Annotated in this window: 48 protein-coding genes (2 of these 48 cut by a window edge); 16 read left to right on the top strand and 32 right to left on the bottom strand. The window is 50.0% G+C overall.

From position 1 onward, the window contains the following. From infC to rplT, 3 genes are all read left to right on the top strand, one after another. Nucleotides 1–68: the end of a translation initiation factor IF-3 gene (infC, locus tag HRH59_RS05645; RefSeq protein WP_173500367.1), read on the top strand. 475 nt of this gene lie to the left of the window's left edge; the window shows 68 of its 543 coding nt (coding positions 476–543); its start codon lies beyond the left edge, outside the window; it ends in the stop codon at nt 66–68. Nucleotides 69–156: 88 nt separating this feature from the next. After that, on the top strand, nt 157–354 hold the full coding sequence (gene rpmI, locus HRH59_RS05640; RefSeq protein WP_027672243.1) for a 50S ribosomal protein L35: 198 nt from the start codon (nt 157–159) through the stop codon (nt 352–354). 17 nt (nt 355–371) lie between these two features. Then, complete coding sequence (gene rplT, locus HRH59_RS05635) at nt 372–731, top strand: 50S ribosomal protein L20 (protein ID WP_068235207.1); 360 nt, start codon at nt 372–374, stop codon at nt 729–731. Nucleotides 732–817: 86 nt separating this feature from the next. Here the strand turns inward: rplT and HRH59_RS05630 are convergent, their stop codons facing one another. From HRH59_RS05630 to upp, 3 genes are all read right to left on the bottom strand, one after another. Continuing rightward, a complete protein-coding gene (locus HRH59_RS05630; protein WP_173500294.1) occupies nt 818–1924 on the bottom strand; it encodes an META domain-containing protein in 1107 nt (368 codons plus the stop codon). A 60-nt stretch (nt 1925–1984) separates the two neighbouring features. Beyond that, nucleotides 1985–2875 (bottom strand): alpha/beta fold hydrolase, encoded by an 891-nt coding sequence (locus HRH59_RS05625; RefSeq protein ID WP_173500293.1) that lies wholly within the window; start codon nt 2873–2875, stop codon nt 1985–1987. A 69-nt stretch (nt 2876–2944) separates the two neighbouring features. Continuing rightward, nucleotides 2945–3571 carry a uracil phosphoribosyltransferase gene (gene upp / locus HRH59_RS05620; RefSeq protein ID WP_173500292.1) on the bottom strand — a complete coding sequence of 209 codons (627 nt, stop codon included), beginning with the start codon at nt 3569–3571 and terminating at the stop codon, nt 2945–2947. Nucleotides 3572–3688: 117 nt separating this feature from the next. On the opposite strand from upp, the gene HRH59_RS05615 reads away from it, so the two are divergent. Then, nucleotides 3689–5908 carry a S9 family peptidase gene (locus tag HRH59_RS05615; protein ID WP_173500291.1) on the top strand — a complete coding sequence of 740 codons (2220 nt, stop codon included), beginning with the start codon at nt 3689–3691 and terminating at the stop codon, nt 5906–5908. 141 nt (nt 5909–6049) lie between these two features. Here HRH59_RS05615 and HRH59_RS05610 read toward each other — a convergent pair whose 3' ends face one another. Both HRH59_RS05610 and HRH59_RS05605 read right to left on the bottom strand, forming a co-directional pair. Then, a complete protein-coding gene (locus tag HRH59_RS05610) occupies nt 6050–7306 on the bottom strand; it encodes an HD-GYP domain-containing protein (protein WP_173500290.1) in 1257 nt (418 codons plus the stop codon). Between the two features lie 121 nt (nt 7307–7427). Next, on the bottom strand, nt 7428–10031 hold the full coding sequence (locus HRH59_RS05605) for a TonB-dependent receptor (RefSeq protein WP_173500289.1): 2604 nt from the start codon (nt 10029–10031) through the stop codon (nt 7428–7430). 463 nt (nt 10032–10494) lie between these two features. Here HRH59_RS05605 and HRH59_RS05600 point away from each other — a divergent pair, with 463 nt between their 5' ends. The 7 genes from HRH59_RS05600 to HRH59_RS19170 all read left to right on the top strand — a co-directional run bounded on the left by HRH59_RS05600 (nt 10495) and on the right by HRH59_RS19170 (nt 18118). Further along, the gene (locus HRH59_RS05600; protein ID WP_173500288.1) at nt 10495–11181 is read left to right on the top strand and encodes a TetR/AcrR family transcriptional regulator; all 687 of its coding nucleotides are present in this window, start codon (nt 10495–10497) and stop codon (nt 11179–11181) included. Between the two features lies 1 nt (nt 11182). Further along, nucleotides 11183–13498 (top strand): acyl-CoA dehydrogenase, encoded by a 2316-nt coding sequence (locus tag HRH59_RS05595; RefSeq protein ID WP_173500287.1) that lies wholly within the window; start codon nt 11183–11185, stop codon nt 13496–13498. A 72-nt stretch (nt 13499–13570) separates the two neighbouring features. Continuing rightward, nucleotides 13571–14065: a GNAT family N-acetyltransferase gene (locus HRH59_RS05590; RefSeq protein ID WP_173500286.1), complete on the top strand. Its 495-nt coding sequence runs from the start codon at nt 13571–13573 to the stop codon at nt 14063–14065. A 124-nt stretch (nt 14066–14189) separates the two neighbouring features. Beyond that, complete coding sequence (locus HRH59_RS05585; protein ID WP_173500285.1) at nt 14190–15053, top strand: PEP-CTERM/exosortase system-associated acyltransferase; 864 nt, start codon at nt 14190–14192, stop codon at nt 15051–15053. Between the two features lie 25 nt (nt 15054–15078). Then, on the top strand, nt 15079–15939 hold the full coding sequence (locus HRH59_RS05580; protein ID WP_331460152.1) for a ThiF family adenylyltransferase: 861 nt from the start codon (nt 15079–15081) through the stop codon (nt 15937–15939). A 141-nt stretch (nt 15940–16080) separates the two neighbouring features. Continuing rightward, nucleotides 16081–16962 (top strand): PEP-CTERM sorting domain-containing protein, encoded by an 882-nt coding sequence (locus HRH59_RS05575; protein ID WP_173500283.1) that lies wholly within the window; start codon nt 16081–16083, stop codon nt 16960–16962. Between the two features lie 289 nt (nt 16963–17251). Further along, entirely contained in the window at nt 17252–18118 is an 867-nt protein-coding gene (locus HRH59_RS19170) for a PEP-CTERM sorting domain-containing protein (protein WP_218573462.1), read from the top strand. Nucleotides 18119–18237: 119 nt separating this feature from the next. On the opposite strand, the gene prsT is transcribed toward HRH59_RS19170, so the two are convergent. The 3 genes from prsT to HRH59_RS05555 are packed head-to-tail and all read right to left on the bottom strand — an operon-like array spanning nt 18238 to nt 22568. Next, nucleotides 18238–20997, bottom strand: a complete 2760-nt coding sequence (gene prsT, locus HRH59_RS05565) for an XrtA/PEP-CTERM system TPR-repeat protein PrsT (protein WP_173500282.1) — start codon at nt 20995–20997, stop codon at nt 18238–18240. A 30-nt stretch (nt 20998–21027) separates the two neighbouring features. After that, the gene (gene wecC / locus HRH59_RS05560) at nt 21028–22272 is read right to left on the bottom strand and encodes a UDP-N-acetyl-D-mannosamine dehydrogenase (RefSeq protein ID WP_173500281.1); all 1245 of its coding nucleotides are present in this window, start codon (nt 22270–22272) and stop codon (nt 21028–21030) included. Nucleotides 22273–22325: 53 nt separating this feature from the next. After that, on the bottom strand, nt 22326–22568 hold the full coding sequence (locus tag HRH59_RS05555; RefSeq protein ID WP_173500280.1) for an acyl carrier protein: 243 nt from the start codon (nt 22566–22568) through the stop codon (nt 22326–22328). Between the two features lie 157 nt (nt 22569–22725). On the opposite strand from HRH59_RS05555, the gene HRH59_RS05550 reads away from it, so the two are divergent. Both HRH59_RS05550 and HRH59_RS05545 read left to right on the top strand, forming a co-directional pair. Further along, entirely contained in the window at nt 22726–24321 is a 1596-nt protein-coding gene (locus HRH59_RS05550; RefSeq protein WP_173500279.1) for an acyl-CoA ligase (AMP-forming), exosortase A system-associated, read from the top strand. Continuing rightward, nucleotides 24318–25574, top strand: coding sequence for a pyridoxal-dependent decarboxylase, exosortase A system-associated (locus tag HRH59_RS05545; RefSeq protein ID WP_173500278.1), 1257 nt, complete (start codon nt 24318–24320; stop codon nt 25572–25574). Before HRH59_RS05550 ends, HRH59_RS05545 begins: the two co-directional genes overlap by 4 nt. Here HRH59_RS05545 and HRH59_RS05540 read toward each other — a convergent pair. The 8 genes from HRH59_RS05540 to HRH59_RS05505 form a co-directional block, all read right to left on the bottom strand. After that, a complete protein-coding gene (locus HRH59_RS05540) occupies nt 25563–26669 on the bottom strand; it encodes a hypothetical protein (RefSeq protein WP_173500277.1) in 1107 nt (368 codons plus the stop codon). The two genes, HRH59_RS05545 and HRH59_RS05540, sit on opposite strands and share 12 nt — an antisense overlap. A 12-nt stretch (nt 26670–26681) precedes the next feature. After that, nucleotides 26682–28220 (bottom strand): MBOAT family O-acyltransferase, encoded by a 1539-nt coding sequence (locus HRH59_RS05535; protein WP_173500276.1) that lies wholly within the window; start codon nt 28218–28220, stop codon nt 26682–26684. Further along, nucleotides 28221–29102: a hydrolase 1, exosortase A system-associated gene (locus HRH59_RS05530; protein WP_173500275.1), complete on the bottom strand. Its 882-nt coding sequence runs from the start codon at nt 29100–29102 to the stop codon at nt 28221–28223. Continuing rightward, nucleotides 29092–29898: an alpha/beta hydrolase family protein gene (locus HRH59_RS05525; protein ID WP_231702404.1), complete on the bottom strand. Its 807-nt coding sequence runs from the start codon at nt 29896–29898 to the stop codon at nt 29092–29094. The genes HRH59_RS05530 and HRH59_RS05525 overlap by 11 nt, the downstream gene beginning before the upstream one ends. Beyond that, nucleotides 29891–30994, bottom strand: a complete 1104-nt coding sequence (locus HRH59_RS05520) for a GNAT family N-acetyltransferase (RefSeq protein WP_173500273.1) — start codon at nt 30992–30994, stop codon at nt 29891–29893. Before HRH59_RS05520 ends, HRH59_RS05525 begins: the two co-directional genes overlap by 8 nt. After that, nucleotides 30991–32139, bottom strand: a complete 1149-nt coding sequence (locus HRH59_RS05515) for a hypothetical protein (RefSeq protein ID WP_173500272.1) — start codon at nt 32137–32139, stop codon at nt 30991–30993. Before HRH59_RS05515 ends, HRH59_RS05520 begins: the two co-directional genes overlap by 4 nt. Beyond that, a complete protein-coding gene (locus HRH59_RS05510; protein WP_173500271.1) occupies nt 32139–33074 on the bottom strand; it encodes a polysaccharide deacetylase family protein in 936 nt (311 codons plus the stop codon). The genes HRH59_RS05515 and HRH59_RS05510 overlap by 1 nt, the downstream gene beginning before the upstream one ends. A 67-nt stretch (nt 33075–33141) precedes the next feature. Beyond that, nucleotides 33142–33804 carry a hypothetical protein gene (locus tag HRH59_RS05505; RefSeq protein WP_173500270.1) on the bottom strand — a complete coding sequence of 221 codons (663 nt, stop codon included), beginning with the start codon at nt 33802–33804 and terminating at the stop codon, nt 33142–33144. 152 nt (nt 33805–33956) lie between these two features. Between HRH59_RS05505 and HRH59_RS05500 the strand changes: the two genes are divergently transcribed. Further along, nucleotides 33957–35747 (top strand): asparagine synthetase B family protein, encoded by a 1791-nt coding sequence (locus HRH59_RS05500; RefSeq protein WP_173500269.1) that lies wholly within the window; start codon nt 33957–33959, stop codon nt 35745–35747. 1 nt (nt 35748) lies between these two features. Here HRH59_RS05500 and HRH59_RS05495 read toward each other — a convergent pair whose 3' ends face one another. The 5 genes from HRH59_RS05495 to HRH59_RS05475 are packed head-to-tail and all read right to left on the bottom strand — an operon-like array spanning nt 35749 to nt 42097. Beyond that, nucleotides 35749–37107, bottom strand: coding sequence for a tRNA lysidine(34) synthetase (locus tag HRH59_RS05495; protein WP_173500268.1), 1359 nt, complete (start codon nt 37105–37107; stop codon nt 35749–35751). Nucleotides 37108–37110: 3 nt separating this feature from the next. Beyond that, entirely contained in the window at nt 37111–38193 is a 1083-nt protein-coding gene (locus HRH59_RS05490) for a sugar-transfer associated ATP-grasp domain-containing protein (protein ID WP_173500267.1), read from the bottom strand. Between the two features lie 4 nt (nt 38194–38197). Continuing rightward, complete coding sequence (locus HRH59_RS05485; RefSeq protein WP_269435436.1) at nt 38198–39697, bottom strand: lipopolysaccharide biosynthesis protein; 1500 nt, start codon at nt 39695–39697, stop codon at nt 38198–38200. Nucleotides 39698–39702: 5 nt separating this feature from the next. After that, nucleotides 39703–41148, bottom strand: coding sequence for a DUF2264 domain-containing protein (locus HRH59_RS05480; RefSeq protein WP_173500265.1), 1446 nt, complete (start codon nt 41146–41148; stop codon nt 39703–39705). Continuing rightward, on the bottom strand, nt 41132–42097 hold the full coding sequence (locus tag HRH59_RS05475) for a glycosyltransferase family 2 protein (protein WP_173500264.1): 966 nt from the start codon (nt 42095–42097) through the stop codon (nt 41132–41134). The genes HRH59_RS05480 and HRH59_RS05475 overlap by 17 nt, the downstream gene beginning before the upstream one ends. Before the next feature lie 169 nt (nt 42098–42266). Between HRH59_RS05475 and HRH59_RS05470 the strand changes: the two genes are divergently transcribed. Both HRH59_RS05470 and HRH59_RS05465 read left to right on the top strand, forming a co-directional pair. After that, the gene (locus tag HRH59_RS05470; protein ID WP_173500263.1) at nt 42267–43283 is read left to right on the top strand and encodes a polysaccharide deacetylase family protein; all 1017 of its coding nucleotides are present in this window, start codon (nt 42267–42269) and stop codon (nt 43281–43283) included. A 15-nt stretch (nt 43284–43298) separates the two neighbouring features. Continuing rightward, nucleotides 43299–44540: a carboxylate--amine ligase gene (locus HRH59_RS05465; RefSeq protein ID WP_173500262.1), complete on the top strand. Its 1242-nt coding sequence runs from the start codon at nt 43299–43301 to the stop codon at nt 44538–44540. On the opposite strand, the gene HRH59_RS05460 is transcribed toward HRH59_RS05465, so the two are convergent. The 11 genes in view from HRH59_RS05460 to HRH59_RS05410 are tightly spaced (at most 16 nt apart) and all read right to left on the bottom strand, a layout consistent with a single transcriptional unit that may run on beyond the window. Continuing rightward, entirely contained in the window at nt 44499–45065 is a 567-nt protein-coding gene (locus HRH59_RS05460) for an arsenate reductase/protein-tyrosine-phosphatase family protein (protein ID WP_173500261.1), read from the bottom strand. The genes HRH59_RS05465 and HRH59_RS05460 overlap by 42 nt on opposite strands. Before the next feature lie 13 nt (nt 45066–45078). Further along, nucleotides 45079–46491, bottom strand: coding sequence for a polysaccharide lyase (locus tag HRH59_RS05455; protein WP_173500260.1), 1413 nt, complete (start codon nt 46489–46491; stop codon nt 45079–45081). Next, the gene (locus HRH59_RS05450; protein ID WP_173500259.1) at nt 46451–47803 is read right to left on the bottom strand and encodes a phenylacetate--CoA ligase family protein; all 1353 of its coding nucleotides are present in this window, start codon (nt 47801–47803) and stop codon (nt 46451–46453) included. Before HRH59_RS05450 ends, HRH59_RS05455 begins: the two co-directional genes overlap by 41 nt. After that, a complete protein-coding gene (locus HRH59_RS05445; protein ID WP_173500258.1) occupies nt 47800–49116 on the bottom strand; it encodes a putative O-glycosylation ligase, exosortase A system-associated in 1317 nt (438 codons plus the stop codon). Before HRH59_RS05445 ends, HRH59_RS05450 begins: the two co-directional genes overlap by 4 nt. Next, nucleotides 49109–50188 (bottom strand): glycosyltransferase family 4 protein, encoded by a 1080-nt coding sequence (locus tag HRH59_RS05440; protein ID WP_173500257.1) that lies wholly within the window; start codon nt 50186–50188, stop codon nt 49109–49111. The genes HRH59_RS05445 and HRH59_RS05440 overlap by 8 nt, the downstream gene beginning before the upstream one ends. Continuing rightward, nucleotides 50185–51396 carry a TIGR04063 family PEP-CTERM/XrtA system glycosyltransferase gene (locus HRH59_RS05435; RefSeq protein WP_173500365.1) on the bottom strand — a complete coding sequence of 404 codons (1212 nt, stop codon included), beginning with the start codon at nt 51394–51396 and terminating at the stop codon, nt 50185–50187. The genes HRH59_RS05440 and HRH59_RS05435 overlap by 4 nt, the downstream gene beginning before the upstream one ends. A 16-nt stretch (nt 51397–51412) precedes the next feature. Continuing rightward, nucleotides 51413–52390, bottom strand: coding sequence for a transglutaminase domain-containing protein (locus tag HRH59_RS05430; RefSeq protein ID WP_173500256.1), 978 nt, complete (start codon nt 52388–52390; stop codon nt 51413–51415). Further along, nucleotides 52390–53706 carry a nucleotide sugar dehydrogenase gene (locus tag HRH59_RS05425; RefSeq protein WP_173500255.1) on the bottom strand — a complete coding sequence of 439 codons (1317 nt, stop codon included), beginning with the start codon at nt 53704–53706 and terminating at the stop codon, nt 52390–52392. Before HRH59_RS05425 ends, HRH59_RS05430 begins: the two co-directional genes overlap by 1 nt. After that, nucleotides 53703–54935 (bottom strand): TIGR03087 family PEP-CTERM/XrtA system glycosyltransferase, encoded by a 1233-nt coding sequence (locus tag HRH59_RS05420; protein WP_173500254.1) that lies wholly within the window; start codon nt 54933–54935, stop codon nt 53703–53705. Before HRH59_RS05420 ends, HRH59_RS05425 begins: the two co-directional genes overlap by 4 nt. After that, nucleotides 54932–56851: an asparagine synthase (glutamine-hydrolyzing) gene (gene asnB, locus HRH59_RS05415; protein ID WP_173500253.1), complete on the bottom strand. Its 1920-nt coding sequence runs from the start codon at nt 56849–56851 to the stop codon at nt 54932–54934. The genes HRH59_RS05420 and asnB overlap by 4 nt, the downstream gene beginning before the upstream one ends. Nucleotides 56852–56854: 3 nt before the next feature. Further along, nucleotides 56855–57671: the 3' portion of an XrtA/PEP-CTERM system amidotransferase gene (locus tag HRH59_RS05410; protein WP_173500252.1), read on the bottom strand. Its footprint extends 1079 nt past the window's final position; 817 of the gene's 1896 nt are visible here — the last part of the coding sequence; the start codon falls outside the window, past its right edge — the gene reads right to left on this strand; it ends in the stop codon at nt 56855–56857.

Genomic DNA, 57671 nt, shown 5'->3' with positions numbered 1-57671 from the left:
GCGAATCTTTCCCTTCACGGGTGGAAGGTCGTCAGATGATCATGATGCTGGCCCCAAATAAGAAGTAATAAGTGCTTTCAAGTGTAACCCCGCACTGCAAAGGGTGGGGTTGACGCCTTATTATTCGTTGTAACTTAACAATGCGAGTTTTTAACTATGCCAAAGATGAAAACCAATAAAGGTGCTGCGAAGCGTTTCAAAAAAACCGCTTCTGGTAGCTTTAAACGTAAGCAATCACACCTTCGCCACATTTTGACGAAGAAGACCTCTAAGCGTAAGCGTCAGTTAGGTCCAAAAACCTTAGTCGCTAAAGTAGACATCGCCGGCTTAGTCCGTTGCATGCCGTACGCATAATTAATTAGGAGTCTGACATGCCAAGAGTAAAACGTGGTGTAACGGCGCGCGCGCGTCATAAGAAGGTGTTAAACCAGGCTAAAGGTTACTACGGTGCCCGCAGTCGTGTTTATCGTGTTGCTTTCCAAGCCGTTATTAAAGCCGGCCAATATGCTTACCGTGACCGTCGTCAACGTAAGCGTCAGTTCCGTCAACTGTGGATCGCGCGTATCAACGCTGCGTCACGTATGAATGGTTTATCTTACAGCCGTTTCATTGATGGCCTGAAAAAAGCCTCAGTAGAAATCGACCGTAAGATTTTAGCTGACATCGCAGTATTCGATAAAGCAGCCTTTACTGCTTTAGTGAGCAAAGCGAAACAAGCCTTAGCAGCGTAATTTACGCAGCAATAAAAAAGCCACCTCGCGGTGGCTTTTTTTATGTCTGATATTCAGTGAATAAGCAGTGTGATTAATTGCCGCGATTAGTTAACCGCGGGCTTAAATTGCAGAATCAGCTGATTGTTTTTAAACAGCTGCAGTTTGTCGCCGTTTACTTCTGCTCTGTCAGCAGACTGCAGTGATTTAGTAAATTGCTGCTCCAAATCACTGCTGTCGGCGCAAAACTTACGCGTACTGACCAGTGGTTGCACCGTCAACTGATTCGAGCGTTGTTTGTAATTACCATTGAAGTTATTGCAACCGGCAAAGCCATATAGCCGCTCGTTTTGGTCAAAAATCACCCGTACATTCAGTTGTTGCGGCACATAACGGTCGGTAAGTTTCTCGGCACGCCAGACGATACCCTGCATTTTGCCGGGCTGAACATGATCCGGGCAAATAGCGCCCGGCCAAAACTGTTCAAACTTATCGATGAACAGCGTCCCGGCTTGTTCATCCTGGCCTCTGCGGCCAACCAAGGTTGCAATAACAGCATTGCCGCTAAAGCGCTCGTCTTGCTGATATTGGCGCATAACCGGTAAATGATGCTGCGTATTAGCCACACTTAAGGTGTCACCACTGCGGCAACTGGTAAAGGTTGCCTGGTTATTGCTTAGCATATATAAACCCAGCATGGCCTGGCGGGTATCGAGTTTTTTAAATTCGGCTTCGCGTTGCAGCTGATATTGCGGGTTGGCGCTGATAGGCTTGCCACCTAAATCCAGCATGGCCAACTGATTGTTCGACACAAAATGGAATGCCGGCAGAGTTTGCTGCTGATTTACCAAATGCAGGCTGCGTTTTTCCAACAGCCAGATACCTTTGACAATACTAACCTGATTGCGCTCGAGGTATTCCTGCCGTGCTTCAAAGCGGCCATCGCGGAACAGGTTGATATGATAGGCAATGCCCGGGCAATCAGCACAGGGCAGGGTGCCGCTGAAGGTCATATCGGCATCGACGAAGATATGCTCAAAGTCAGTCGCCACGGCTTCGGCCGTAGTTGAATTGGCCACAACATCTTCTTCCGCTTGCTGCGGTACAATTTGTGTTGGTGCAATAATGGCTTCTGCGGGGGCAGCATTGCGCTCTGAAGGCAACTGGCTACAGGCAGATAACAGCAGTGCGGTAACAAGTAAGCGCTTTTTCATTTGAGGGATCCGCAGTTAAATTTGCGTCATTATAACGGAAATTGTGCCCGGCATTAACAGCTATTTTAGCGGCAAATTCAGGGCGCTAATCGCATGCTGCATACGTTGTTTGGCCATCTGTGGTTGTTCTTGCATAAAACAATGACCACCCTGCACCTGTTCAATGCTGACGGCGCTATTGCGCTTTTGCCATTTCTGCAACGCTTTGCCGATAAAGTCGTAGCTTTTGTCGCCGTAAATAACATGTACCGGCGGGCATGGTTGTGCCAGCTGTTGCCATAGTTTTTCCGGGTAGGATGAAAAGATGTCGGCTTCGCGCTGCGGCTGACATTTTAAACTCAAGCCTTGCTCTGACGGCTTCAGGGCATGATCGATATAGGCGGCTAATGCATCGGGATGCCAGTTGGCGAACATACCACGGTTATTCAGGTAATTCAGCGCTGTATCTCTGTCCGGCCAGTGCTGACGCCGGCGCAGTGCGGCTTTGGCCATCGGGTTTTTATGATACAGGCGCACTCCTTGTAGCGTGCTCATTACTGTTAGCATGCCAGGCGTAAACAGTACAGGGTCAAGTAAGATGGCCGCGGTAAAGGGGCTGGAGCCAGAGGTGTGGATCAGTGCTGTTAAAATGCCGCCGAAGCTGTGGCCAACGCCATATACCGGCACTGCGGGATATAAATCTTTGTGTGCCAGCCACGCCTCTGCCGCCAGTTCGGCACTTTTATTCCAACCGACAAAAGCACCGCCGTGATCACTGTCACCGTGGCCCTGAGCGTCCGATAGAAATAAGTCATAATCCGGCGCTAACAGTTGCAGCATAGGCTGATACATCCGGCTGCAAAAGCCATTACCATGCAACATATGCAGTACCGGCTTGCCGCGGGCCTCACTGCGATAGCCACGCAGGGTAAAGCCTTGCCGGGTGTGATAAGACCATGGAACTAACTGCAATGCACTCTCCTTCAAAGGCAAAACGGCGTTAAAGTGCCACGCTTTGCCGGTTCAGACAAGCGCCATCTGCTATTTGGTGCCAAACAGTTTATCACCGGCATCACCTAAGCCCGGCAGTATATAGCCGTGCTCGTTCAGGCAGTGGTCAACCGCTGCAGTGTAAAGCTCGATATCCGGATGAGCTTTTCGCAGTGCGGCGATACCCTCTGGTGCGGCAACCAATACCAGCGCTTTGATGTGCCTGGCACCATGTTGTTTCAGCAAATCGATAGTGGCAATCAGCGAGCCGCCGGTGGCGAGCATGGGGTCGACTACTATCGCCAGGCGTTGCCCGAGATCCGACGCCAGTTTTTGAAAATACGGCACCGGTTGCAGGGTTTGCTCATCGCGGTAAATACCCACCACGCTGATACGGGCACTGGGTAACAGCTCCAGCACACCATCAAGCATACCCAGGCCAGCCCGTAATATTGGCACTATGGTAACTTTTTTACCCTGAATTTGCTCAATCTCAACCGGACCACTCCAGCTATCGATACTAACCGTTTCGGTGGCCAAATCTTTGGTAGCTTCATAGGTCAGCAGGCTACCCAGTTCAGCTGCCAGTTGGCGAAACTGTTTGGTACTGATATCTGCTGCGCGCAGCAAGCCAATTTTATGTTTTACCAGCGGGTGGCTAACTTCGGTTAGTTTCATCTGTGAAATCCTCTGTTTATCGCAGCTAAGCATAACGCAAGCGGCTTTTTCTTGCAGTTTAGCCTGAAGCATTATACAAACGGCAAGCAAAATTAAATCAAAGTCGCAGGGACAATAATGCACGTTAAATTACCACGTTTTGTACTGACACTGTGTTTACTATTCGGAGGCAGCAATATGGCAGATGCGAAGCAGCTGGAGTTAGAACGCTTATTTGCTGATCCGGCATTAAGCGGCGCCACACCGCGCTCGTTGAGTATGGCGCCGGATGGTAGTCGGGTTACGTACCTTAAAGGCAAAGCAGAAGATGCTAACCGACTGGATTTATGGCAATACCATATTAAAGACGGCAAACACAGCCTGTTGGTCGATGCCGACAGTTTAATCAGTGGCGCTGAAACCTTATCTGATGAAGAAAAGGCCAGGCGCGAACGCATGCGCTTATTTGCCTCCGGCATTATCAGTTACAGTTGGTCGAAAAACAGTGATGCACTGCTATTTCCGCTAAATGGTGATTTGTACTACTACCAACTAAGCAGCAAAACCGCAAAAAAGCTGACCGATACCAGCGAGTTTGAAACCGATGCAACTATATCGCCCACCGGGCGCTATGTTGCCTTTATCCGTAACCAAAACCTGTTTGTGCTGGATATTGCCAGCGGCAAAGAAACCCAGCTGACCACTGATGGCGGCGGTGATATAAAAAACGGCATGGCGGAATTTGTTGCTCAGGAAGAAATGGGCCGCATGACCGGCTATTGGTGGGCACCGGATGACAGCAAAATTGCCTTTACCCGCACCGACGAAAGCGGTGTGGCAGAGGTAGTACGCAACGAGATTTATGCCGACGAAATAAAGCTGTTTAATCAACGTTATCCTTATACCGGCACCGCCAATGCCAAAATTCAGCTGGGCGTAGTAACGCTCAAAGACAGTAGCGTAAACTGGATTTCACATGGTGATGACGAAGATATCTATTTACCGCGGGTTGAATGGACAAAAAGTGCCCGTTACTTAAGTTACCAGTGGCAAAGCCGTAACCAGCAGCAGCTGGAATTGCGTCTGGTCGATTTAAACAACAACCAGCAAAAAGTACTGCTTAGCGAAAGCAGTAAAACCTGGTTGAACCTGCATGATGATTTGCATTTTCTTGACAATGAACAAGGCTTTATCTGGGCTTCTGAACGCGACGGCTACAAACACCTGTATTACTTTGACTTTAACGGCAAACTGCAACGTCAGCTTACCAGTGGCGATTGGGTGGTGGATGAGCTGGATGCGGTAAACGAAAAACACGGCATGGTGTATTTTACCGGCCGCAAAGACAGCGCGCTGGAGCGCCATCTGTATAGTGTGAGTTTAAAAGACGGCGCCATTACGCGATTAACTGAGCCGGGCTTTGATCATGCGCTGGTCGTTGCTAAAGACGGTAGCAGCTTTATCGACAGCTTTTCCAATGTCAGTACGCCAAATAAAGTGGTACTGCGTGCCATTGACGGCAAAGTGCTGACCTGGCTGGAGCAAAACACGCTTGATAACAGCCACCCGCTGACTGCTTATCATGGCGAGCTTAATGCCCCCCGCTTTGGTACCCTTAAGGCTGAAGATGGCCAGCTTATGCATTACCGTATGTTTGAACCGAAAACGCTGACGGCCGGCAAGCAATATCCGGTTATTGTCAGTGTATACGGTGGGCCGCATGCGCAGCGCGTAACCAATAGCTGGAGCCCACGCGACCTTTATCTGCATTATCTGGTGCAGCAGGGCTACCTGGTATTTCAGCTGGACAACCGCGGCTCGTATAATCGTGGTAAAGCGTTTGAAGATCCGATATACAAAAAGTTGGGTGAAGTTGAGCTGGACGACCAAATCCGCGGCGTTGAATACCTGCGCAACTTACCCTATGTGGCGGCTGATAAAATTGCAATTTATGGCCATAGCTACGGCGGTTATATGGCAATAATGGCGATGTTTAAAGCCGGCGATTACTTCGCCGCCGGTGTGTCCGGTGCGCCGGTAACCGATTGGGCCTTGTACGACACCCATTACACCGAGCGTTATTTGGGCCACCCGGCAGAAAACGCACAAGGTTATACAGACAGTGCTGTGTTCCCCTATGCCGATGGCTTAAAAGGTAACCTGCTGATTTACCATGGTATGGCCGATGACAACGTGCTGTTTACTCACAGCACGAAGTTATACAAGCAATTGCAGGATAAGGGGCTACTGTTCGATATGATGAATTACCCGGGCAGCAAACACTCGATGTTTGGCCAGCCGGTGCAAACCCATCTGCATAAAAGTATTACGCAGTTTTTTGACCGGCATCTTAAATAGCCGGGAATTGTGTTTTCCAAACTGTGCAGGAGTCGGCTTGCTCTAAGTCAACCGTTGAAGGCATGGATGCCTGAGTCGAGCCCCCATGGAAGGGTTTACGGCGTGTTGGCGTGAGCAAATCGGCTACTGTTCAGAGTCAAATTAGGGCTTGCCCTGAATATGGTAGCTTACCTGGGCTCTGGGGTTCAGATACTCTGCTACCTGTTGTGGTAAAGACTGTATTTTAATCACTTTGCTGATGCTGAGTTTGTCCGGCTCCAACGTGATAATCGGCGCTTCCAGTCTGGGTATATCAGCGTCATAGATCAAAACATTCGGGCACAGCAGGCTATCGCTGTTTACCGACATAACAATACCCAGCCTCTGGTCTGACAATAATACAATGGTACCCGGCGGATATACGCCCATCATTTTAATCATTACTTTCATTTCCCGCTCGGGCAGTTTGCCTTTCATTGTGCGGTACATATACGACAGCGCGTGGTGCGGTGAGCGGGAATTGTTGATATCTAACGGATGGCACAAATTGTCGAAGGCATTTACCACGGCTACAATTTTTGCCAAGGCGTCTATTTGCGGCTCTTTTAAGCCTTTGGGGTAGCCGCTGCCGTCTATATATTCGTGGTGTTGCTCAACAATTGGCCACGCTTCCAGCGGAAAGTTATCGGTCAAGCCCACTAGCTCAACACCATATTTGGTATGCAATTTCAGCAGATTTTGCTCAGGCGCGGTTAGGGCAGTAGTTTTGCGTAAAATTTGGCTGGGAATTTTAATTTTGCCAATATCATGAAATAAAGCGCCTATGCCGACGGTTTTAATTTGTGCAGCTGTCAGGTTAAGGTTTTTTGCCAGCATCATTGATAGGGTAGCGACGTTTAAAGAGTGGTAATACAAGCCTTCCTGCTCTTTAGCGGCGCCGGAAATTAAATGCAACACCAATGAATCAGCACCCAGCAGTATATCGGCCATGGCACTTATTAAGCTGCCGGCTTCGTCTATGGCATTTAATGGCCGGCTGTTAATTTTACTCATCAGGCTTTTTACCTGAAGCAGAGATTGAGAAAAGGCTTTTTCGGTGCGCTGTAACTCTCGCCGGTGCGCTTTGGCTTGTTCAATACGCTGCATTTTGTCCTGTTGCATTTTTACCTGAGCTTCGCTGGCGGCCATATTAAAACTGGCAGCATCATCGTCATTCAGCTCATCCGGCATGTCGATTTTTTTGCTTTTATCCGGATAGAAAAATACATACTCCAGCTCCAGCGAGCGAATGATCTGCAATTGCTGCATATTTTCAATAATCATGTCGCCGGACAGAAACGGGTGTTTCAGCCAACCGCCCGGCAGTTTAATGGCATAACCCAGTTTTAATGCAGCAGGTTTTATTTTCAGGACAGACAAGTACAACTCCGGCGTAGCGTAAAAGCAGTAACCATTAGTTTATGCAGCAACGGCTACAATACCAATGACACAGAACAAAAAAAGGCCGGATAATTCCGGCCCTGGTGTTAACAGCAGTTTATCAGAAGCGAATAGTATAGCGAACTGTCCACAACCGTCCAATCCAGTCATGCACTGAACTGGCATAACCATTGGTGGGCGATGATGCATAGGGTGGTGCTTTATCTGTCAGGTTACGTACCGACAATAACAGCGATTGGCTATCTGTAATGTCGTAGCCAACACTGCCACTGAATACCAGCCAGGCATCTACTGTTTCGTTGCCGCCAAATTTAAAGTCACCATCGCCCAACTCGCTGATGTAATGCGCTGATAAGCTGGCTGACCAGTTGTTCCGGCTCCAATCAGTACCAAAGTCTGCAACAAAATCCGGCCGCGCAATTTCATTTGCGCCGCTGAGTTTACCCAGCAGATCTTCTTTTGCGCTGTCCGGCGTTACCTGACGCTCGTAATTAAAGGTTTTGGTACCGGCGGCATACAACTTAAAAGTACCGAAGTTGTCGGTATCAATGCGGTAGTCAATTTTAACGTCGATACCGTCGGTTTCCTGACTACCGACGTTGAAGAAGCCGGTTCTCAAGAACACCAGGTCATCCCCGGCATCCAGTACACAACCAAACTCACTGTTTAAGTCGGCAATGCTGCTGGTCACCGGCGCAGTGCCGGCAATACAGGCTTTTAGCGTGGTATTAGCATCAACATCTACAATGTCGGTGTGCTCATAACGCCAGTAATCTGCGGTAATTTGTAGCTTTTCGGTCAGGTTCCACGATAACCCCAGGTTAACGGCTTCGGAGTTTTCGGCATCCAGATCGCGGTTACCCAAGGTTTCCTGGTCCAGCTCTAACTCACCGAAAGAGGCACCAAAATCACCACACAGCGCATCGAACGGTTGGCCTTCACCACAGTTAATGTACGCAGTACCCAGAGACTCACCGGCGCCCAGTTGCGACAGCGACGGCGCTCTGAAACCGGTGCTCCAGGAGGCGCGCAAAATTAAATCATCGGTGGCACGGTAGCGCAGCGATAATTTCGGGTTAACGTCACCACCAAAATCGCTGTAGTGGTCATAGCGCAGTGCGGCTATCACATCCAGGCTATCTGTAATAGGTACGTTAAATTCGGCATAGGCAGCGTACTGGCTGCGATCTGCCTCAGCATCACTGGCACCCAGTGCAAATACACCGCCATCTTTGGCTATTTGTGATGGCCGGTCAAAGATATCTTCGCTTCTGAACTCGCCACCAAATACTGCGCTAATGTTGCCTGCAGCAAGCTCAATGGGCAGATCGCCGGCGATATTAAAGTCAACAGAAAACACTTCTGACTCGCCCACTCTCGGTGCCAACTCCCGCACTGCGGCACGCGCGGCTGCATTGTTATCCCGGCCCAGGTTAAACGGGGCAAAAGTGCCTGCGGCAATACCATCAAGCACCTTATCCACACCCATGTAGCCTTGTACGTGGGTAATTTCATTCTCGGTTTTGCCGTAAGTAGCTGCGGTTTCCCAAGACCAGTTAGCTAACTCGCCACGCAAACCGGCTAATAAACGGTAACTGGTAGTGTCATAGTCCTGAATACGGGTTTCAGGAAAGCGTGAGCGCACACGAATTGGGTTTACTTCGCCATCCAGCGCATCAATGTCGCGGACCCACGCCGGTACCACTGACAGATCGCCGTCCATACCGATATCAAAAGCGGCAGCGGAGTCATAGGCTGAGCCACTGTTTTGTTGATACATGGCTTCTGCAAAAAATTCCTTGCCTGCGGCAAGGCGATAATTATGGTGCAGCGTGGCACCGATAGCTGTGGTATCAGGTTGAATAGCCCGTTGGATCACGTAATCGTAGGAGCAGCGGGTGCCGCCACTGCTGGTATTGTCTCCACACCAGGGCTCGGCATAATCTACGCCGTCTATGGTAGTACGGGTGCTTGATGTCAAGGTTACTTCGATTGGCCGGTCACTGTTAAACAGTGCTTCACGGTCAAAGTAGTCGACGACCAGGGTGGTATTGCTGTTGGTGGTGTTAAAGCCGCCGACATAGGTCAGGTTAGTGCGGCCAAAATCGCTGCTGGCAGTGTCATCGCCGTAAGATGCTGAAATCTCATGACCTTCTACGTCTTTACGTAAAATAAAGTTGATTACACCGGCAATAGCGTCTGAACCATACACTGATGAAGCACCGTCGGTGAGTATTTCAACCCGCTCCAACGCAGACATCGGAATGGAGTTGACGTTGACGAAGGAGTCGAAGCCATTGGTAAAGGAATCAACCGCTACGCGGCGGCCGTTGACTAAGACCAGCGTAGAGCTGCTGCCAAGTCCACGTAAACTGACACCGGATGAACCGGCAGGGGCACCGTCAGCACCGCCGACACCACCATTTTCGGTAAAGGTGCCTGCACTGGATGCTTGCGGCAAGTCGCGCAAAAAACTGCTGACCGTATCATAACCACGGTTGGCAAGATCATCGCGGCTGAAAATCTGCACCGGATTTGCACCTTCCATATCCACGCCTTTTAAGCGTGAACCGGTAACCTGAATTTTCTCAATTTTTTCCTGTTCGGCGGTGGCTTCTTCGGCCGCCTGCACACTATAACCGGTTGTAGCTAACAACATGGCCATACTCAGGGTGGATAGCTTCATTTTTGCTTTAACGAACATACACATTCCTCTGGATAGTAAACGCCGCCTTAAAAGGCGATCTGATTAAAAAGCAGTAAAAATGCGTCTAAGCAGCAGGAATCGAAATATATATCCAATCGCAACGTGCGACGGTTAGACCAGATCAGAGATATAAGTTTAGCGAAACCCTCTGCCAGACGCAGAGGGAGAACTAATTATTGAACCACTCGGACAAGTAGTGAGGAGAGACGTAATAGCCGCGATGATTAACTGCACATTTTTGCATCGTTACGCCTCCTTATGCTGAAGATTTGATAAATTACTTAACGCTTAAACTCGCGGATCCGTATATTTCTGTCAAGCGGTTTTTAACAATTGGCTGAAATGTCCCCAAATCGCCTATTTTTTCAACATTCAGGTATGACCAGTTGGTGATTTGTCACTTGACAGTTTTGTGATTCAAACGTACATTTCAAACACCTGTTTAAATATTGGTTTGGTAATGACAAATAAACTCAGTACCCAACATAAAATTCTTGATGCGGCGCAAAGCTTGTTTGCAGAAACCGGCTTTAACGACACCTCATTACGGCAGATCACCAGTCAGGCTGAGGTGAATCTGGCGTCGGTTAATTATCATTTTGGCTCGAAGAAAGAGCTGATCCAGGCGGTATTACAGCGCTACTTAGTGGTATTAATGCCAAGGCTGGACCAGGAATTTACACGGTTATTGGCTGCACAGCAGGCGAATAATCTGAGCCAGGTGTTGTCTGTATTTGTTAAGCCGTTGCTGGAACTAAACAAAGTGCATCAAAACGGTACGCGGATTTTTTTGCAACTGCTTGGCCGTGGTTATACCGACGTGCAGGGACATTTGCGCTGGTTTTTTAATCATAATTATGGCCGCGTGTTGGATAAACTGGTGTTACTGGTTCAGCAAGCTTGTCCTGATTTACCGGCCGGAGAGTTGTTCTGGCGGTTACATTTTTCGCTTGGCACCGTGGTGTTTACTATGGCATCCAACGAAGCCCTGGCTGAGATTGCCGAAGCCGATTTTAATGAAAAAGTTGATATTGAAGGCGTAATTTTACGCCTACTGCCTTATTTGTCGGCGGCGATAGCTGCGCCGGTGTCCACCGTTACTCCAATTAGTCATAACGCGCCGCTGTTGGCGGGTGAAGGAAGGTAATATGTTAGTGCTGTTAATATTGGTTGTTGCTTTAACAATTGTGCTGGGTGTTGGTGATATCCGCCGTAGTTTAATTACTAAGCCGGTTTTTACCATGTTTAAAAAGATATTGCCGCCGCTGTCGGACACCGAGCGTGAAGCGATGGAAGCCGGTGATGTATGGTGGGACGGTGAGTTATTTAAAGGTAAACCGGACTGGCATAAGCTGCACAGCTTCCCCAAGGCAGAACTAAATGCCGATGAGCAGGCATTTATGGATAACCAGGTAGAAACCCTGTTGCAAATGCTGGACGATTATAAAATCGTGCAGGAGCAACGCGATTTACCCAAAGAAGTGTGGGACTTCTTAAAGCGTGAAGGTTTCTTCGCGATGATTATTCCTAAATCTTACGGTGGCCGTGAATTTTCCGCTATTGCCAATTCCACTATCGTATCGCGTATCGCTACCCGTAGTTTAACTGCGGCGGTAACCGTTATGGTGCCTAATTCATTGGGCCCGGGCGAGCTGTTAATGCACTACGGTACGCAACAACAGAAAGATTTTTGGTTGCCAACCTTAGCTAACGGCACCGATGTACCTTGCTTTGCGCTGACCGGGCCTGAAGCCGGCTCTGATGCCGGTGGTATTCCGGATACCGGCGTAGTGTGTAAAGGTGAGTTTGAAGGTAAAAAAGTCATCGGCATTCGTTTAAACTGGGATAAGCGCTACATTACGCTGGCACCGGTAGCGACAGTATTGGGTCTGGCATTTAAATTGTCTGATCCTGAGCAATTATTGGGCGATAAAGAAGAGTTGGGTATTACCTGTGCGCTTATTCCTACCAGCCATAAAGGCGTAGAAATTGGCGACCGCCACTTCCCGATGAATATGGCTTTTATGAACGGTACCACTTACGGTAAAGATGTCTTTATTCCGTTGGAGTGGATTATCGGCGGGCCGGATTATGCCGGTCGCGGTTGGCGCATGCTGGTTGAGTGTTTATCTGCCGGTCGTGGCATCAGCTTACCGGCGCTGGCAACGGCTACCGGCCACTTAGCGGCGCGGATGACCGGTGCTTATGGTTATGTACGCCAGCAGTTTGGTATGTCGATTGGCAAGTTTGAAGGCGTGCAGGAATCATTGGCACGTATTGGTGGTTTAAATTACAGCCTGGAAGCCATGCGAGTGATGACGGCCGGTGCTATCGACATGAAGCTAAGCCCAAGCGTGGTAACCGCTATCGCCAAATACCATATGACAGAAATGTCGCGTACCTTAATGAATGATGCGTTTGATATTCATGCCGGCCGCGCTATTCAGGTTGGGCCGAAGAATTATCTGGCGCACGGTTATATGGGTATTCCTATTTCTATCACGGTGGAAGGTGCGAACATCCTCACCCGTAACCTGATGATTTTTGGCCAGGGCGCGACACGTTGCCACCCTTATGTGCTGGCTGAGTTGGAAGCCGCTGCCAATCCTGATGCAGAGCAGGGTTTAAAACAGTTCGATAACTTACTACTTAAACATGTTGGCTTTGCTATTGGTAATACCTTTGGTGCCTTGTGGCAAGGTTTAACGGCTGGTGCGTTTAATTCAACCCCGGTATCGGGCGAAACCAGCCGTTACTATAAACAACTAAGCCGGATGAGCCGTGGTTTAGCGTTAAGTGCCGATTTTTCGATGCTGATTTTAGGCGGTGAGTTAAAACGCCGCGAAATGCTGTCGGCCCGTTTAGGCGATGTATTAAGCCAGCTGTATATCGCTTCTGCAGTACTGAAGTTCTATGAAGACAATGGCCGTCAGCAATGTGACTTACCGTTTGTGCATTACAGCTTACAGCGGGCATTGTTTGAAATTGGTCGTGCTTTTGATGGCTTCTTTGCCAACTTCCCGAGCAGAGTCGTCGCACGTTTGTTGAAAACACTGATTTTCCCGTTTGGTATCGGCTACAAAATGCCCAATGACGACACTGCGATTCAAATTTGTGAAGCGCTGTCAAAACCCGGTGTAGTGCGTGATCGGTTAACTCACCTGTGTTATATCGGCAAGGATGAGAACGACGCTACCGGTTTAATGGAAAGTGCTTTTGTGGCGATGCATGCGGCGCAGCCACTGATGAAGAAAATTTATCAGGCCCAGCGCGAAGGTAAGCTGGCGCGTAAACAGCCATTAGTGCAAACCATAGCGCAAGCATTGGATGCTGAGGTGATTACCGCAGCAGAAGCAGAGCAACTGACGAAGATGAATACACTGCGCTTTAGCGCTATCAGTGTTGACAGTTTTAAAGCAGGTGCATTGGATGCGATGGCAATAGCCTCTGCTGACGCCGCTTAAACAACTTGCTACACTCAAACGCCGGCCGGGCTATGCTCTGCCGGCGTTTTTTTATGTTATTAAGGAGTGACAATGTCTGCAGATATCACGTTACGTTTAGCCACAGAGCAGGATATTCCCGCCATTCTGGCGTTTATTCAGGGCCTGGCTGAGTATGAAGAACTGGCCGATCAGGTGGTGGCAACTGAAGAAAAATTACGCGCTACGTTATTTGGCGCCAAGCCTTATGCTGAAGTGGTGATAGCTGAATATCAGCAACAGGCCGCCGGCTTTGCGCTGTTTTTCCACAATTACTCTACCTTTCTGGCCAAACCCGGCATCTATCTGGAAGACTTATTTGTGCTGCCGGCTCACCGCGGCCTTGGCTTGGGTAAACTGCTGCTCAGCTATCTGGCTAAGCTGGCAGTGCAGCGCGACTGCGGCCGGTTGGAATGGTCGGTGCTGGATTGGAACCAACCTGCGATCGACTTTTATCAGGCGCAGGGCGCGACTATGCTGCACGACTGGCGGATTAACCGCGTTACCGGAGAACAATTATTACAATTGGCGCAGCAATATCGCGACTAAATAGCCGCTTGTGCGCCAGCCGTTAAAAAAGCGTTATTCGTTGTGGCAACTCACCTAACTCAGACTAAGCTATGTAGAGTTAATTCTCTCTTACTGTATAGCCTGCAGGTTTACGGGGTGTGCTATGAAACGTTTAAAAGCGCTGGCAGACAAGCCTATTATTGGTGGTGTAGTGAAAAAAGCCATGGCGTCGCTGGCAAGTAACGACGCCAAAGCGATTTCAGAGCACTTTTCGCAGTACCTGAAACCTCAAATTGCCGACACCGATGCGTTACGGCACGAAGTGTATAAGCTGCGTCACAATGTATATTGCGAAGAACTGCATTTTGAAGACGTAAAAGAAACCTATGAAGAGCATGATGAATTTGATCTGAGGGCGATTCACTGTTTTGTCCGCCATATCAGCTCCAATAACCTCGCCGGCACAGTGCGCTTAATTACCTCAGCGCAGGATAACGAGCTGTTGCCGATAGAGCAGTTTTGCTCTCATGCCTTAACTGATGCCGATATTTCACCGATGAAATATGCCCGACATGAAGTGTGTGAGATCTCCAGGCTGGCGGTGCCGGCAGCATTCAGAAAGCGTGAAATAGACAAGCACGCCGGCGCAGCAACCGGCGCAATTAACGAGCAGGTATTCTCGCAAACTGAGCTGCGCTGTTTTCCTTACATTGCTGTTTGTTTGTATTTATCTGCTGCGGCTATGTCGTATAAAACCAAGCGTTATCATGTGTTTGTTATGATGGAGCCACGTTTGGCGCGCAGTTTGAGTTTTGTTGGCATTATGTTTCGTCAACTGGGCCAACCGATAGAGTTTCATGGTAAAAGGGCGGCATACTATATCGACTCCAGAGAACTGAAAAAAACCCTCAGTAGCGGTTATCTGAAGTTGCTGCAAGCAATAGAGCGAGACTTGTTTGAATTAAAAAAACCTGGTACACCCTCGTCCGGAGCAATATTCTCACCTAAACTTATTGCCGCTCATTAGCGCTAACGCTGAAACATACATAGGGATTATGGCCATGTTTGACTACAACGCTGCGTTTTCGCGCAATATAGGCTGGGTAACGCTGGCCGAACAGCAAAAGTTGCGTAATTTTACGGTAGCAATAGCGGGGGCCGGCGGCGTAGGCGGTGCGCATGCGTTAACCCTTGCCAGGCTTGGTATCGGTAAATTTCGTTTATCTGACTTTGATCAGTTTGAAGTGCATAATTTTAACCGTCAGGTAGGCGCTTTTATGTCTACTGTGCAACAGGACAAAGTGACGGTAATGCAGCGCATGGTAAGGGATATTAATCCTGAAGCTGAAATCAGCTGTTTTGAGCAAGGTATTAATGCAGACAATGTCGATGCTTTTTTACAGGATGTGGATATCTATGTCGACAGCCTCGACTTTTTTGCCTTAGAAGCCCGCCAGTTGGTGTTTCAGAAATGCCACGAAAAACGTATTCCGGTGGTTACTGCTGCGCCCTTAGGTATGGGCTGCGCTTTTTTATGCTTTATGCCGGGCGCTATGAGCTATGAGCAGTACTTTCGTTTTGCCGGCCATAGTAAAGAAGATCAATTGATCCAGTTTCTTATCGGGCTGTCTCCGGCGATGTTGCAGCGCAGTTACCTGGTCGATCAAAGCCGCGTAAGCTTTAAGCAGCAACGTGGCCCCTCTACACCGATGGCGGTGCAATTGTGCGCCGGTATTGCCGGTACTTATGTGCTGAAAATATTGCTGGGCAGAGGCGATGTGTTGTGCGCGCCATACGGCCTGCATTTTGATGCCTATCGCAACAAGTTGGTAAAAACCTGGCGCCCCTTTGGCAATGCCGGCTTGATACCCAGGTTGATGTTTAGAATCGCAAAGAAAATTGTTAGTAATTAGTGTCAGTTTTCTAATCATTTATTTACTCTATGGTTTGCCGGTTGTTGTTATGTTTTTGAAATTAAATGGTAATTTATTTTGGCATGGTGATTGCTTTGTGGGCGCTGTGGCATCGGGCCACAGAGTTTACAGGGAGTTACTATGAAAAGACTTTTTTTAGCTGTCGCTTTATTCGGCGTTGGTGGAACCGCTCAGGCAGGAGATATCAGTATTACCAATAATTATGGCACTACAGGGTTATTTGAAGCGCTGGGTGCCAGCAATATCCCGGTAACATCAACTTACAGCCATGGCTTGGGAAATGGTGTGGTAAGTAGTGCAGATGATGTGATTGGCGTACCATTAGCTTTCAATGATGTGGGCAGTGGCTGGTTCGGTGAGTTGGTGCCTATTTTTGGCGGCAATTCGTTGAATTACAATAACGATTGGCAGTTGGGATTCAACTATAACTTTGGTGGCACTGCCACCTATGACGACGGTGTATTCCCGTTTGCACCTGATGGGACTTTGGATGCTAATAACGACGGTTTAATTGATTTCGGTGACGCTTTAGTTCCTAACTATACTACGGGGGTGCTGGAGTTCTTTTATAACGACTTAGCGACGCCGGGCAACCCAAACCAAGGTGTTAAAGTATTAGAATTGCAATTAGTTGGAACTGAGCTGCAGCCATTCTCGCCCAATGTGATTTTTTTTCTGGAAGTCAATTACGACTGGTATGCTGGTGGTAATGCGTTTGTTGACAACTTCTTCACTGACGGTGACTCAGGACTGTCATTTTATCAATTAAGCCAGCTCAGCCCCCCACCGGTTATCAGTTTCCGCCTTGACTTTAATGTAGACTTTAATCGTGTACCAACTTGTGGTGATGCTGTCTGTGAAACAATCAGTCGTACCACAGATATCAATGCGACCGGCATTTTTGCTGTACCGGAGCCGGCTTCTCTGGCTATGTTGGGTTTTGGGTTGTTGGGGCTGGGGTTTAGTTCTCGCCGGAGGAATGGCCGAAACGAAATTAGTTAGCGTTTTAATCCGGATAACCAGAACTGCAAAAAACAACAAACTGACAGCTGGCATGGTTTATTAAAACTGTGCCGGCTGGCAGGTTGGTTATCTCAGGCTCTTGATATGTCAATTAGCCATTTTTTTTACTGTTTTTTATAGACATTTCTGTCAGCTTTTTTATCAGTTTCGGCTTTTGTTGCGAGTATTTTTTTTTAAAATGTTGAAATGTAAAGTTAAATTATTATGGCATGTTGATTGCTTTGTTAAAGCTGGTGTATATGACTACAGAGTTTAACAAGGAGTTACTATGAAAAAGATTCTTTTAGCTGCCGCCTTACTCGGCGCTGCCGGCGCAGCTCAGGCAGGGGATATCAGCATTACTAACGATTACGGTACTACAGGTTTATTCGAAGCGCTGGGTGCCAGCAATATTCCGGTAACCTCAACTTACAGCCATGGTTTAGGGCCCGGAGCAGTGGGTGGTGCAGATGACCTTATTGGCGCGCCGCTTAGCTTTAATGATGTCGGAGGTGGTTGGTTTGGTGAATTAGTGCCTATTTTTGGCGGTAACTCATTGGGTTACAATAATAACTGGCAATTGGGTTTTAACTATAACTTTGGTGGCACTGCGACGCTGGTTGATGGTGTGTTCCCATTTGCGCCAGACGGCACCTTAGATGCTAATAATGACGGTTTAGTTGATTTCGGCGATGCGATAGTACCTAACTTTACTACCGGCATTTTAGAAATTTTCTATAACGATATAAACGACGCCAGTCCTAACGATGGTCAAAAAGTGTTAGAACTGCGGCTGGTCGGTACTGAGTTACAACCTTTTTCACCAAACGTAATCTTCTTTATGGAAGTAAATTATGATTGGTATGCCGGTGGTAACGCCTTTGTTGATAACTTTTTTACTGATGGCGATTCAGGTATGTCGTTTTACCAGTTAAGTCAGTTAGCGCCACCACCGGTGATTAATTTCCGCATGGACTTTAACGTTGACTTTAACTTTGTGCCAACCTGTGATGATGCAGATTGTGAGACCTTAAGCCGTGAGACCGATATCAACGCAACCGGTATCTTCGCAGTACCAGAGCCGGCGTCTATTGCTATCTTAGGTTTGGGTTTATTAGGCTTAGGTGCTACTGCCCGCAGACGTAAAGCCGCTTAACAAGCATAAATTATCTACTTACTAAAAAGCCGGTTTTAATAACCGGCTTTTTTATGTCTGTTTGTTTTCGACTGTAAAAAATCACGACAGCGGGGTGCTGCCGTGATTACTGTTTAAGCTTACTGAGCGACTTTGGCTTGTAATTCAGTAAGGCGTTGGCTAATTTTTCGGTCGTCTGATTTTACCTGCTGTAAGACATTGCTTGCTTCTGCCGTTTTGCCGGCCATTAGCAGAGCCTCTGCATAGTTAAGCTGAACTTCGCTGCTACCTGGCCTTAGTTTTAACGACTTTTCAAATTGCGTTATAGCGGCATCAGCCTTGTTAAGACGCATTAGGGTTGAGCCATAGGTGTCAATAACATCGGGGTTTTCCGGGGCCAGTGCTAATGCCTTTTTCGCGAACTGCTCTGCTTCTGCCGGCTTATTGTCGTTTAGTAACAACCAGGCATAGTTATTCAGGAAGATAAAATTTTCTGCCTGCGATTCTGCCAAAGAGGCGTAGATTTGCTGTGCTTTTTGCGGATCAGACTGCATTAACAGATTCGCGTAGTAAGACTGCATCATCTGTGATGGTTCATGGTTTTGCATATGCTTTTCAATAAATTCAATGCTGCGGCGAAATGAATATTCTTTGGCATATAAATCAGCAATTACAGTAGCGGTAGAGTTAGCCGGTTGCATATCGTAGCTTTGCAGCAAGGCTTCCAGTGCCGGTGTTGGTTTATTTTGCAACAACAGCAGGCGTCCTTTCAGCGCCAGATTATAGGCGTTATCACGTATTTTTTCCGGTAGTTTGGCTATGGCATCGATAGCTGCGCCGTACTGTTGCAAAGCCTCCAGGGCAGATACCTGCGCCATTCTGAGCTGAACATTGTCCGGATAGCGGCTTTGCTGCAACTGTATTACCCTTAGCGCTTCTTGCGGGTTATCTTGTCTTAGCAATAAATTGGCATATATGGTGGCCGCCTGAAATGCGGTGGGGTCTTGCTCGTGCCAGCTTTTACTCAGACGCAGTGCATCAGCAACTTTATTCAGATTAACATTAGCTTCAATTAACATGGTCCAATGTGCCGGCAGGCGCTGGCTGCTATCTGCCGGCACCTTATCCAGTAAAGCGATTACATCGTTTGCCTTGCCATCTAATTGAAACAACCGCGCAACGGTTAAACGCAGTAAGTAATTATCCGGCTCATTTTTTTGTGTATCACGGGCGGTAGCCAATATTGCAGTAGTATTATTGTTTTGTCGTGCTAAGGCATAGGCTTGGCGTAAAGCCGGTAAATAGCTTGGTTTGGCCTGCAACAATTTACTGTTTAACTGCGCAGCTAAGGTGTAGTCTTTTTCAAACTGTGCCACTGTAGCCTGCAGCAGTAAGGTCAACGGATTATCCGCTGCGGTTTCGGCAGCGCTGGCTAACAGTGTCTTGGCGGTTTCAACGTCTTTTTGTAATAAAGCGCTGTAAGCTTTGAGGTTATAACCCAAATTAGCGGTATCCGGGTCGTCTAACCATTCTTGGGCTAACTCATCAACCTTGCTAAATTGCTTGTTTTTCAGATAGTTTGCCGCTAACACCAGTCGGGTGCTGTGCATGCCGGGATCCAGTGACAGGGCACGCTCTAAATCTTCGATAGCGGCCAGTTCTTCGCCCGGGATAGACATTTTTAGCTGACCCAGCGAGCTGAGGCTTTGTGCTTCACCTGACATACTACTTTCGTATTTTGATACCAACTCGCGTGCTGCTGCAGTGTTACCTTGTTTAACCAGGTTTAATGCTGTGCCGGCTACAAGTTGAATATCACTGTCAGTCATATTCATATCAAGCAGTTGTTTTTGCGCGTCAGCGGTTTTGCTTTCTTTTAACTGCAGGGCGATATAAAGCCGCTCCAGTTGCGGATAAGCGCCCAGATGCTGCTCTGCTGCTGCCAGATGATGTAACGCCTGGCTTTCCAGCCCGAGCCGTATTGAGGCAACTGCGGCAAGGATCCGCGCCTGCGGAGTGCGGTAGCCCTTAGCGATGGCTTTGTCAGCAAACTCTTTTGCTGCAGTATAGTTTTCTGCTTCTAACGCTGTTACGGCTGCCAGATAATTAGCAAAAGGCTGCTCCGGCGCAGTTTTCAAAATGACATCTAACTGTGCTTGCGCAGCCGGGTATTGCTCAAGCTTAACCAAGATCTGCGCAGCTTGCAGCCTGGCTTTTAATTGCCGCGGTTGTAGTTTTAAGTACTCCAGCAAAGCGGCGGATGCTTCGGTATTTTTTTCCAGTGCCAGCAGCAGGTTTGCTTTCAGATACAATGTTTCTTCAAAATGCGGCTGGTCTGTGGATATGGCCGCCAACAAGTCATAAGCATCCTGATATTTAGCCTCAGGGATCAATAAATTAGCTTGGGAAAAAGCGGCAACACCGGCTTTATCACTGTCTGCAAGGTCGGAAAATATACGCAGAGAGTTCTCAGCAGAGCCTAACTCGAGCTCTGATAACGCTTTATAAAGCTGCACGTAATCTTGCAACGATGCCGGTAAGGTTTCATCGTCAGGGTGGCGTGATAATATTGCTGAATAATTGCCGGCTAAATAGCTGGCCCGCAGTAACGGCAGCGTAACGGCGTCAGTATCAATGCCACCGGCTTTGGCCAGCAGCAACTCTTTTTCAGCCGATATTGCATCGCCGGTTTGCAGATAAAGTTTGCCCAGGGCAAAACGGTAGTCGGCATTGTCCGGCATTTGTTGAATAGCAGATTTTAATTCAATTACTGCAGCATTGTATTGCTTAGCATCGATATAATTCAGTGCGTCGCTATAGTGCTCTGTTGCATCCTTACTGCCACAACCGCTGAGTAAAGCCAGTGCTACAGCACTGGCTAATATGGTTGTCTTTTTCATCGTACACTCCCTGTAGCTGCAATGTGTCCGTTAGCCGAAGATACCTCTGGTATCAATGACCACCTTGGTTGCTACATCCACCGGATGCAGCGCTTTAAACTGTTTATGATCGACCAACACCACTAAAATGTTGGCGCGCTCCAACGCCTGAGGCAACGGGGTAAGCCGGTCAGCGTAGCCGGCATATTTTGCCGGCAACTGCTTAATGTTCGGCTCGACCAATAATACTTCACCAATATTGTCTGTTAACAATGACATGGCAATATCCAGCGCCGGGCTTTCACGTAAATCGTCGATGTCGGCTTTAAAGGCTAAGCCTAAGCAGGCGATAACCGGTTTTTTAAACTGGTCGGCTGCCTGTCTTATTTTGTCTGCCACATAGTGTGGTTTACTATCGTTGATTTCGCGAGCTTTGCGGATAATTTGCGCTTGTTCCGGTGCGGAGTCGACGATAAACCAGGGGTCAACGGCAATACAGTGGCCACCTACGCCCGGGCCTGGCGAGAGGATATTTACCCGCGGATGGCGGTTAGCCAGCTTTATCAGCTCCCAGACATTAATTTTCAGATGGTCACAAATCATCGACAGTTCATTGGCAAAGGCAATATTGACGTCGCGAAACGAGTTCTCTGTCAGCTTGGCCATTTCTGCGGTGCGGGCATTGGTTAGCAAACACTCACCACGAACAAATAAGTTGTACAGCGACACGGCTTTTTGTGCACAACGGTCGGTTATGCCGCCGATAATGCGGTCATTACTGACCAGCTCTTGCAATACGCGGCCTGGCAGCACCCGCTCCGGGCAGTGGGCAATAAATACGTCGGCTTTGTCCGGATCCTGATGCGGCATAATTAAATCGGGCCGCAGTTCGGCCAGCCACTCTGAAATTTTATCTGTGGTGCCAACAGGGGAGGTGGATTCCAGCACGATCAGATTGCCTTTGGCGATAACCGGAGCAATGTTTTCCAGCGCGGCTTTAATGTAGCTAAGGTCGGGGCTTTTATTATCTTTAAACGGTGTGGGTACGGCTATCATAAATGCTTCAGCCGGTTCCGGAGTCAGTGATGCTTTTAATTTGCCGGTAGTCACAGCGGCTTGTACCAGCATGTCTAAATCAGGCTCAACAATGTGAATTTTACCCTGATTAATCGTGTTTACTGCGTGCTCTGATACATCAACACCCAATACCTCTACACCACGTGAAGCGATAACTGCGGCTGTGGGCAAGCCGATATAACCTAAACCGATAACTGAGACACGTGAAAAACCATGCATACTGTTTCCTTATTATGTAATTGCCGGCCTGACATTTAGCGGTTTAGCAGGTGTCAGGCAGCTTGTTTTTCTGCGACAAACTGACTTAATTGGCCGAAGGTAGCAAACACCTCGGCAGAGATTTCATCATCGTCGATTTGAATGCCTAATTGCTGCTCTAATTCAGTGATTACCGCGATGACGGCCATAGAATCAAACTCGGCAATAGCACCGAGCAACGGGGTGTCATGGTCAAACTGTTTGTCAATTTGTAATACGGTGCGCAGAATTTCTGCCAGTAACTGCTGATGAGACATGTTGCTTTTCCTTAAGTAACTGATACGGTTCCCTGATTTGCATATCCATGCTGCGATAACTAAATTTACTTAGTGGCTAAATTACAGTCGGATTTTGTGCAAAACTGTTTTATTATTGCACACAAAGGGATTAAAAGTGAAAGGTCTGAAGGACGCTATGACCAAAAATATCCACGATATTATTATCCAATCCGCTGCGCGTTTTCCTGCGCGACCTGCGTTGTACTTTAAACAGGCCGTATTAACATATGCTGAACTGCAAACTCAGGTGTTAAGTGCGGCTGTATGCTTGCAACAAGCTGATATAAAACGCTTTGACCGCGTAGCGGTGTACTTACCAAAACAATTTGAAACTGTCAGCAGCTTGTTTGGTTGCAGTATGGCCGGCGCGGTTTTTGTGCCGGTAAATGCCGGGCTGAAAGCCGCCCAGGTTGGCCATATTCTGCAAGATTGTAATGTTCGCCTCTTGATCACCAGTAAAGACCGGCTGGCCGCACTGGCGGATGAGCTGCATTTATGCAGTGATTTACATACGGTACTGCTTACCGATGGCAGCACTGCTGATTTTCAACCCCTGGCACATATTCAGGTTAAAGCTTTTGCTGCACCGCACGACGGGGCAGAGCTGCAATGTTATGCCCACAGCACCGATGCTGATATGGCTGCCATTTTGTACACCTCAGGCAGTACCGGTAAGCCCAAAGGGGTGGTGCTGTCGCACCGCAATATGTTGGTTGGGGCACAGAGTGTCGCCGGCTACTTAAACAATACGCCGGATGATGTATTGCTGGCGCTGCTACCTCTGAGCTTTGATTACGGTTTAAGCCAGTTAACTACGGCGTTTCTCTGCGGTGCAGCGGTAGTGCTGCTGGATTTTTTCTTTGTGCAGGACGTGGTGCGCGCCGTGCAACAGCATGGCATAACCGGTATAGCGGCAGTGCCGCCATTATGGGCGCAGCTGGCAAAGGCAAACTGGCCGGAGGGCAGCGCAGACAGCGTGCGTTATCTTACCAACAGCGGTGGTGCTATGCCGCAACCGCTGTTGGCGCAACTACAGCAGACTTTTAACAGGGCAGAGCCGTATTTAATGTATGGTCTGACAGAAGCTTTCCGCTCTACCTATTTGCCTCCGGCTGAACTGAGTAAGCGGCCGGGCTCTATGGGCAAGGCTATTCCGAATGCTGAGATTGTGGTGGTGCGGGAAGACGGCAGTCTGTGCGGACCAAATGAACCCGGCGAATTAGTGCATCGCGGGCCGCTGGTTAGCTTAGGCTATTGGAATGCGCCGGAAAAAACCGCTGAGCGGTTTAAGTTTGACCCGGTTGCGCCCAAAGGCATACAACTGCAGCAGCCGGCAGTCTGGTCCGGCGATACGGTGCGGTTTGACGAAGAGGGCTTTTTATATTTTATCGGCCGGCGCGATGAGATGATAAAAACCTCCGGCTACCGGGTCAGCCCGACTGAGGTAGAAGAGGCCGTTTACCGCTTAAGCCCGGCGCTGGTTGATGTTGCCGCTATAGGTGTAAATCATGCTGAACTGGGCCAGGCTATTTTGGTGTTGTATGCCCTTAAGGCGGGGCAGCAAGCGGATACCACAGATTGGCTGTTGCAACTTAAACGCGCTTTGCCCGGCTACATGTTACCTGCAGCATTAATACCATTATCCATGTTGCCCAAAAACGCTAACGGTAAGATTGACCGCAAAATGCTGTCAGAGCAGTACCGCGACTACTTTAACGGGGAAACATTATGAGCGCCTCTGTATCTGGTGCAACGCTGCAGCTGCCGCAGCATGAAGTTATGTCACAGTTTGCGCAACATAATGGCCAACTGTTAGTCGGTGGTTTCAGCCTGAGTGCTATCAGCCGGATGTTAGGTAAAGCAGTATTTTACGCTTATGACCGTAATATCATTACGCAGCAGGTGCAACGCTTTCGCCATGCAGTACCGGCGCGTATTAAGCTGCACTATGCGGTAAAGGCCAACCCTTACTGGCCGGTGGTGCAGCATTTAAAACTGCTGGTCGATGGCTTTGATGTGGCCTCGCAAAAGGAAATGCTGCTGGCGGTGCAAAGCGGTATGCCGGTGCAGCACATCAGCTTTGCCGGGCCAGGTAAAACCGATACTGAACTTAGTGCAGCTATTGCGCTTGGCGTAACGCTGAATGTGGAATCATTGTCGGAACTGGCGCGTATTTGCCGGTTAGGGCAGGAGTGTGATGTTACGCCTCAGGTTGCCCTGCGGGTAAACCCGGCGTTTGAACTTAAAGCCTCCGGCATGAAAATGGCCGGCGGTGCCAAACCCTTTGGCATCGATGAAGAGCAGGTGTTCACCGTGTTAGCCGATATAGCTGCTATGCCGCTGCGACTGCGTGGTTTTCATATTTTCTGTGGCTCACAAAATTTAAAAGCTGATGCTCTGACAGAAGCGCATCAGCATACTTTTGCTTTGGCGGCAAAATTGGTGGCGGCTTGCCCGTACCGGCCGGATCTGATTAATTTGGGTGGCGGCTTTGGTATTCCTTACTTTGCCGGTGAAAAACGACTGGATCCGGCCCCGGTAGGGCAGTCATTAGCTGCGCTGTTGCAGCAGTATCACGACGATTTCAACGGCATTGAACTGGTGATCGAGTTAGGCCGATTTTTGGTCGCCGAAGCCGGCATCTATGCATGTCAGGTGGTCGACAAAAAGGTGTCGCGTGGTACGACTTATTTGGTGTGTAACGGCGGCTTGCATCATCATTTGGCTAATTCCGGCAATTTTGGTCAGGTGATCCGTAAAAACTATCCGGTGGCTATCGGCAACCGCTTAAACAGCGGGCAGCAGGAGCAGGTCACGATAGTCGGCCCGCTGTGTACTCCGCTGGATATATTAGCGGACAAAGTGATGCTGCCAAAAGCGGATGTGGGCGACTGGGTGGTGGTATATCAATCCGGTGCTTATGGTCCCACCGCCAGCCCGCAGGATTTCCTTGGTCATGCGCCGGTAAGCGAATTATTGCTCTGAGTATTTGTCGCACAGCAGGTACAGCTGTTGGCACTGTCCGCTGTGCAGCACATCGAGCATTAAGCTGCCCAGGGCCGGCCGGTAATGCGACGGCTCCCAAAAATAGACGCTGTCAGCGGCATTTTTGCTGCTTAAATTAACCACGTTGATAACGGGCGGCGAGGCAATAGCAAAATCATACAGCGTCAGTTGATGTTGCTTTGCCAGTTGCACCAGCTGTTGTTTCCAGTGCTGCAGTTCAGCTGTTAACTGATGTTGCTCAAGGTTGGCCAAATAAGGTTGCTGGTACGGATTAATCAGCAAAAAAATGTCAATTTGTTCTGCTTTGAGTAACGAGATAAAGCTGTGCAACGTGTTGAAGTGATGGCTTTTCCCTGTGACAAATAATGTTTCGGCCGCTAGCCGTTGCGTCAGCTCTGCGGCCTTTTGCTGATAAAGTGCGCTAAAGCCCTCGCTGGCAACTTGTTGATAATAAACTCCGCCATCGTTAAACCCTTGCGCGTTAAGGGCATTGGTTTTTTGTGTTTGCGCAAATACTGTGTAGATGGCATCAGTGAGCGCTGTGGTTGACAGCAACAGGCTAAGGCGCTCTTGCAGTATAAAGCCGTAATGGTGTTGCGCGGTGTCAGGATTAGCCAGATGATACTGTAATCGTTGTTGCCAGCGGCTGCGGTCGGCTTCGGTGCTGATATTGTTTTCGCTTGAGGTAAAATCAAGAAAATCCAGCGCAATAACCACCTGACGCACAGAGCCGCGGGAGCGGATCACATGCCAGGCGTAGTCGTACTGCATGGCGATGCCGGCGCCCGGTAAACCAAGGTTATAAACGTCAGCCTGCTGATAAAAGGCATGTTGTACCGGCATGCCAACCTCGACTCTGGAGTTACCAATTAACAACGTTGCCGGGCTTGCTTGCATCGCCTGGTAAGGCTTAATGGTGCGGCCTTTATCGGGCGCGGCAACTTTGCGGACAAACCACGACGTTTTTGTGCTGTGGCGATAAATGCCATAGGGGTCTGTCAGGTAGCTGAATGCTGCCGCAACGGTGCTGACGGCCAGAGTAAACAGCAGCAACAACAGGAGATACTTTTTCATATCTGACGCCGGTTAAAAGTTAAAGTAAAGAAATTCACTGACCTGGCCCAAAGTGGATAACGATAGCACCAGCATAATGCTGATCAGCAATGCCCAGCAGACGCCGGGTTGCCATTGCATGCGGCTGTGCACTTTACATGGCGTGTCGGCTGTGGTTTCGGGCGCCAGCCGGGCATAAAACAGCTGATACACATTAGGGGCTTTTAACGCAATTAACAGCAAAGCGCCAATCCACAGCCAGGTTTTGACAAACACCAGGCCGCCACCTGGCGCGGCGCTTACGGCAAACAGGTCGAACACCGGCTGCAAACCGGGTAGCTTCGCCATAATGCCGGCGGGCAGCGTTATGCCGTTGAGCCCGGCCATGGCCTGCAACATAGCCAGGGCGCCGGTTAAACTTTGGGCGCGGAAAAACACCCAACCGGCGACCACTGCCACAAAAGTGATAAGCCAGGCCAGCGGGCTAAACCAAATATCGCGGATAAAGCGCAAACTGGTTTGGCGCAAATGACTGAAACCATGGTTAATGACTAAGTAGCCACCGTGCAACGCGCCCCAAATCAGGAAGTTCCAGCCGGCACCATGCCATAAGCCACCCAGGATCATGGTGATTAACAGATTACTGTAGCGCCTTAAAAAACCGGCGCGGTTACCACCGAGGCTGATATACAAATAATCGCGCAAAAATCGCGATAGGGTAATGTGCCAGCGGCGCCAAAAATCGACAATATTCAGTGCTTTGTAAGGCGAATTAAAGTTAAGCGGTAACGCAATACCAAAAATCAGTGCCAGGCCAATGGCCATATCAGAGTAGCCGGAAAAGTCGAAATACAGCTGGAAAGTGTAAGCCAGAGCACCACCCCAGGCAGTAAAAAAGTCCGGCACACTGCCACTGTCGGCGGCGTTGAAAACCGGATTAGCATAAACCGCTACGCCATCAGCCAGCACCGTTTTTTTAAACAAACCGATAGTAAAAATGCTGAAGCCGACAGCAAAGTTGGCGGCGCTCAGCTGCAACCGGCCCGGTTGGCGAAACTGTGGCATCATATTGCTGTGGTGTACTATCGGGCCGGCAATTAACTGCGGAAAAAAGCATACAAACAGCACATAATTGCTGAAGCTGTTTTCTATAACATAATGCCGTTTAACATCAATAAGATAAGCTATTTGTTGAAACGTAAAAAACGAGATAGCCAACGGCAGCAGTATTTGCTCCGCCTGCCATTCAAATCCGCTGGCTAAGGCGAGGTTATTAATAAAAAACACACTGTATTTGAAGTAACCGATAATGGCTAAATTGACCGCTACGCCGGCCACGGTCAGCCAGGGTTTAGCATAACGATAAATAGCGCGGGCCATGTGAAAATTAAACAACACTGAGGCGCCAAGCAGCAATAGATAAACCGGCTGCCACCAGGCGTAAAAAAACAGTGACGCCACAATCAGTAAGAAAACAGCGCTTTGTGTTGATACTTTGCGGCTGAAAAAGTGGAATAAAACCAGGGTCAGCGGCAAAAAGAACAACAGAAATTCAATAGAGTTAAACAGCATTTAACTATCCTGCTGTAGCCCCGGGTCTGCGCCGGCCAGTCGTTGCACGAAGTCCAGCGTAAGTTGCTCTACCGTTTGGCGCCACTGTGCGGTTGAAAAAGTATGGTTGGCCGCATCAAGGTGTTGATGCTCGGCTTTGCTCAGTTGCTGCTGCCAAGGCGGATTTCCCCGGCACAAGGCTAAAAATTCCTGTGCTGTTAAGTCATTACCACTGCTGATCAGTAAGCTGTTACCGGTAAATTGCTGCCAGCCTTTGAGCATATAACCGGTATAATTCTGTGCGTTAATATTGTCGCCACGCTGCTGCGTGAGTGGTTTACTTTTTTGCCGGCTTTGCCGCCAGGTTTGGCCGAAATCACGCAGGCTGCTACTTAAGTTTAAGCCGCCGCTGAACAGTTTTTGCCAGAAGGCTTTATCGGTCAGACGCTGCAAGTAGTAATGTTTAAGTTTTACCTGTGCCAGGCTTTCATTACTGCGAACCCAGGGGTTTAACAGCACCAGGCCGCTAATCCGCGGGTCTTGATGCCGGTAACAATACAGCATGGCGGCGCTGGCAGCATCACACAACCCCCAAAGTACAATGCGTTTTAACTGTGACTGGGCACTAAAGAAAGCGTTAATGGCAACAGTAATCTCCGCATCGCGTTGATAAAAGTCGGCGACACGGCCAGCGCTGTCGCCCATGCCGGCAAAGTCAAAGCGCAGTGACGGCAGCTGTTGTGCCGCCAATGCCCGGCTGAGTTTAACAAACTGGCGATGACTGCCAACGCGGTACTGCGGGCCGCCGACCAATACCAGCACGCCGGTGTCGCTGTTACCCTCGTGCAAAATCGCTGTGTGCTCTGTGTCAGCCTGTATGATCAGTGGGCGTTCAATCTGCATGCGCTTGCTCCAACACTGCCAACGAACGACGGATAAGCTCAGGCGCGCCAACCAGCTCCTGGGTACTCCAAAACGGATCACTGTTGATCAGCTGCAGCTGCACGGCGAAGCTTTGCGACAGTGCTTCAGCTTGTTTTTGTACTGCTACACCGGGGTTGGCAAAGGCCGATACTTCAAACCAGTGCAGCGCGGGTTTTTCGGTTCGTGGTGCCGGCATGCCGGACAATTGGCTGATGCTGTGGCAAAAAGCGCGGCTTAGCGGATAACCGGCTATCTCCAGCGTTTTACCGTCCGCCAGTTGTTGCTCAAGCTCTGCCTGGTTGGTTTTACTGCCGTTACTCATGTGTTCGGCTATTTTCAGGCGGAACAGCTGCTGCATAAACCTGCCGGCATCAAGCTGTGGCTGCCACAGAATAATGTGCGACACCGGCAGCGGCAACGGCTGTTGCAGCAAGTCCAGCAACATGAGACTGCCAAAACGTACGGCGATAAAACTGACTTTGGTATAACCTTGCGTAGCTATGTGCTGCAATAACTGTAAAAAGTCAGCGCGCCAATCCAACACGGTAACCTGGTCAAGGTCGCCCATGCTGTCGCCGGTGCCGTAAGGGTCCATCAGGTAACTGCTGATGCCGGCAGTGGCGGCGTTTTGCATCATACTGTTTAGCAGATGCCGGCTTTTATTCATTTCATCGCCAAATGGCGTTAGCAGCACTAAGGCGTGTCCGGTACCGGCCTGATGGCTTAGAACAAAGTTTGCGCCGCGGCAACCGTCAAGATAGTAAGGCTTAATCACGCGGGACCCCAACGCTGAAGGTGTGCTTTATCCGTTGCTTCAGCTGTTGTAACTGGCCGAGTAAACGCCCGCTGAGACATTGCTGGTTTAGCAGTTCCATACCGAATATTTGTTGTTTCTGATCCATCCACAACGCTTTGAAATCATCATCACCGAGTAAAAAATCCAGAGTGTGAATGTGATCCTGCTGTGTTAGCCGGTTAATCATATATTCGCTTAACAAGCTGCCGGGAGAAAAGTGGTTTGCGTTAATATCCTGCGCCAGCTTAAAGATGCAGGCGGTGCTGTTATGCAGCAGCCATAGCTGGCACGCTACAACCTGGTCGTCAATATATAACAGGCCCAGCCGCAGTTTTCCTTCTGCGGTAGCCCATTGAAACAGCCAGTTGATAAAATCTTTCGATGGTTCAGGATGCTTCCAGCTGTGTTGATAAATTTGCCAATAATGGCTGATTTGCGTCTGAGTGGGGTTGGCGGTCAGCTCAAAGCGGTGGTTATGCTTTTGCAGCTGGCGCGCTTTACGTTGCAGGGTATTACGCAGTTTTGACGGACGCTGCTGCCAGTACTGCGTTATATCAGTGCAGTCGGCACTGTAGTTGGCGGAAAACTGATAGGAAAAAGCACTGCACTGCTGTTGTGTGGCACTTTCACAGATATGCTGTACCTGAACAGAGGTTAATGGCGTAAGCCGTAATGACAGCCAACCCGGGCAAAGCAATGTCAGAGCCCGCAGCAGTGTCTGCCAGGCTGATCCAGCGCTTAATTGTTGTTGGTCATAAAACAGCTCCAGCATCGGGCTGTAGAAATTACTCAGCAAACGCAACCGGGTGTGGCCCAGGCTGGTGTGTTGCTGCAGTGGTGCCGCCAGCACAATATTGTCGTCTACCGACACCAGCAGCCAGTAAAATGCGCTGTCTTTGTGATGCTCGGGGCGTTGTTGGATAAAACCGGCCAGGTTGCTGAACCAGCTTGGTGTGGCAAACAGCGGATGCGGCTGATGTTGCACCAGCCATTGGCTGACAGATGACGGTAAAGGTGAACCCAGCGGGAATTGCCGGATTTGCAGCGTCGCAGATAACAATTTAGTTGTTGTCATAAATGTTTTCTGCTCAGACGTTTTAGCAAGTTGCGACAGGCACGGAAAAAGGGCGCCGTATCTGAACGCTGCCAAAATGTGAATGCGGCGCGCTTACCATAGGGGCGCAAGCTTTTATGTTGCCACACGGCTTGCCAGTAACTCAATGGTGCCCGCTCAGCGTCAAACCAGCTGATATTCATATTCAGCGCTGTAACAGTTACCGGTTGTGATAACGCCAGTTGAAATTCCTGCAGTGGCTGATTAAAGCCGGCTGCGATACACAGCTCTGCCCAAAAATCGGTGCGGCCTACCGTGGGTTCAATTACCCAAAAACTGCCGTCCGGCGCTTTTTTCAGCTCCAGTGACACCGGGCCGGATAAATTAAAACCGGCAAAAAATTGTTCAGTCAGTGCAATCACCTCCGGCTCCTGTACGACTTCGGCGACTGTAGTTTGGCCGCGTGCCACCGGGTAGGAAGATAGTTTTCGTCCAACCATCGCCTGCACGGTTTTGCCGTGGTCCATTGTCAGGGCGCCGAAATACAGACTCTCGTCTCCTCCGGCAATATACTCCTGCGCCAGGATAGGTAAATCGGCCTGATATTGTGTAAGCTGCGCGCTTAACTCGTTAAGGTTAGCCGCCAGTTGGGTTTTAAAGGATGACAGCGGTTGCACCGGCTTTATAATGACCGGGTAGCGAAAGCCATCCAGTTGTTGTGCCAGAGTATCTGTCGTGCTTAAAACAGCAGATTTGGGGTAATTTAACCGGTTTTGCTGTGCAATCTGCTCTAACTCACTTTTTTTCTGCAGCCGCAATACCGCCTGGCAGCTGTCGGCCCAACTGATGCAAAAAGCTGTGCTTAGTTGCTGCAGATGCACACCAAAACAACGTACATGGTTATCGTTGGTCGCAAACAGCACCACCTGTTGATACTGCGCCAGTTGCCGGCGAATATCTAACAGCGCCGGAATTAATTGTTCATCGGCAAAGCTGTCGACCAGAAATAGTTGCCGGATAGAATTGGTGGCGGCGCCCGGCAACTGCGGATTTTGCTCGGCGGCATATACGTTGATGCCACTGCGTTGTAAGGCACGGCTAACCGCCAGACCATGGCTGCATAAGCCAACAACCAGTGCGGCAGTATGTTGCATGAAGGCTGTCATCAGGCAGCACTCCGGCGGCTTTGCAGCATCAGGCGGGCATGAAATTTCAACATAGCACTATCCCAGGGCGTAAAACGGTTTAAGCGAAAGATATTGTGGTTGGCATCGTTGGTGCCGCTGTTGGTGGAAACTGCAAAATCAAAACCGGCTTGTTGTACCAGAGCAATATCACGGTTACCAAAGTCTTTGCCATAACGGCCATTCGGATAAGCGAAGCCTTTTACCGGTATGCCCAGTGCACTCAGCTGCTGTTTGCTCTGCGTAATTTCGGCGGCAGCGGCGCTGTCATCAAGTGTGGCCAAAATCGGATGATTAACCGTATGGGCGCCAATTTCCATACCGGCATTGTGCCAGCGCAGCAACTGCTCCGGTTGCATCATCAGTGCCGGCGGGGTAAAGGCATTGTCTGCGGCAAATGTTTGCACTATCGCCAGCCTTTGTGCCGGTGGCAGATACTTGATGGCCATTAACAATGCCGGAATTAACCGTGCCTTATCGTTCAGCGGTAACGTGGCCGGCAGATAATTACCAAAGGCGGCTAAATTCAATTGCTCCGGCGCGGTATGCCGCACGGTTTCGCTGATAATGTCGTTCCACATACTGTGGCCGTCAGAAAAACCGGTAGCGATAAAACAGGTCGCGTTAATGCCATACTGTTGCAAAATGGGTAGGGCGGTATCGAGGTTATTGCTGTAACCGTCATCAAAGGTTACCGCCACCGCGCCGCGGGGTAAGCGTTGTTGTTGTAAGCGCTGTACCGCTTCTGATAGCGGCAGGGGGCTGAAATAACGCTTTAGCAATGCCATATGCTGCGCAAAGCGCGCGGCATGCATTTGGGACGGAAACAGCGGATCCGGCTGCGGCAACACCTGGTGATAAATAAGAATATTCAGGCGGTTAGCCGCAGTAAGTTGTTTTAACATCCAATGTAACATCAGTGATCACGGCTCCCTGCCTGTTGATTGCCTTAACCCGTGCCCAGTGTGGCCGGTGATAAAGCTGTTAAAAGCCTTTTTTTGCCAGCTTTTGCTGCAGGCCATCAAAAGGGTAATTCAGCGCTTTGGCGTTATCAGCCATTTTACGTGCTTCATCATAGCGCTTTAATTCAAATAAGGTTAAGCCATAATTGTAGGCCAGTTCAGCATTGTTCAGGCCCAAGCGTTGTGCCTGGCTGTATGCTTCAGCGGCTTGCTGATAAGCCTGATTACGGTGCAGGTGAATAGCAAAGATATAATGCAGATAAGGCTGTGACGGGGTATACCAAAAAGCACGCTGAAAATAACAGTCTACCGTTCGGGTCAGTTTTTCACGCCGGTAACGCTCCGGAAAGTCTTTAATCGCACGATCAAGCCGGGACGCTAAGTCGAGCCCGGCCGGATGATTCGGGATCACCGTCAGGGTATAGTTTAAATCGTCACTGATAGAGGCGGTGTTACCTTTTTCCAACCTGAGCATCTCGGGCGTCAGGTGGATGCGCTCAACAATGCCTATGCGGCCGGCTTTATGGTGCTTATCATCGAAGTAGTCACGTGGGCCAACACGGCTGGCCAGGTTAGGATCACAAAATTCTGAAGCTTGCAGAGCATTGGTGAAAAAGGTTGCCTGTAATAAAAGGCCGGTATAAAAAAGCAGCCTGAGCACAGGCGTAATAATAATATGAGACACATCAGCTGACATCCGTATCGCTCCAATAAGTCTGACTATCCAATTCCATTGCCTGTTAATTCTACAACAACAGATGGGACTGGCAAGGTTTTGTTATGCTGGTATAGTAATCAGGCAAAGATAGTTAACGAATAAAGGGATTTTTGACGTTGATGGATAACTATACTCTGGTGTTTAACAAAGCAGATCAGCAGTTAAGCATTCTCATGCCCGGCACCGATACAGCGCAATTAATTAACTCACAGACTGATTTCAGCAGTTGGTCGCGAGCAGGAACTGACGTACTGCTGAATGATGATTATCTGGTGTTGCTGTCAGGCCGCTGCCAAAACCGCGAGGGTGAGCGGCTTAACGCGGCACAATTACACTACCGTGATGCCACTTTGCTGCAACAGCAGCTATGCGGTCTGTCAGGCCGGTTTGCCCTGGTAGTCTTTCATCGTCCTGGCGGTTGTTTGCAGGCTTATACTGATAAATTTGCCGCTCTGGCGTTGTTTTATCAGTCCAACGACAGCGAATATCGCCTCGGAACCATGTTAAATACCGTGAGTTCACAGCAACCTTATGCCGCGCAGAGCTTATTTGATTATTTCTACTTTCATACCATTCCCGGGCCGGCAACCGTAAGGCAAGATATTTATAAGCTGGAACCGGCAAGTCAGCTTAGCTTATCGCCTGAGCAACCGGCACTGACTAACGTGTATTGGCAACCGCAATTTGCCGGCAAACTTAACAGCACTAAAGTTGCGCTGGCAGAGCAGTTGCGCCGCGCATTAATGCAGGCTACAGCAGCATATCGCGACCAACCGGCCGCCGGTTGTTTTCTCAGTGGTGGGCTGGACAGCTCGTCAGTCGTGGCTTGTTTGGCAAAGCAAAGTAAGCTGCCGGTAAAAACCTTTACCATTGGTTTTTCGGAGCCGGGCTACGATGAAACGGCTTACGCGAAAGTGGTCGCTGACGCTTTTAATACCGAGCACTATGTCTATTACGTCACCCCGGATGACATAGCGCAGCAGTTGCCGCAAATCGCTGCATATTATCAGCAGCCGTTTGGTAACTCGTCTGCGTTACCAACCTATTTTTGTGCCAGGTTGGCGAAGCAGCAGGGCGTTGATGTAATGCTGGCCGGTGACGGCGGTGATGAGTTGTTTTCCGGTAATGAGCGTTACGCTAAACAAATGATTTTCGAACGCTTTTGTCAGTCACCATTATTTTTACGCCGTATGTTAGCGGCCGGTGTTAAGTTAGGCGCTCAGCTGATACCACATCGTTTAACGCAAAAAGCCCGCAGCTTTATTGAGCAAAGCGAACTGGATTTAGCCAGCCGCTTGCAGCGCTATAATTTTTTGCATCAGCACGCGGCAGAGCAGGTGTTTACTGCAGAATTTCTCGCGGCTGTTGATACGGCAGCGCCGTTACGCCAGATCCAGCAGCGCTTTGCGGCGGCGGGGGCGGTAAGCCCGGTCGATGCAATGTTATTTAACGACTGGAAATTTACGCTGGCCGACAATGATTTAGTTAAAGTAAACGGCATGACCGAGTTGGCAGGGGTGGAGGTGGTTTATCCGATGCTGGACCAGCGGGTAGTTGATTTATCGTTGCAACTGCCGCCGGAGGTTAAACTGACCAAACACAATTTACGCGATTTTTATAAGTTTGCGTTAAGCCCGATTTTGCCGCCGGCAACCATAGCGAAAAAGAAACATGGCTTTGGTTTGCCGTTTGGTAAATGGCTGGCAGAGCATCCGCCGTTACAGCAACTGGCCAGCACGCAGCTGGACAGTTTAGCGCAACGGCATATTTTCCGGCCGGATTTTATCAGCCAGACTGTGATGCAACAACGCCAGGGGCATGCAGCCTACTATGGCGAGCTAATTTGGGTAATGATCATGCTGGAGTTTTGGCTGCAGCGTAATACCGGCGGTAACATTACCCCGCAGTAGCTCAGCTTCTGCGGCCACTGCGGATAAAACGCTGTAACTCGGCCAAATACACCGGCGTTGCCATTATATCGGTAACCCTGCTGGCATAGTCGCCGGACAACATGCCTGCGGCCAAACGCGGATAAATAAACCGCTTTGATACCGGATGCGGATTTTTCAGCAAAAAACCGCCGATATCAGTTAAGGTTTTTATCCGCTGCGCCAAGCCAACCGGTTTTGGCGGCGTGCGCTCAGCCCAGCGGATATGGGCATATTGCGGATACGTCAGCTCTATGGCCCTGGTATGAAAAGACTCACTGGCAAAGAATTTTCCCGGCAGCTGCAGCAGAAAATTATACACATCGCGAAACATATAAGGCGTGGCAACATTAACCACTTTATTCATATAGCCGAACGGGATATAGCAGATTTCCCGCCGTGTGCGGTTCCACAGGTAAAACTGGCCGATCGGATTAGGGCAGTGCTTATAGCGCTTTAATTCAGCTATTACCCGGCTGACGGCTTTTTCTCTGCTCCAGCGTAAGTAATCTTGTTTCGATAACATGGCCGGCAAATAGCCCTCTGCTGACAGAATAATGTCGGCCAATTCCTGCCACTTTTCTTCGCGGTACAGTTGAATTTTCTTTGCGCTGGTAAAGGCGCCGTCAGATAAAATACCGCCGGCCAGGCCATCAAACGCGACGTAGCTGCTGTCCAGTGTATTGAAATAATTTGCCACTACACTTATCCAGGCATTTTCCTCTGCGCAGTAACCGGACATTCTGAAATTTTCCAACTGCTGGGCTAAATAGTCCGGCTCCAATGCTAACGCATGATGGCGAATGTTCAGCTCCTTGCACAACTCTCTGGCGACGTTTATGTCTTGTTCATCATAAGGGGGCGGCCTGACGCAGGTAACGCAATGATCTATTTGTTTGCCACTGGCCAAAATAGCAAACAGCATATGGCGTGAGTCGCGGCCGCCTGATAATGGCATAACAATTTTGTCTTGCGTCATCGTGCTGAGGTAATTCGCTATCGCGCGTTTAAATACCTCGCCATATTCTCTGGCAGCATCGTCAAAGCTACCCTGATACGGCTGAACCTGTTGCTGCAAAAAGGCCTCTTGAGCAGCGGGATGTTGTACGCGGATTTGCTTAAACGGTGTGTCTGCACTGAGAAAAAAGCCCAGCCGCAGAAACACCGCCATAGCGTCATCATCAAAGTCCAACGCATGCTGCTGTATCGGCAAAGCAAAAAAATCATGCGCGGCGTGCTCAGTGCCTTCTAAAGTAAACAGTGGTGGCATACCAAAGTTACGATAGAACAGCTCAGGCGGCACAGCTGTTTCCTGCGTGATGTCATTGTTCATCTGCGTCATGCTTCAGGCTCCGCTATTTAAGTGAGTTTTTATCATGGCAATAAAGTTTGGCTGACACCACATCAGAGACACCGGCCCCCACTTCTCATTGCCTTCAATAATTACCGGGCCGTCTTCTGTCAGCGCAACATCCCAACCTATGCTAAACAGCCACGGGCTGGCTTTGTGGGCCTGAGTTACCAGCTGAATAATGTGCTCAAAGCAGGGGATCTTACTGCCTTTAAAGCTGATATTGCTGCCGGGGTGCGCTGAGAGCTGCTCAACGTTTTTTCCGCTGTTCATATAGCCGGTGTCATCGAGCATGCCGTTGTTGATATCGACGCCGCAAACCACACCACTTGCCGAGGCGTTATCTACCACAGAGCCGTTATTCCCCATGCGGAAAAACGCGGCAATAACAGACACGTCCTGTTGGTCGTTTATTATGCTGACAACACGAATGGTGTTAAGTGATTGCGGATGAAATTTCGCTAAAGCGGCGTGCTGAATTATTCTTTTTTGAATAATCATTGGTGACTTCAGCGCTAAGGTTACTGTGGACAGCGGTTGGTCATTTACCAGCAAGGTCTCGTCTTTTCTGTGTAACCGAAAGGCACCGGAGCCATAGCGGCCGGCAAGCGGTTTGCAAAAAGAGTCGCTAATGCTGGTGTTGTCACTCAGATAACCGCAGCAGTTGCCGGTTGTATCGAAAAGCTTCAGATCCGGCATTAAGATAAATTCAGAACGTGCACAGGCTATATTATTGGCGCTGAAGTACTTTTCAAACACCAATTTGTCTTCAAATATTACGCTGTAATCCGGCTCCGGGTAGTTTTTTGTGCGCTGACGTTTGCGTAGTGCCTTGTTAAAAACGGCTGTCGGATAATAGTCTTTCAGCACCGATTTTCTGCGGTAATCTATACCTTGGGCAAAATAGGCCGTTGAGCTTTCGTCATAGCGTAATAATATGTAAAGCAGTTCGGCAAAGCGCCGGTAGGCCGGCTTTCTGTTTTGTTCGCCATACTTGCCGTTGTAATTTTTAAGTGCTGCCGCCTTGTTGATGTAGCGTTTTATTTTTGCGAGCCGCCAGTAAATGGTTTTCAGCATGGCTTCACCTGATCATTCCTGTGATTTTTTTTATTACTTTAGTGAATTGTTCCGAGCCGATTATTTTGCTTTCTATGCCCGTGGGTTTGCCCGCCAGTTGCCACAGTAACCAGATAAACAGCGTATAGCTGATAACACATAGCGGAGTTAGCAGCAGCATTTGCAATGCGGCAGTGTAAGCCGAGCCATCACCCGGCAGATAAGTATGCATAGTTGTAACAACCACACTCATCAAAACTGTGGCCGCTATCGGGCGCCATGATATTGCTAACCAGTCTGTACGTTTGATGTCGATCACCTTAGAGATAAGGTGTAAGCCAAGTGGGATAGTGGCTAAAGATGAGATAAATTTAATCCAGGCAATGACTTCCAGGTCATGGTTATGCATAAGGGCATAAATGATGGCCGGATACATTATCAGCAGTTCGATCACCGTTACAAAGCCTATCCAGGAGGGTTTACCCACCGACATAAACAAGGCATGCCGGTTGCCATGAGCGACTTTAGTGGCACCACACAAGCACAGTATCTGTATAACCGGAATAATATGCAGCCAGTTTTGCCCCAGCAGCAGCGTTACCAAAGGGTCGGCCAGCAGCATTAGCATGATTACCGCAGGCAAAGAAACAATGGACACCGCCGCCTGTGCAGACAGATAGGCATTTTTCAGCCGCAGCGGTTCATCAGAAATTTTAGAGAAACCCGGAAACACCGCTCGGGTGATGGGTAAGTAAATTGCGGTGGTGGGTAACGAGGATATTTCGCTGGCTATTCTGAAATTACCGACCATTTCGGCACCCTGAACCTTACCAATAACAAAATCAGCGCCTCTGTCTCTGGCATAGATAGCAAAATTATTGAACACAATCCAGGAGGAGAAATTCAGCATTTCTCTCCAGTAATGCAGCGTTAATTTCGGGCGGTAAGGGTGAATAACATAGCTTAGTGCCACGCCGGTAAACTGTGCGAAAAGCGTTCCCAGCGCCAGCGCCCAATAGTTTCTGAAATACAAGGCAAGCCCGACGGTAACCACAACCGCCAATACTTTTTTAATGATCTGAAAGTTAAACTCTTTGCGAAACTCCAGCTCTTTTCTGTAGGCGACCAGGCCGATGTTTTCAAATCCGCTTAAAAAGGCTACGGCGGCATAGATATAAATTATGTCTGTTAATCTGGCGTCGGAATAAAATTCTGCAATCAATCCGGCCGACAGTACTAATAATAATGCCGAGGCTGCTTTAAATATCAGGCCTAACGTCCAGGCGGTATCAAAGTGGCTATTGCCGGCGCCTTTTTTCTGGATCAGTGCCATATCCAGTCCGAGCATGGTTAACAGCTCGACCAGGGCGGTAATGGCTAAGGCCATTGCTATGACACCAAAGTCTTCCGGCATTAGCAATCTGGCAAGCACCAGGGTGCTGATTAACCCCAGGCTGCGTTGCAACAACCGCAGACCGATCATCCAAAACGCACCTTTTGCAACGCGGGAGCTGATGGAGTTCATAGCGGTTATGTATTTCTCCGGTAAGGCTGGTATTGACGCAAATCAGAGCTGAATTCGGTCTGGCCCATTTTCTGCAGATTATGGGCCGGACGGCAGCTGCAAGCGTACAGCAGGCTTTTCAGCCGGGTTTTAACCTTATTGCCGCTTGCCGGCGCCGAGGCAGACAACGGCTGTTTTTGCGCCGGTAGTTGCAGCGTGACTAACTGGCTGTTGGCGGCTTTAGTGATCACACCGGCCTGTGTCGTCAGCTGCAATGCTGCAGTCTGCAGCGGTAAAGGTAATAACGCTGTGTGTTGCCATGACAGCTGCGGGCTTAATGCATAAAACAGCACCAGGCTGCGACAGCCCCAGAAACCGCTGGCCGGGCCGGAGTAGGGATCCAACCAGTATTCGTCGTCGTCAAACACCCCCTGGCTGGGGCGACCCTTGGTTAAGCCATTATTTTTAACGAAAAACTGCCACGTGCGCAGTAAGGTGCTGACGGCTATAGCCTGATGCTCTGCTGTCGGCTTACAGCAGGCACGGATCAGTAGCGGCGCCGGCATCGCAAAGCGGTAACATAAGCTGCGGCCATACAGTACCGTGCCTTGTTCAGTAAATAAATGCTGAAACCAGTCGCAATACTGCAGCAAGTGCTGCTGTTGCGTACTGAAATCATGCTGCGGCAGTATTTGGCTGAGCCAGAAAAAATGATAATGAAAGCCCCAGGCATTGTATAAGTCGACCGCTCCGTCAGCCCCATCGCGGTAGCAGCCATCGCCAAGGTAAAAAGTATTAAGCCGTTGCAGCCGTGCCACGCTGCTAAACTGATGCTGCGGGTCCAACGCTGACACTACGGCATCAACCTGGGCAACAAACAAATGCCAATTATTGTCGGCAGTGGCTTTGCCAGGCACTTGCTTTAGCCAGTTAAGGATCTGCTGTTGTTGCGCGGTATTAAACTGTGGCCACAGCGATGTGCGGGCCAGCCATAAGGCTAAGGCAATATCAGCGGCCTCACAAATCAGGGTGCTTTTATCGCTGATTGTGCCCCAGTAATAGCGGTGCGCCGGGTTGGTGCCGTTTAGCAGCGTTTCCCGTAGTGTTGTTAGCATTGCCTGCGCCAGCTGTGGCTCTGCCAGCGGGCTGCTGCTGTAAGCGGCCCATAATGGCAAGGTACGGCTGACGCCTTCGATGCCGTCGTTGGTGGCCCCGTAAATGCTGGCATAACCCGGATAGTACGCCCGGCAGCCATCGGCGGTGCGGTAATGTAAAAATGCCGGCCAGAAATAATCTATCAACCGTTGGCAGTACGTTACGGCGTCATTGCTGTGAGCGGACAGTGCAGCGGGTGGGGTATTATCATGCTGCTTATGGTGCGGCTCACGCCAGGGCGGGGCCTGCAAGCGCAAGCGCTGCAACAGTTGCTGCTGATTACGGGCAATTTTGCCCAGTTCAGCGCGTGACAGCATAAGCCGGTGTCCTGTCTTGTAGCCGTAACAAATAGCTGAGCAACAGAAATTTATACGCGCCGGCTTTATTCTTGCGGTAGCGTAGCCCGCGACGATAGCTCTGTGCTGAGGCCTTATACCATTTTGCCTGAAACAGCTCGTAGCCGTGTTCAAACCAGACCTGAGCAAAAATTGTGTTCAGTTGCCGGCTGTCCATCGTACGGCCAAGCTGATCTGTAGTGCCGTATTGGCTTATTGCGGCCTGCAAAATTTCTGCACGGTAATTACGGCTGTGCGGTTTATGCGAAATGCTGAGTAAATTTTTCCGGTAAAAAGCATACAAATTATCCAGTTGCGCCACCCGGGTTTGATTGGCCAACTGTAACCAGAAATCGTAATCCTGGCCGCGGCGGTAGTCGGGGTTAAAATGCACCTGCGCCAGTGCCTGCTTTTTAACCAATAAGGTAATAATATGAAAACAGGACACCTGCAGCAGGGTTAAATACATCCAACCGGACTTTGTCGGGTCAAACACCGCTTCGGCGCAATATTGCTCTGCCGCTGTGGCATCTGCTGCCGTCAGGCTGAAATCAGCATTAACATGCATAAAGCGGCCGCACACCGCCTGATATTCCGGGTGGTCGTTTAAGTAATTGACTTGTTGTGTTAAGCGCTGCGGTGCCCAAAGATCATCGCTGTCGTTAAAGGCAATCAGTTCGCCTTTGGCCAGGCTGATACCATAATTACGTGCTACCGCCGAGCCGCTGTTGCTTTGGCACACATAGCGTACCCGCGGATCTGCCAGCCCCTGCACAATTTCTGCTGTGCCGTCGGTACTGCCGTCATCCACGACGATAATTTCAAGCTGAGTATAATCCTGGCGTAAAATGCTGTTAATGCTGTCGGCAATATAGGCAGCACTGTTAAACACAGGAATAATAACGGAGACAAGCGGGGTCTGCGGGTTCATACAGGCGAAATTCCATTTCAAACTACTGTAGTCAGGTGCTTGTTATAACAAGTTTTATGCCGAATAGCCAATCAATTATTGTGCTGCGCCGGCGCAATACTTGCCAGCGTTGAAGTAAGCACGTTATAGTCTGGGCCATGGGCAAAACAGGGATGCCGACAGGCTTGCTATGGATACAGCACCGACCAACAGAGCCGCGTTACAAGTCTATATTACCGTTGATACCGAAGCGTCTGTTGCCGGCGCTTTTGCTGATCCGCAGCGCTACCGACCGTTACTGGACGGCCCTGTCGATGGCATGGTAAACGGCAAAAGTGAAGCCCTGGGCTTTTTACTGCGTACGCTGCAAGCCTATGGCTTAAGCGCTACTTTTTTTACGGAAAGCCTGCAAAACCGCTATTTTGGTGTTGCGCCTATGCAACGTCGGGCTGAGCAGATTTTGGCTGCCGGCCAGGATTTACAACTGCATCTGCATCCGTGCTGGCTTAATTTTGCTGACGGCAAGCTGATACATCCGCAGCCCAATGACGCCTCTACCGGGCGGCCACTTAATGAACTTATCGCAATTTTCCAGGAAGCGCGCCAACGCTTTACCGACTGGGGGTTTGGTTCCCCGGTTGCGGTACGCACCGGCAATTTTTCTACCGGACGTGACACCTTTGCTGCCTGTGCCGCCGCCGGACTGCACTATTCTTCTAATATCGCTGCCGCATTGCTGCCGGCCAATGCAGATGCAGCGTTGCAGCGTTACTACGGCTTTTGTCAGTTAGACGGCGTGACAGAGCTGCCGTTAACCAGTTTTAACTCATACCGGCTTAACGGTAGCCGTTGTCAGCGTATTATGGCGATTACCGCCTGTTCGGTAACGGAAATTACCGGTGCCTTGCAGCAAGCCTGGCAGCAGGGCCTGAGTGCAGTATGCATTTTGACGCATCCGTTTGAGTTTATTAAGCGCCGTAACGGCAGCTTTGAACAGTGCAGCGTGAATCAGCTAAATCAGTCGCGCTTTACTGCCTTGTGCCGTTTTATTGCCACACAGCCGGCGCGTTTCAGTGCCTGCACCTTTGGCGGGTTGCCGCAACAGCAGCCCGAATATGGCGCTGCGGCATCGGTTGAATTACGCGGCAGTTACCGGCATATGTTGCAGCGAACTGTGCAAAATGTGTTAAATGATCACCTGAGATAAGCAAAGGACAGCATGATGCAGGTAGTGGTTTTAGGCGCAGATTCTCCGATTGGCCTGGCGTTAGTCAGAGACCTGGGCCGCAGTGGTCATGCCGTAACGGCTCTGGGGCGCAAGATGTCAGCCTTAGGCCTGGTGTCCCGCTATTGCCAAACGCCGCTAAAGCGTGCGGCAGACGGAGAGCCGTTAATTACGCAGTTGCTGCAACTGACTGCGGCCGGTCAACCGGCTGCGTTGTTGGCAGTGAGCGAAACCGACATTGCGATGCTTAACCGTTGGCGCAGCGCTCTGGCAGAGCGTTACAGCCTGCTGTTTGCTGATGAGGCGCATATGGCGCTGGTACTGGACAAGAGTGTCACACAACAGTATGCGCAGGCTGTCGGTATTGCTACTGCGGCCAGTTGGCAGTTGCACAGTTTATCTGAACTGGATGATATCGCCGGGCAATTGCAGTTTCCATTGATCCTGAAATGGGCCAACCCGCACCAGGTGTCGGGCTTACTGCAGCAGGCCGGACTTAAGTTGCACAAGATCCGGTATTGTCGTGATATGGCAGAACTCACCGCTTGTTTGACACCCTTTCAGGCAATTGGTCATTTCCCGCTGATCCAGCGTTATTATGCCGGCCATGGTTTGGGCCAGTTTTTCCTTTGCCGTGACGGTGAGGCGTTGATCCGCTTTCAGCACGAAAGGCTGCACGAGTGGCCACCGGAGGGCGGCTCGGCCAGCTTATGTAAAACCGTAGCTAACGACAAGCATCAGGATTGTGCACAGCGCTCGGCAGCATTGCTGAAACAACTGAATTGGCAAGGTGTAGCGATGGTGGAATACCGCTACAACCCGGCAACAGAGCAGTATGTACTGATGGAAATTAACGGCCGTTTTTGGGGCAGTACACCGTTATCACTTTGCGCCGGGGCGAACTTTGCCAGCCATTTACTGCAAGCATTTGCCTTGGCGCAACCGGTAACACAGCCACACATTAAACTACGTTATTGTCGCTATATGATCCCCGAGCTGAAGCGGTTGTGGCGTATTCTGTTTCAGCCCGGTTTAATAAAAGATCCACAATGCCGTTTTAATAAACCAGCTGAAACAGTGGCTTTTTTTGCTTACTTTTTTCATCCGCGTTGTCGCTATTATGTGTTTTCTGCCGACGATCCGGCGCCTTTTTTTGCGGATATTACGCAGGCGCTGCAAAAAAGCGTCCGCAGCCTGTCAACCGCGTTGCGCTTGCAAAAACTCCGACACAAGGGCTGATACAGCACTTTCTATACGTTGGTAGCAGCTGTGAAAATATGGCTCTGACAAGCTGTGCGGATCGTATAGCAACGCGGCTGCCGGGCTGGCCCACAGGCCCAACAGCGCGACCTGCGCCTGATGTTGCAGCGCTTTTTGTTGTACTTTGGCCAGATGCCTGTCTTCCATCACCAACAATAAATCGCCTTTGGCAAAGTTAAAGTCACTGATGTCGGTGGTGCGGTGGGCGCTGAGATCGATGCCTCTGCTTTTGGCCACTTTAATGGCCAGCGGATACGCCGGCTGGCCGGTGGCTGTGGCGTAGCCTAACGAGGCAACATCTTTGGTGTGTTGCAGTGCCAGGTAGTGCGCATAAGGCGAGCGGCAAATATTGCCCTGGCAGACAAAAACCAGCCGTTTTACCTGCTGCCAGTCGGGATGACGCAGGGCCTGACCGTTAGTGGCGCGCCAGCGCATATTTGCCAGTAGCAGCCGGACCAGGCCACGGTAGCTGCCATATTGCTGATTAATTCGTCGCAGTAACATAACAACTCACTGGTTAAGGCCGCGCTACGCGGACATTGCTGATATATAAATCCATATCGTGGCGTGGTTTGTCGGCACCGCCGTGATAAAAGTTAAACCATAAGCGTTCAATTTTCAGCGCGGCAATGCTTCTGAAATTTAAATCGGTTCTGTGCATGACTAATTGCCCGTCAATCCAAACTATCAGCTCACCATCGGTTTTGCCCGGTGTATTTAATGTCAGCTGTTGGCTGATTTTATACCAGCGCTCGCGTTGCAGTTTGCTGATTCGCTGTCGCCACGGATGCACTTCACCATGGCTTTGTGTCGAGCCGGCCAAATACAGATAACTGCCAAGCGGCGTCAGGCCTTTTAAATCGTCATCACTTTCAATGGCACTGAGAAACTGGCCGCGGGCTGACCAGCCGTTAGTGCCGTCAGCTTTGCGTCCGCCCCAACCGGCACGGCCATAAGTGCCGGCAAAGCCCGGAAATTTACCGCCACCTTCACCTTTTAGCCAGTTTCTGTCGAGGTACAAGTCGTATTCAAAGAACAGGCTGTCCGGCTCTGCCCCCAGCAGCTGTTTGGTGTAAAGGCTGATGTTTAACGCCACATTTCGTTGCGTAGTGAATGACACTTTTAATGCATACAAGCCCGGCTCGCGTGCCGGCGCTGCTACGCGTGTCATTTGACTACCCGGCGAAATATCCTGCCATTGTGCGGCCCAGCGGGGTTGGCTGAAGTCTTCGGTAAACACTGCTTGTGTTGCCAATTGCGCCGGATAGGCCGGGCTGATAAGCGCAGGTTGTTGCAGTTGGTAAACCCCGATATGCGGACTACCGGATTGTCGTTCTCTGTGCAGTTCTAAAATGGCCGATTTCAGCGGCCGGGATGCGGTATTACTCAGGTCAAAGCGTAATAATACCGGGTTTTGCTCTGAAATTTTAAGGGTTTTACGCTGACCTAATGAGCGATGGGTAGAAGTATCCAGGTAGCTGTCCATCGTTGCGCTGAGCCGGCTGCGGTCGCCGTTCTGATATTCCAGCACCAGCGAGGGGGCCAGCCGGAAGTTTTTTTCTTTGCTGGCAAAAAGGACATAACCGTCGCTGTCCGGTTGTGAGCGTAGCAGCAAGGCTAATTCTTGCTGTGGCGGTAATTGTTGCAACATGGCGGTTAAATCCCAGCGCAGCCAGTCATCACTGGCCTGGTCTGTGTTCAGCATGCTGAAAGGCAGATCTCCGCGATAGTTGCCGGCTTTGTCGTACCAGTCACCCATGGGGGTTTGCCATTCAATAAAGGCTTCGTGATAACTGTAACGTTGTGTTGCGCCGCGAATATCTTTAGTGCCCTCATGCCAGATCACCGGTTGTGGTGCGGCAAAAGCAGCATTGCTAAACAGCAGGCTGCTAACTAACCAGCTTATTTTCCACATAACAATATTTACCATTGGCTGCGGCCGGAATATCCGTGACCCGGGTTATGCTGATTGCCATATCAGCGCCGAGTAAACGTTGAAATTGCCGGCGGATATCTGTTTGTGTGTCAGGGCTCAGTGGCTGCTCTGACACGACTAACAGCTCTATTGCTGTCGCCTGATGCTGAATCACTTTAAATTTTTCAATGGCGCTGACATCGCGCAGTAAATACACCACGCCCCAGGAGTGCAGTTGATCGCCGGCTGTAGTCACTAAAAAGTCCCGCCGCCGGCCCTGCACATTGGCCAGTACCGGCAAGCCGCGACCGCAGCTGCAGGGCTGTAACGCCAGCTGGGCCATATCGCCGGTGCGGTAACGGATAAACGGAAAGCCCGGCGTTGCCAGGTGGGTAACCACAATTTCGCCGCTTTGCCCGGCGGCTACCGGCTGACCATCGTCGTCGAGTAATTCGACAATAATATCTTCAGCGCTGATGTGCATGCTGCCGGCAGGGCACTCGTGGGCAATAAAACCGGCATCTCTTGCACCATAGCCGTTGGCAATCGGGCATTGAAAACTCTGACTGATAATATTGCGCTCATGCGGGTACAGCATTTCGGAGGTAACAAACACCACCTTAACGCCAAGACTTTCCAGCTTAATTTGTTGGCGCTTTGCTGCCAGGCAGAGCTGATAAATAACCGACGGATAACCAAACACCATGGCCGGCTTTTGCTGTTGCAACTGCTGCAGTTGGCCGGCAATTAATTCCGGCGTGAGCGTGAGCGCCGGCATTAATACTGAACGAAACAGCTTGTCACGCCAGGATTTCAGCCGGCTTTGTTTGCCCAATTCAATCGGTGCGCCCCAAATTACTGCTTCCGGATCGCCGATATCTACTCCCCACCAACGGGTTGCCCTGAGCTTGGCGGCAACATCATGGCTGACGCGATGTTGGTCCATATAAAAAGTTAGTGGTTGGCCGCTGGAGCCACCGGTGCTGCCGCGGCTGAAGCGGTAGGGCCGGTTACTGAACAGTTGCTTGCTGTGGCTGCGGATCAGGGTTTTATCCAATAACGGCAGTTTGGCTAAATCTGCAACACTTTGTATATCAGCAGCGCTGAGACCGAGTTGTTTGAACAGCTGTTGATAGTACGGCACATCGGCCACTACCTGACGGATAAAACTCTGCAGTTTGTCTTGCTGCAGCTGTTCCAGTTGTTGCGGGCTTAGCCACTGGCTTTTTTCCAGAGCGGGCAGTAAACGATAAGTCGAGTGTCGTTTCAAACGTTCATGCAGCGGAAACAGCAACTGACTTACAAACCGCGTATACCAGGATGTCATTTAGTAAAAGCTCCTTGCACTACATTTGCACTGTTGCGGGCGGCCTTTTTTTCTGCCGCTATTGCAGCATGATGTTTTTTCAATAGTTGTTCGACAGCAATAATAGTAATTGCCAGATGGTAGGGCAGGTCAAAATAGGCTAAACCAAGAAAAGCGCCGCCGCTGCCGAAGGCAATTAAACTGCACTGCAACATCCTGGCCAGCAGTGAAGCCCATTGCCAGTTCGGATCCTTGCCGGCCATTTTTATAATGTTATTGGCGCTAAACCAGGTAAAGATAAAAATACCGAGAAACAACGCCAGACCAATAAAACCATGGTGACCTATCATTTGAAAATAGATACTGTGCGCTCCGTCAACCCGGTTGGGGTTGGGGGCATACAGCAAAAAGTTGGCCGGTTTAAAGCCGTTAAATCCGCCGCCGAAGACGTTTTCTTTTGCCATGTTATAACTCATTTCCCACGCATTAAAGCGCCCCTGGACTGAGCCATCGTAGCTGTCACGGTCCGGTTCAATAATGGTTGCCATCCGCTGATGCCAGGTATCCGGCATAAACTGATATATCACCGGCACCGACAGGCAAAAAACCAACAATAAAGCGATTTTATGCGGGCTTTTCAGCCAGAGGAACGCTGCGACACAGACACAAGCCACCAGGCCTCCGCGGGACTGCGTGCCAAGTGCCGCCAATACAGATAACGCCATAGCGGCTAATATCAGCCATTTTAACCAGGGGTATTTAGGCGGTACTCTGGTACGCAGATAATACAATATGGGTAAATTGACCAGCAGGGTTAGTGCCAACTCGTTGTTGCCATAAAAGAAACCGCCGGTAGGGCCCCACACCCGGCCGCTGCCACCGGTTTGGATGGTATAGATGCCGCCTTTCAGGCCATAAAATGCGATACTTAATCCGACCACCCAAAGTGCGGCTTCAATGCGTTGCTTTGTGGTAAACATTGCCAGTATTACTAAGGTAAACAGCTGAATTTTTAAGACTTTATCCAGCATCATTATGGTGTGGCTATCTTGCACGTTGGCACTGAAAGTAATAATCATCCAGACATTCAGCAACACCATAAACACGACAGGCATGGCAAACGGCAGCTTTTTCGGCTCTTTACTAAACAAGTACGCCAGTAAAAACGTGCCGCCGACAATTGAAGCCACGGGGAAATACTGCATAAAGCCCCATGCCAGACGGTGCGGCACCATATAGGCAATCCAGCACCACATCAGCACGCCGATAAACGGCCGTTTCAGGATAAACGGCAGAGACCCCATAATAATTAAAAGCAGTATGATATCACGCATGGGCTTTACTCAGCTGCCGGTACAATTGTAACCACTGTGGCAGCACAGTATCGGGCTGCAGGGTATGCACCAAAGCCAGGCCGTTTTGCCGCAGAGTGGCTGCCAGGGCCGGTTGTTGCAGCAGCTGTTTACATGCAGTGGCCATAAGATCCGGCTTGCGGGGCGGCACCAGCAAACCATGTACGCCGTGGTCTATCATATCCGGTATGCCGCCGACGTCGGTACTGACAACGGCGACACCGCAGGCCAGTGCTTCCAGTATTGAATTGGGCATATTGTCTACAGTGCTGGGGTTAAGCATGATATCTGCATGGCGGTATAACGCGACCATCTGCTGACGGTCCAGCCGGCCAACAAAACAGACTCTGTGTTGCAGTTGTAACTCTGTGACCAGTTGCTGTAAATCCTGCAGCGCAGGACCCGAGCCGGCAATAGATAACCTGCTGTTTGGGTAATCCTGTTGCAGTAAGGCAAAGCAGCGGATAGCTGTAGCAATATCGTACAGCGGCTCCAGATTGCGCGTCACCACCAGATGTAAGGTATCGTCGCTGCTATCGTTGTGGTTGGCCGGGCTGAACATGGCAGTATTAATGATATTGGCAATAACCTGTGTTTCGAGGCGGTAGCCGGCAAACACCCGTTGCAAATAGCGGCTGGGGGTAATAATGGCTGCGGCTTGTCGCAACAGCGGCAACACAAACCGGCGTTGGCGCTGTAAAAACTGTTGTGCTGAACCACCGCGGTAATTAACGATAACTGCAGTACCGTGCCAGCGGGCAATAAGCAGAGCAGGGCTGGCAAACAGATGCCAGGCCCAACCGGAGTTCGCCATCAGATGGACAATATCGGCTTGTTTTATTGCACGGTGTAGCTGCCACAGGTAAGGCAAAAGTCTGACAAACGCCCGTACCAACGGTATGCGGCCGAGCCACGCGGGTTTGTATGGCGCATTGACGGCCAGCAATTGTACCGACAGCCCGTGCTCAGCACGCAGCAGTTGCAGCAACTGCGCAGTTTGCATTGCCATTCCGCCATTGGGTGGTGGCACAGGGCCTACCAGCAATACGTTCATTGCGACTTTGCTCCGGCTAATTGCTGATACACCGGTAAAATTGTCGCCACCGTATGTTGCCAACTGCGTTCTTGCTCAACAAAACGCCTGGCATTGCTTTTTAACCGCGACCAATCGGTACGCTGCTGCAGCAACTGTTGTAATACGGCGGCCAGTTTAGCCGGGTTATCCGCTTCGAATAAAATGCCGGTATCGTTGTGGCGGATCAACTCACGATGGCCGCCGATATCTGAAGCAACCACCAAACCTTGCTGAGCCATGGCTTCCAGCGGTTTTAGCGGTGTTACCAGTTCGGTTAAACGAATGGCTTCGCGCGGGTAGACAAATATATCCACCAAACTGTAATAACGGCTGACACTGTTATGGGGTACACGGCCGGTAAAAATAACCGCATCACTGATATTCAATGCTGCAGCCTGCGCTTTTAAAGCGGCTTCCTGTAAACCGCCGCCAACCAGCAGCAAGCGTAATTGTGGCTGGGTGGGCAATAACAATGCCAGAGCTTGCAGTAAAATATGCAGGCCTTCGTAGCGGTAAAATGAGCCGAGAAACCCCAGTACGGTAGTGTCCTGCAGAGCCAGGCTGTTATTCAGCTCAAGATCTCTGTGGCGTTGCGGGCTGAATGCTGTCAGGTCAACTGCGTTGGCAACGATAGAAATACGTTCGCGGCTGATGCCCCAGTCAGCAATCTGATCGGCCAGGCCCTGACAGATAGTCACCACATGATCAGCGCTTTTAAGGGCCTTTTTTTCCAGCCATTGACCTAAGCGGTAGCGCAGATCACCTTCCTTGCAGGTGCCGTGACTTACTGCCGCATCTTCCCATGAAGCGCGCATTTCATAGACCAGCGGAATGTTAAAACGTTTTGCTACCCGCGCGGCGGCGATAGCGTTTAACGACGGCGAGTGGGCATGGATAATGTCCGGTCGCTGTTGTTGTACCAGCTCTGTAAGGCGGCGTTGTAACTGTTTAATCACGTCCCACTGATTTAACAGCGGCAGCTTTGCCAGCCGTCCGGGTTGGGTGCGGTAGAACAGCTGACCTTCTGCATACTCTTCTGCCGGCCCGGCCGGATAATGCTTACTGCCGGTGAGCTGGCGGGTACTGATATTCAGGCTTTGCTGTTCGCGTAATATGGCCAGACTGCGAAAGCTGTAACCACTGTGCAATGGTGCTGAATGGTCAAATACATGTAATACGTTTAACATTCCCTGTGACAATTACTCAACTCCCTGTACGTGTTCTCAACGCACGATAGCAACAGATTAACAGTAGAAGAAACAGCAGCAATTCAGTAAAAATCAGCAGCTGCAATGTGCGTTTTAAGTTTAGCATTTGTGCAATAAGCTGTTGATTGTCCGGCTGGCTAATGGCTTTTAGTTGCGGAAATTCCCCCAGCATAATTGCCAACACTTGTTCCAGATGGGTTGAAATATGTGCCGTAGCGCGCAGAGCAGGGTGTTGCTCGTAACTCAGTTCGTTATTGGCCCACCACAGGGCAAATTGGTTAGCGCCGCGCCGGTAATAATCAATGGCTGCCTGCTCGTGTTTAAAGCCAAAAGCAGAGCCGGCAAGCTGTACCAGCTCTATTTGTTGTGGCTGATGTTGCAGATAGTGACGAAATGCCAATACCGACAACGGCTGTGCTGTAGTGCGGTCAATCGCATAAAAACCGTTAAATACGTCCAGCATAATCCATTGCTGCAATGTTTGGTCCCATACTTCGTTAAACGCATGGCCATGGCCGCCAAAGCCGTCGAACGAGATAGCCCACTCCCGTACCGGTACGCCGGCAGCATAGGCCAATACATTGATAACTTTAGTGTAATCGGCACAATAGCCGCTATGCTGTTGGGCAATAGTATTGATAGTGTGCTCAACGCCGGCTTGAATCGCATTACCTTTACGCCGGTGCTGTGGTTGCAGCACTGCTGTTTGCGCCAGCATAAATGCCAGATCTTTTTCGCCGTTGACATCGATGCCTTGTAACCATGCGGGTACAGGTGCTTGCTCTGCACGAAAATCTGCCGGCATGTTGTCCGGCGTCCAGCTTGCTTCCTGTTCACTGATCACGTTAAACACCATCGCGTTTCGAAGCTTAACCAGCTCTGTGGCGCTGTTAAATTGTGTCAGTAACAGCAGTGGTGGGCTGAGCATAAGCAACACCAGCAGCAAGCAGCTGCGCCAACGGCGAAACAGCATTACCAGCACAAGCCTATATAGCGGGCTTTAACTGCGTGCGGTTGTTTCAGGTGTATCAGATCAACCAGAATATGCTCTGCTGTCAGGCCGGCCAGCACTTGCTCTACCAGGGCTTTGTCGTTCAAACCCAGCACGATAATTTTATTATTTGCCAATACCGCACTGACATCTTGCGTCATCAGTTCACCGATATGCGGAATGGACTCTTCAATAAATTTTTTGTTGGCACCGAGTAAGCGCGATAAATTTACCTCGGGATCATAGATGCTTAAATGCATGCCTTTGCCGATCAGGTATTCAGCCAGGTCAACCAGCGGGCTTTCACGTAAATCATCGGTACCGGATTTAAAGCTCAGCCCGATCATGCCGACGTCGCGACAGCCCAGCGCCAGAATTTTCTTTGTTGCTTGTTGCAGGTGTACGGCATTAGATGCCAATACATGAGACAGCATAGGAATTTCAATGTCGGCCTGCTTGGCTACATATTGCATAGCCCGCAGATCTTTGGGCAGGCAGGAGCCGCCAAAGGCAAAGCCGGGTTTGAGGTAAGCCGGCGAAATATTCAGCTGTTTATCGGCACACACCAGATCCATTACTTTAAACGGATCTACCGCCAAGCCTTCACACAGCCTGGCAACTTCGTTGGCGAAGGTAATTTTCAGCGCATGGAAAATATTGCAGAAGTACTTTACCGTTTCAGCCGTTTTAACATCAGTTTTATGGTAAACGCCGGGTAAGTGGCCAAACAGGCGCTGCATTTGCTGATGCGCACGGTCAGTATTGGCGCCCACTATAGTAAACGGCGGGTTGTCGTAGTCTTTAATCGAGCTGCCTTCACGCAAAAACTCCGGCTGAAAGCAGATATCAAAATCGACGCCGTCTTTTTTATCGGAGTGTTGTTCCAGTAACGCTTTAAGGCTGCCTTCCACGGTTCCCGGCAGCAGTGTAGAGCGAAACACAATGGTATGATGGCTTTGTTTGGCTGCCAGAGCCCGGCCTAACTGTTCAGCCAGCCGCAACACCGCAGTTTGATCCTGACTGCCGTTACTTTGTGATGGCGTGCCGACACAAATAAAAGATACCTCGGATTGGTTTACCGCATCCTGCACATCTTGTGTTACCCGCACGCGGCCACTGGCAGCCATTGCAGCCATCAGTTGTGGCATACCTTCTTCAATAACCGGCGATTTTCCGTCTTTGATCAGCTGTAACTTAACGGCATCGATATCGACACCGATAACCTGATTGCCGTCTCGCGCCAGGCAGGCCAGTGATACTGCGCCGACATAGCCCAAACCAAAAATACTGATATTCATAATTGCACTTCCCTTTGAATGTTCCGGTTGTCCTGAAATAAGTTTAGACAGCGCGTAACGATGCTGTCTAATTGTTGCATCGACAAATGCCATTGATGGTTGCTGAGCATCCGGGCCCGGCCGGCCGTTGCGTAGTGTTGGCGCAGCTGTGGTTCTGTCATCAGCCTAAGCGCTTGTTGTGCCAACTCTGTTGCAGTATCGGCGATAAGAAAATGTTGGTTAACCACTGCGTCTATGCCGCCGGCGGCTTCGCTGCTGCTGATCACCGGCACTGCCATCGCCATGGCTTCAAGAATTTTATTCTGTGTGCCTCTGGCGATTTTCAGCGGTGCAACCATAGCCGCCGTGTTGCGGATAAAAGGCCTTACATCAGCTACGCTGCCGGTTACGGTGACGCCTTGCAGTTTAGCCAGTGCGCGAATTTCAGCACTGGGTTCGGCGCCGACAATATACAGTTTGGCATCCGGCAGCTGTGCCAATATCAGCGGCCATGCTGCTGCACAAAACTGCAACATAGCTTGTTGGTTCGGGTAGTAGTCCATGCGGCCGATAAACGAAATACTGTGCGCTTCATAGTCCTGCTTGCCGGCATCAGGGCAAAAGTAGTCTGTGTCGACGCCATTGGGAAACCAGGCAGTGGCGGGCGCTGCTTGATAACTTTGTAAAGTCTCTAACTCGGCTTTGGTGGTACAGGTACTGATGTCGAATTTCGCAGCCAGGTGTTTTTCTGCGCGCAGCATTTTTTGCCCTTCAAGCAAGTAGCCGAGGTTAAGCGGAAAGGGTTTAAATTCGCGATACGCCAGCCACTTTTGTGAGTCCATGTCGCCAAAATCAAGAATTTTCGGAATATGGGTTACATCGGCAACATATTGCGCTACCGATGAGCAGTGGACAAAAATCAGATCGAATTGCTGCTGTGCCAGCAATTGCCGGATATGGGCTGCCAGTTCGCGGCTGTAAAAATAACCCATAGAAGAAGGGGTAAGCAGCGGCAAGCGCATTATCATGCGGGCGAATTGTACTTTTTCGTTTACCACTGCGGCAAAATAATGGCTGCAGTATGCTTTGATGCCTTCTCCTTCTGCGGCTTCTGCGGCCGATCTTGCCAGTGAGGCAACATATACCTGATGGCCCTGTTGGTGAAAATGACGGATCATATTAAACGGCCGTATTTTACCGCCACGCTTGGGAGGAAAAGGAAAACGATGACAAAGGTACAAAATTTTCATGCCGACATCCTGATTGTCTCGCTGATATGCTCAGCGCTGTGTCCATCAATATACAGCTGACACCAAATCTCCAGATTTAGCAAGGCCAGCAAATGATCAGTGTGATCTTCGCGCCCTGCAATATGCTGTGCCAGGGTTTGCTCTATCAGCGGCCAGCTAAGTAAGCCGCGACGTTCAACACATTCACGGTTGATAAACAGCTGTAATAAACCGGCCAGCTCTTGTTTAAGCCAGGCACCCAGCGGTGCACCAAAACCGCGTTTGGGCCGGTCCAGAATTTCCGGCGGCAGCAGATCGCTTAACGCTTCTTTTAACAAGTGCTTCAACCGGCCGTTTTTCATCACCAGCTGCGGCGGTATGGTTACGGCCAGTTGCACGATGTTGTGGTCCAGAAAAGGTACCCGGCATTCTAACGAGGTCGCCATGGTCATTTTATCGGTTAACAGCAATAAATCGTCCGGCAATTGGGTTTGCCGGTCGGTATCAAACATCCGCCATAAACCGTCTGAGGCATTGCTGTTGCGATAGTGCTGTTGTAGCAGGTTGCTGGTGTTGTTATCGCCGGCCAATAACTGCTGACACTGACTTGGGCTGAATACCTGCATATAGCGCAAATAACGCTCATCGTCACTAAGCTCAGCACTTTGCACAAATGCCTTGGCTAAGCGCAGGGTATTTAACCATTTTGAATGCCGGTCGCCGGGTAACTTGCCGGCCAGCGGACTGATCACATTGTGTCTTAACCAGGCCGGTACTTTACGGTACTGCTGCAGGTAATGCTCGCCCTGATAACGGCGGTAACCACCAAACAACTCGTCGCCGCCAACACCGGACAAAATAACGGTGACATCTTGCCGGGCAAACTGCGACACCAACCAGGTGGTGATAAACGCGCTGTCGGCTACCGGTTCGTCCAGATGCCACAGCAGCTTTGGCAATAAACTGACTACGTCCGGCTTCACCACGATTTCGCGATGCTCAGTGCCATACTGCTGTGCAACCGCGCGGGCGTAGGGCAGTTCGTTATAAAACCGCCCGGCACTGCCGGTGTCAAAGCCGATGGCGTAGGTTTTTACCGGTCTGGAGCTGTGGCGCGACATCAACGCTACTATGGCACTGGAGTCGACACCACCGGATAAAAATGCGCCCAGTGGCACATCGCTGACCATTTGCATTTCAACTGAGCGTTCCAACTGCTGCCGGATCTGTTGCACCCAATTTTGCTCGCTGTGCTGTGGTGTCGCGGTAAAATCCGGCTGCCAATATTGCTGTTGTTGTATACCCTGACTATCAATCAACAGATAGCTGGCCACTTCCAGTTTCCGGATGCCTTTGAACATAGAGTAGGGCGCCGGTACATAGCCCAGGTTAAGATATTGCGCTAAGCCTTCAGGACACACTTCTGCCTGAAAGTCCGGCAGCGTCAGCAAGGCTTTACTTTCTGTTGAAAACGCCAGGTAGCCGTTTCTTTCGCCGTAATACAATGGCTTGATGCCCAAACGGTCACGCGCCAGCATTAGCTGTTGTTTGCGGTTATCCCATAGCGCAAAGGCAAACATACCGTTAAGGTGCTGCAAGCAGTCGACACCATATTGCCGGTACAGATGCAGGATCACTTCCACATCTGAGTTGGTTTTAAAATGACAATCGCTTAAACCGGCGCGCAGCTCACGGTAATTATAAATTTCACCGTTGCATACCAGAACCAACTGGCCGTCGTCGCTGCTGATAGGTTGATGGCCGCCGGCTAAATCGATCACCGACAGCCGGCGCATACCCAGGGCAATATTCTCTGCGACATAGATACCGCTATCGTCAGGTCCGCGGTGTGCGGTGATATCGCCCATCATGGTTAGCCACTGCTGCGGAAATTGTTGCGGTCGTTTAAGGGCTACCACGCCATGAATACCACACATAGCTTACCCCATCTGTTGCCGGTAAAAATGCGAGAACATCAGCAAGCTCCAGAGTGCGGAGCTGTGATCGTGCTGACCGCTTTGATGCTGCTGATACAGCTGCTGAATATATGCCTGATTAAACAAACCGGAATCAGCCAGAGCTTCGCTGCACAGCGCTTGTTGCAGAGCCTCGCGCAGTGGCCCCCTGAACCAGGCGGCTACCGGCACGGCAAAGCCCATTTTTTTGCGATACAAAATGTCGTGCGGCAGATGAGGCTCCAGCGCTTGTTTAAAAGCCGCTTTGCCTTGCTGCTGTTGAATATTCATGGCTGACGGGATCCTGCTGGCCCATTCAACGTAGCGATGATCGAGAATAGGCACGCGGACTTCCAATGAATGCGCCATGCTGGCACGGTCGACTTTGGTCAGAATGTCGCCCGGCAGGTAGGTTTTCATATCCAGATATTGCACCAGTTTCAGTGCATCATCGGTGTTAGCCCTGGCGGCATGACGTTGAAATACTTCGGTAGCCTGATAACCGGCCAGCTGTTGTTTTAGCAGCGGTGAGAATAACTGTGCCCGCGCTTGCGGCCGCATTATCGACACCGTATCGCAATAACCGGCCAACGCTGAGTTTGCCAGCGACTGAAAGGTGGTTTTTGCTCTGACAAAGCGCGGTGCCCAGTCCAGTTTCGGATAAATACGCCCCAGCGGGCCAAACAGGTTACGCCGTAACGTTGCCGGCAGCATGGCGCGCATTTTTTCTTCATGTAACTGAAAACGGTAACGGCGATAACCGGCAAACAATTCATCGCCGCCATCACCGGATAAGGCTACG

The organism is Rheinheimera lutimaris, from assembly GCF_013283795.1.
Taxonomy (GTDB): Bacteria; Pseudomonadota; Gammaproteobacteria; order Enterobacterales; family Alteromonadaceae; genus Alishewanella; species Alishewanella lutimaris.
The sequence above is the reverse complement of the archived record's forward strand: the minus strand, read 5'-3'. Positions and strand labels throughout refer to the sequence as shown.

Bases quoted from the DNA above. Each gene is read 5' to 3' on its own strand.
- HRH59_RS05585 (WP_173500285.1), top strand. From the start codon at position 14,190: ATGAAACGTTTAAAAGCGCTGGCAGACAAGCCTATTATTGGTGGTGTA.
- HRH59_RS05630 (WP_173500294.1), bottom strand. From the start codon at position 1,924: ATGAAAAAGCGCTTACTTGTTACCGCACTGCTGTTATCTGCCTGTAGC.
- HRH59_RS05475 (WP_173500264.1), bottom strand. From the start codon at position 42,097: ATGAACCCGCAGACCCCGCTTGTCTCCGTTATTATTCCTGTGTTTAAC.
- HRH59_RS05540 (WP_173500277.1), bottom strand. From the start codon at position 26,669: ATGAAAAAGTATCTCCTGTTGTTGCTGCTGTTTACTCTGGCCGTCAGC.
- asnB (WP_173500253.1), bottom strand. From the start codon at position 56,851: ATGTGTGGTATTCATGGCGTGGTAGCCCTTAAACGACCGCAACAATTT.
- HRH59_RS19170 (WP_218573462.1), top strand. From the start codon at position 17,252: ATGAAAAAGATTCTTTTAGCTGCCGCCTTACTCGGCGCTGCCGGCGCA.
- HRH59_RS05485 (WP_269435436.1), bottom strand. From the start codon at position 39,697: ATGAACTCCATCAGCTCCCGCGTTGCAAAAGGTGCGTTTTGGATGATC.
- HRH59_RS05450 (WP_173500259.1), bottom strand. From the start codon at position 47,803: ATGACATCCTGGTATACGCGGTTTGTAAGTCAGTTGCTGTTTCCGCTG.
- HRH59_RS05495 (WP_173500268.1), bottom strand. From the start codon at position 37,107: ATGACGCAGATGAACAATGACATCACGCAGGAAACAGCTGTGCCGCCT.
- HRH59_RS05555 (WP_173500280.1), bottom strand. From the start codon at position 22,568: ATGTCTCATCAGCAGTTACTGGCAGAAATTCTGCGCACCGTATTACAA.
- HRH59_RS05590 (WP_173500286.1), top strand. From the start codon at position 13,571: ATGTCTGCAGATATCACGTTACGTTTAGCCACAGAGCAGGATATTCCC.
- HRH59_RS05470 (WP_173500263.1), top strand. From the start codon at position 42,267: ATGGATACAGCACCGACCAACAGAGCCGCGTTACAAGTCTATATTACC.
- HRH59_RS05595 (WP_173500287.1), top strand. From the start codon at position 11,183: ATGTTAGTGCTGTTAATATTGGTTGTTGCTTTAACAATTGTGCTGGGT.
- HRH59_RS05615 (WP_173500291.1), top strand. From the start codon at position 3,689: ATGCACGTTAAATTACCACGTTTTGTACTGACACTGTGTTTACTATTC.
- HRH59_RS05545 (WP_173500278.1), top strand. From the start codon at position 24,318: ATGAGCGCCTCTGTATCTGGTGCAACGCTGCAGCTGCCGCAGCATGAA.
- HRH59_RS05600 (WP_173500288.1), top strand. From the start codon at position 10,495: ATGACAAATAAACTCAGTACCCAACATAAAATTCTTGATGCGGCGCAA.
- HRH59_RS05490 (WP_173500267.1), bottom strand. From the start codon at position 38,193: ATGCTGAAAACCATTTACTGGCGGCTCGCAAAAATAAAACGCTACATC.
- HRH59_RS05500 (WP_173500269.1), top strand. From the start codon at position 33,957: ATGGATAACTATACTCTGGTGTTTAACAAAGCAGATCAGCAGTTAAGC.
- HRH59_RS05460 (WP_173500261.1), bottom strand. From the start codon at position 45,065: ATGTTACTGCGACGAATTAATCAGCAATATGGCAGCTACCGTGGCCTG.
- HRH59_RS05550 (WP_173500279.1), top strand. From the start codon at position 22,726: ATGACCAAAAATATCCACGATATTATTATCCAATCCGCTGCGCGTTTT.
- HRH59_RS05530 (WP_173500275.1), bottom strand. From the start codon at position 29,102: ATGCAGATTGAACGCCCACTGATCATACAGGCTGACACAGAGCACACA.
- HRH59_RS05425 (WP_173500255.1), bottom strand. From the start codon at position 53,706: ATGAATATCAGTATTTTTGGTTTGGGCTATGTCGGCGCAGTATCACTG.
- HRH59_RS05455 (WP_173500260.1), bottom strand. From the start codon at position 46,491: ATGGTAAATATTGTTATGTGGAAAATAAGCTGGTTAGTTAGCAGCCTG.
- wecC (WP_173500281.1), bottom strand. From the start codon at position 22,272: ATGCATGGTTTTTCACGTGTCTCAGTTATCGGTTTAGGTTATATCGGC.
- HRH59_RS05440 (WP_173500257.1), bottom strand. From the start codon at position 50,188: ATGAACGTATTGCTGGTAGGCCCTGTGCCACCACCCAATGGCGGAATG.
- HRH59_RS05420 (WP_173500254.1), bottom strand. From the start codon at position 54,935: ATGAAAATTTTGTACCTTTGTCATCGTTTTCCTTTTCCTCCCAAGCGT.
- HRH59_RS05445 (WP_173500258.1), bottom strand. From the start codon at position 49,116: ATGCGTGATATCATACTGCTTTTAATTATTATGGGGTCTCTGCCGTTT.
- HRH59_RS05480 (WP_173500265.1), bottom strand. From the start codon at position 41,148: ATGCTGTCACGCGCTGAACTGGGCAAAATTGCCCGTAATCAGCAGCAA.
- upp (WP_173500292.1), bottom strand. From the start codon at position 3,571: ATGAAACTAACCGAAGTTAGCCACCCGCTGGTAAAACATAAAATTGGC.
- HRH59_RS05510 (WP_173500271.1), bottom strand. From the start codon at position 33,074: ATGTTACATTGGATGTTAAAACAACTTACTGCGGCTAACCGCCTGAAT.
- HRH59_RS05520 (WP_173500273.1), bottom strand. From the start codon at position 30,994: ATGACAACAACTAAATTGTTATCTGCGACGCTGCAAATCCGGCAATTC.
- prsT (WP_173500282.1), bottom strand. From the start codon at position 20,997: ATGAAAAAGACAACCATATTAGCCAGTGCTGTAGCACTGGCTTTACTC.
- HRH59_RS05515 (WP_173500272.1), bottom strand. From the start codon at position 32,139: ATGACAGCCTTCATGCAACATACTGCCGCACTGGTTGTTGGCTTATGC.
- HRH59_RS05430 (WP_173500256.1), bottom strand. From the start codon at position 52,390: ATGCTGTTTCGCCGTTGGCGCAGCTGCTTGCTGCTGGTGTTGCTTATG.
- HRH59_RS05605 (WP_173500289.1), bottom strand. From the start codon at position 10,031: ATGTTCGTTAAAGCAAAAATGAAGCTATCCACCCTGAGTATGGCCATG.
- HRH59_RS05435 (WP_173500365.1), bottom strand. From the start codon at position 51,396: ATGTTAAACGTATTACATGTATTTGACCATTCAGCACCATTGCACAGT.
- HRH59_RS05535 (WP_173500276.1), bottom strand. From the start codon at position 28,220: ATGCTGTTTAACTCTATTGAATTTCTGTTGTTCTTTTTGCCGCTGACC.
- HRH59_RS05575 (WP_173500283.1), top strand. From the start codon at position 16,081: ATGAAAAGACTTTTTTTAGCTGTCGCTTTATTCGGCGTTGGTGGAACC.
- rpmI (WP_027672243.1), top strand. From the start codon at position 157: ATGCCAAAGATGAAAACCAATAAAGGTGCTGCGAAGCGTTTCAAAAAA.
- rplT (WP_068235207.1), top strand. From the start codon at position 372: ATGCCAAGAGTAAAACGTGGTGTAACGGCGCGCGCGCGTCATAAGAAG.
- HRH59_RS05465 (WP_173500262.1), top strand. From the start codon at position 43,299: ATGCAGGTAGTGGTTTTAGGCGCAGATTCTCCGATTGGCCTGGCGTTA.